The sequence below is a fragment of the candidate division KSB1 bacterium genome, from assembly GCA_024655945.1.
Classification (GTDB): domain Bacteria; phylum Zhuqueibacterota; class Zhuqueibacteria; order JANLFK01; family Oleimicrobiaceae; genus Oleimicrobium.
The window spans coordinates 1-56,692 of the sequence record JANLFK010000011.1 but is presented as its reverse complement, the minus strand read 5'-3'; the positions used below and the strand labels follow the sequence as shown (position 1 = coordinate 56,692).

The window sequence follows — 56,692 nt, the reverse complement described above, 5'->3', positions numbered from 1 at the left end:
GTTGTACCATTGCCGCGGCACCTCCTTCTCATCCAGCTGGTACTTGACTCTGTCCATTGCGCACTCCTCACGTTTTGGTACAGTTCCTTCCTGGGCGCGCCCAGGGTCAGCTACTCGTCGAAGATAAAGGTCGGTTCCTGGTAGAAGCGGATAGACTTGCTCCTGATCTTGTCGGCCAAATGCCGTTGGAGCCACTGATGCAGTTCCGCAGTGCTAGCGCCTCTGGCCAAAACCTCCAGGGGGAGATTGAAGAACAGAGCCCGCTTGGGCACCACCACACGGGTGATGCCGCTCGGCACTTTGGCGTTGTTCGTCGTGAGCTCGACTATTTCATCTTTGCTAAAGGTGCGGAAAGAAACCAGAGCGCTGAACTCGGCATAGTTGCGCTGCAGGTGTTCGAGGTTGGTGTAACTCACGCGGTCCATGTACGCCGAGCCGTGATACAGGCTGGTCACCTGTGCAAGCAGGCGGACAAGGTGGAAGATGTCCCCGTCGGCACAGAGGTGCAAGTGGGAGCGGTCGGGAAACTGCAGGCGGGCGATGGCACCGCCTTCCGAAAAAGCCTCCTCGCTGACCATGAGCCCGTCGATCTCGGCCAGTCTCTGCTGGAAATAGGACCTGTCCAGGCGCTCCACGGCGTGGTGCCATTGGGAAATGACCAGGCCAGGGTCAAACAGATCGATTTCCTGCACCAACACATGCCGGAAGCCAAGGGTGCGCAGGGCCGTCAGCCGATTGGCGCCATCAAGCAGGATGCGTCGCCTGGCGCCGTTGACATCGGCGACGATAGGCGGGTTCCTCAGCACCCCCTCCTTCTCGAGTTTTGCGGTGAGCAGCGTCGCTCGCTCCTCATCTGGCTCCTCGTGAAAGAGCACGTCCTCGATGGGAAGAATGGTCAGGCGGGGCAACTCGCCTATCTTCAGCTGGTCATTGGCTTGGGCCACGTCACCTCCTGCTTGGCTATTCCTGCAAGCTGCGACATGCAGCGACGATTTCTGCAAAAATCCGGCGGAGCGAAGAACCCGCCAGGGGGCCTCCCGATTCCCTCTCCACGCGCGCCAAGATGGTTGCCTCCCGCGCTGCGTCGCGAGCCGGAAGGCCCCGCTCCCGCTTGATGGCGCCAATGCTGAGGGCGCAGCGCGCCCGCTCGTTCAGCAGCGCGATGATCGCACTATCGATGTCGTCGATTCTCTTTCTTGCGGCGACAAGGGGATCTTCCACTGCATCCCTCCCGTGAAGCACTCCAGGTCACCATTGGTCAGCCATCTATCGCCACGGCCGCGCCGCGCGGCGTCGGTGGACATGAGCAGTCTCTCAGAAACCACGAACGAAGGCACAGGCCGCAGACACCGGCAGGTTACAGCCGGGATGCTCGCGCCTATCCGTGGCGAATCGCAAAGGGCTGCCAACGACGCTCCAAGTGGCATGGCCAGAAAAACAAAACGCCCACCACGCTGCTCTGTGGTGGGCTGAATTTGCCTCTTGCTATGCTTGGTAGTACTTCAGGTCAGGGACAAATTCCTCCCACCACTGATATGATAATACCAGTACCAAAACCAGTGATGGGAGAGATCTCGCTGTACCTGAGAAGTAGCCATACCTGTTACCTTTGTTGCGGTAAATATACTCAAAAGCCACAAGCTTGTCAAGCACTTTCTTGCGTGACCGTGAACCGATTGGCCGCTGCTCCCTGTGGCTCGCATAGCTTTGAGTCCTTCGCGCCCTCTGCCAGGGGCAGTTGTGGGGCGCCTCGCCGCCTGTCCAACAGATGGAAGAACGCAAGCACAGGGTGGCGAAAAAGCATGCGCGGCCCGGCATAGCGCATCACCGCACGGATCCTGGCCCGCATGTCCTGGCGAAAGCAGTGCACGACGCATTTGGCGCAGGTAGGCTTCTCTGCCCCAAAGGGGCATCGCGCCACGCGCTGCCGAGCATAGGCCAAGACCTCCTTACACTCGGCGCACAAACCGACCCGGCTGCCGTGTGCGCCGGCACAATAGATGCCGATCATGACCGCAACGGTCCGCTCTTCACGCAGAAGGCGATTGCCAGCTCGTCTCACCATATGACACTCACATTCTGATGTGATCGATTCGGACGGGGAGGCCGCGGCCCATCGCTGCCGGCCTCCCCGCCTCAGCTCAGAGCTCCGTTCCCAGCTCCTTCCACACCGATTCCCCGGCCTTGATAGCGGGTGGCTTTAGCCTCGGGTACGTGGAGAACAAGAAGTAAGCCAGTGGAACCACCCCGAAGAGAATGATGAGCAAATCGGGAATCATGCGCAGCTGTCCCAGCAACACCACCGGCCCACGTTCGAAGAAGGAGGCGTCGCGCGCCACCCACAGCCCCTCCTTGAAGCTTGTCCACGCCTGCATGATACCCACCGGCAACAGGGTGGCCAGGGCCATCAAAAGCAGGCCACCGTTCAAACCCCAGAAGGACAGCCCAAGCAGGCGATCATTCCATCGCGCCTTGTCCACCAGGCCACGCCACGAGAAAAGCAGCAGCGCGATGGACAACATGCCATAAGTGCCGAACAAGGCCGTGTGGCCGTGATTCATCGTCAGATAGGTGCCGTGCTCGAAGTAGTTGACAATGGGCAGATTGATCAGGAACCCGAACACGCCGGCCCCGAGAAAGTTCCAGAAAGAAGAGGCAACCAGGAAGTAGAAAGGCCAGCGGTAGGGGAACTCCTGTCCCTGTCCCCTCACTGCCTTGTACTCCATCAGTGCCCGCACCACCAGACCGAAGAGCGGCACAGGCTCCATGGAGGAGAAGACAGCGCCCCACCCCAGCCAGAAGGAGGGACCGCCGTACCAGAAGTAATGGTGGGCAGTGCCGATGATCCCGGTGAGGAAGACAAGGGCGGCGGTAAAGTATGCCACCCGCAGCGCCGCCTTCGCCGTCACCAGGCCCATGGCCACCAGCAGGGTGGAGATTACAGCCACGCCGAAAAACTCGAAAATGCTCTCCACCCAGATGTGCACCACGAACCAGCGCCAGTAGTCGGCCAGCGTCAGGTGCGTGCCCCGGCCGTACGTGAGGCCAAAGCCGAAAAAGCCCACCACCAGGATGGCACTGAGGAGGTAGAACCAGATCAGCGCGGTGAACTCGTCCTTGTGCTTCAGCCGGAGGTGGTGAGCCACCGCGCGGTAGACGATGAGCAGCCAGGCGATGAGGCTCACGAAAAGCAGGATCTGCCACACCCGGCCAAGCTCAAGATACTCCCACCCTTGGTGTCCGAGCCAGAACCACGCCTTGCCCAGCAACCCCTTGATGCCTGCCACCTCGCCAAACAGGCTACCCAGGGCAACGGCGAGCACTGCGATGAACAGGATGTTCACCAGGAGACCTTGACGCTTCGGCTCGCGCCCGCCCAGAATGGGCGCCAAGTAGATGGCGGAGGCCACCCAGGTGGTGGCGATCCAGAAGATGGCCAGTTGCAGATGCCAGCTCTTTGCCCAACTGTACGGCATCACCTTGGCGATCCACGACACGTAGAAGTTGCGCGGATGCACCGTGTAGTGGGCAAGTAGTCCGCCGAACGTAGTCTGCAGGAGGAACAGAAGGATGACCACGAGGAAGAACTTTGCCGCCCGGAACTGGCTCGGCGTGAGCGGCATGTCGATGAGTTTCTCCGCTAAGGGCACGCCACGCGCCTCGCCGTACCAAAGCTCGTGGTGGTGCACCCAATAGATGAACAGCCCCAACACGATGAACAGGGAGAAGATGCCGCCCAGCGTCCAGAGGTAGACGTTCGTGGTGGCAGTGTTGCCCACGCTGCGATCGGGAGGCCAGTTGTTGGTGTAGGAGTAGTCCTCCCCAGGACGCTGCACCGAGGCAACCCATGCAGTCCAGAAGAAAAAGCGGGCGACCTGCTGCCGGTCGGCGGCGTCCTTGACCGTTTGCGGCAGGAAGCCGTAGCGAAGTTCCCCCTCTCCTAACACCTTGTCCCAGTACTGCTCCACGCGCGCCAAGGCCTTGATCTGGGTGGGCGAAAGCACCAGCCTGTCCGCCTGAGGATCGTAACGATTCTCCTTGACCTCCCACTTGGTCTTCAAGTCGACCAGTTCCCTCTCTGCCTGGCCCAGTTCGGCGTATGCGCGCCCGAATTCCTGGAATGCTGCCTCCTCGCGCAGGGCCTCGCCGATGAGGTGTAGGGTAAGGGCCGAGAATTCCGGCCCGCGCTGCGAACCATGCCCCCACACACTGCCATGGTCCATTAGGCCATGGCGTTGGTAGACCTCCTGGCCATGCAGTATGTCCGCCCGTGTGAAGAGGGCTCTCCCCTCCGCATCGGTCACCGTGCCCGGATAGGGGGCAAGCTGCCGTTTTGCCGCCAGTCCACCACCCAACAGCACTGCCATCGCTACCACGAAGGCGGCAATGGCTGCCCATTTCAACTTTGCGATGGACATTGTGCACCTCCTTCAGTTGCTGTTCTACCTCGCTCGGACAGGGCATCGCCACAAGGTACCCGCCGAACCTGTCATCACCAGTCCAGCAGTCGCTTTTCGGCTGTGAGCGCGCGAATGCCGGTCACGTCCTGCGTCACTTCGAGGCAACCACGATAGACTCCTGCGCGGTCGCGCACCGCAAAGTAGCGGATATGGATGAAGCGCCCATGCGCGGTGATCCAAAACTCGGCCACGTCCTTCTTGCCGCTACGAAAATCGTCAAGGATCTGCTGCACGATGTGCACGCTCTTCGGTGGGTGGCACTTTTGCACCTTGCGGCCGATCACCCCAGGACTGCGCGGAAAGAGGCGTTCGCGCGTGGCCGAGTAGTAGACGACCTCGTCGCGCTCGTTGACAACGAAAGGTCAACTGGCAAGTGCGTGAGGATGAGGTTGGCCTGCTCAGGGGTCAGGTGGCCGGTGTCGAACTTCCACGCCTGAGCGGCTGCTGCAAAGGGAGGGGGTTCCTCAGCTTTCGGCTGCCAGGGCGGCGGTGGGGCAATCCAGGCAAAGCCGATCTCTTCCTCGCCTGCCTTCACCCGCACCCACTCCTCGGGAGCCGAGTTCCAAAGCCGGGGGAATAAGATGTGTTCTTCCTTGTAAATCATGTCGGCTATCTCTTGGGAAGCGCGGGCCAGCAGAGCGATTGCCTCTGCCGTGTCCCCCGCCTCTAACATTTGTGCACATTTTTTGAGCTGTCCGCGAATATCGTCGTGAATGGCCCACATGACTTGCGACGGCCCGCTCACCTCGTGTTTCTCCAGCAGCGGGAAAAGCTGGTTCTCCTTCCGCAGGTAGTGGAGGTCTACTTTGCGCAACTCGTCCACCAGGGTGGCGAGCCTGGGCAGCGCGTCGCGGGGAGGGGACGGGTGTGCGGTGAGCTCCCTGACCTGTTGCACGAGTCCCTCTAAGGCGCGGTTCTCCTGCATGAAGGTGTGCACCGGGCAGTTCGTGGCGTTCCAAAGCCTCTTTGAACACCTCCACATGCACGTCACACAAACGCCTGACTTCTGCCTCGGGCATCCCCTCTTCGATGAGCTTCTGCTCCATGGCCGCCATCTCGCTCGGCTCGACGTCCTTGATGAGCTCGCGGAAGCGCTGCCGGGCAGTGGCAATGTCCCGCCCTTCGTGCAAGTCGGCAATGATGGCCTTGAGCATCTCAATCCGATGTGCGGGGTCGGTGACGGTCACTGGTGGCACCGCTGAGGTATCCAACGTCACCTCTTGGCCGGTCTGGCGCTTGATCTCCCCGGCTATCTCCGCCAGCAATGTTCCCAGCTCGATATTGCCGATGGCCGCCACCTGCGCAAGGGTAGCCACCTGTCCCACGGTGCGCCGCAGCAGTGGGTTCGTCAGCAGCTTGAACTTCTCCGATCGACTCACCAGGAAATCGAGCAAAAAGGGGTGCTCCTTCAGGAGCTCTCCCACCCGAGTTGATGCTGATAGATGCATTGCTTTCCTCCTCGTCAGCTTCTCGCCAAGGACCGGCCATCGCTTTGCGGGGCGGCAGGCAATCTATTCGTCCCAGTCATCGCGAATCCACCGTTTGTAGAAGAACTCGTCGTTCTCGTCCATGGTGAGGCGCTGCATCACTTCGTAGAACCAAAAGTCCAGAGAGGCCTCATGGAGATCGAGGCGTGGGAAGAGGTTGTCCACACCTTTGTCGAGCGCGCGGCCAACCCTGTCGAGGAAGGCTACCGCCAGCTCTGGGATGTCGATGAAGGGGAGCTCTTCGCGGCGGCGCAGCTCGTCATACAGCAGCGCCATGAGCCTGCCGCCGGGGATGTAGGACAGGGCCCGCGTCTTCATCACGGGGAAGAAGACGTCGATTACCTTGCGTGAGGTCTTGTACGCTGCTCTGGTGGCCGCCTGGATGATGTCCTTCGGCAGGAAGAGGCTGGTGGAATAGGGCCCATGACGGCCGTACTCCGGGACAGCGGGGTTGCGGCTGCAGTGGTCCAGGCTGCCGCGCCAATCGGCAAAGGCGCTCACTTCCACGTGAATACCTGCTTTTTCCAGCGCCATCGGAAACTGCACCGCCAGTGTGCCCATGACGTACTTGGTGGTCTCGATGGCCTTCTCGCTGAGCGGTTCCAGTTGCCATTGGAAGAGGCCATCGCGATCAATGTCCTTGACGTACACAGGAGGCAATCCCGGCAATAGCCCCGAGCTGGCCGAGGCTACGGTGTTGATGTACACCACCGCGGTGGCGCGAGCCTGCCGCAAAGCGGCCACAATGCGCTCGAATGCCTCCCCTGAGGTGGCCAGTCCGTCGTTCAACCAGTGGAAGCGCTCACCGAGGCCCAACTGCTCAGCCATCTGTTGCATCAGAAGACCGCTCTGGTACCCGACCGACAGGGACAAATCGCGCGAGATGACGGTCAGGCTACCGCGACGCCCCAAACGGAACAGAGTCGCCACGGCTAAGGCTCCACCAAGCCCGTGGCCGGTCGCCCCTGCCAAGACGAAATGGCGCTCGGCCATCCAGTCTAAGTGGTAGAGTCGCCTGTTCACCAGAAGAGTCTGCTCGGCCCGCGTCCTCTCGATAAATTCTCTGGCGACGATGGGAAAGCGCGCCGCTTCTGCCCTGGTGGGGCGCCGCAAAGGCGGTGCACCGCGCCTGATGGGCAGACCGGGCGCGGGCCGCGCAAACGGACTAACGGCTTTTGCCACCATCCAACCTGGTCCCTCCAGAATAGCGATCCTGCCGCACACTACGTGCCGTTGCTCAACACGAGACGGGCGCCTCCGGCTCCTCTCTCGCCGGCACGCCTCTTCTCCTTCAGGGCTTACCCTCCGCCAGCTGAAGCGCCATGCGGTGATACTGCTCGTGCACCCCTTCGCCGACTTCCTCTTTCTCCACCCTCTCGAAGGTCACGGTAAGCTGCTCTTGCTCGGCTGGGGTAAGGACCCTATCGGCCATGGGGAACAACACCTGGTTCTCCTTATCGATGTGGGCGCGCAGGAGCTCCGCGTAGCTGCGCAGGCCCTCCACCACCTGCATGGCTCCCGCAGGATTGCCCTGCGCCCAAGCAGCCAGTCCTTCCTTGACACTCCGGAGGAAACCCCTGCCCATCTCGTGCTCCTGCAGCATCACCGCCACAGGCCCGCGCAGCGGTGGCTTCTTCTTGAGGAGCTTGAAGAGGTGCTCTTCCTCCTTGCGATGATGGCAGGCATCGGCGAAGTTGCGGAAGAAATCTGACAGCTGCTCGAGCCGGGGGTTGTCCACCTTGGCGGTCGCTTCGATGCGCGTCGCTTCCCGCTCTGCTGCCTCCAGCACCACGAGAATTATTCGATGCTCCTCGACTAATGTCTCCGTTGGTCTCATCCTTTCCTCCCCTTGGCTCTGTGCCCGCGACAGCTCGCGCTTGCCTCCGCGCCCAGCTTGCCCTTCCGGCCCGCCTCCAGGGCAGCGTACTTGTCAGAGCCGCTGCGTGACAGAGATCGGCGGCCAGATGGTCATGGCCACACTCGTCCGCCACTCTGTGCGTCCCTCTGAGATCGCGGGTTCTTTTTCTGCTGTCGGCTGGTCACGACCTTATCATCGTCAGCACCATCTTGAAGTGCTGCTGCGCCTGAACAGCATGTGGCTTGTTGGCCGGCATGAGGATGGCCTGGCCCGCCTCCACCTGATAGGCCACTCCACTGATGACAACGGTCGCCGCGCCCTCAAGCACGTGCGCCAATGCGTCGAATGGAGCAGTGTGCTCGCTCAGATGTTGCCCCTCGTCGAAAGCAAACAAGGTCACCGAACCACCTGCCGCCTGCACTATGGCCCTGCTCACGATGGCTGCGGGCTGGTACTGCACCAAGGCGGCCAACTCCGCAGGCCACTTTGGCTCTTCGCGTTGCACAGAAGTCATTGCCCTCCTCCTCATCCGGCGGCGCGGCGCTGCAGGGCACCCGGGGCCAAACTGTCCTGTTGCAGCACTTCGCCCCGCAGACCGACCACGATGTACTTGACCTCAATTTTTCGACGCGCCTCTTCAGCGGCACGCAGAGCCAGGCGTACCAGGCCACTGCAACACGGCACCTGCATGACCATCACCGTCAGAGACTTGATCTTGGCCTCATCGATGAGCACGCGTAGTTTTTCCAAATAGATCTCCTGTTCTTCATCCAACTTTGGGCAGGCGATAGCAAGGGTGCGTCCGCGTAAGTGCTGGCGGTGGAAATCGCCCATGGCGTAGGCCACACAGTCCGCCGCCAAGAGAAAATCACTGCCCTGGAAATGGGGGGCACGCGGGGCGACGAGGTGCAGCTGCACGGGCCATTGCCTGAGTTGCGAAGGTTGGGGCGCGCCAGGAACCTCCTCGGCAATGGGCGCAAATCCTAAGGAGCGCGATCCCGGACACCCGGCCGGCGGCTGCGCCGCCAGGGCAACATCAGCCGGGACTGGAAGGTTGTGCTCCCTCAAGTAAGCAAGGGCCGTGCGCAGGTACTCTTCCTGGCCATGTTCTGCCAGGTGCTTCAGATGCGCCGCGACGGTTGCGGGCCCTTTGGCCACAATGGTGGCCATGACGGCGCGCTCGTCGTATTCCCCTGCTTCCCGCTCGAGCACAGTAATCGCCCCTTCCGGACAATGACCGATGCAGGCTCCCAGACCATCGCAGAAAAGGTCGCTCACCAGGCGCGCCTTCCCGTCGATGATCTGCAGTGCCCCTTCCGGACAGTTGGGGATGCACAAGCCGCAGCCAGTGCACTTTTCCTCGTCGATGGTGATGATGTTGCGCTTCACGGCGTCTCTCCACTTTCGCATGGCATTTTTCCTTTTGTTGTGGTAAATTTATGCCGCGCGCATGAGGAATTCCTTGATTTTGGTCAAGAGAATGCAACTTTCTTGCACGGCCCTTGTGACCGGAGGAGAGATGGACCCCGAGCAAATGCTCACCCGTATCGGTCTGTTTCAACACTTCTCCGCGGAGAGCATTCGTGCCATCGCCCAGATATGCCTGCCCAAGAAGGTGGACAAGGGGCAGATCCTCTTCTCAGAAGGGGAGAAGGCCTACTCACTCTACATCCTTGTCAGCGGGGCGGTTCAGCTCTACAAGACCGCTCCGGATGGACGTGAGGTGGTGATCAAGGTGGTCAAACCTGGCGAGATGTTCGCGGAGGCCATTCTCTTCGAGCAGGAGCGTTACCCGGCGAGTGCGGTGGCCTTGCGGGAGAGTACTCTCTACCTTCTGCCCAGGGTACAGTTTCACTGTCTATTGGAGCAGGAGCGATTCCGGAACGAATTCATCGGCAACCTCCTTAAGAAGCTCCGTTTCCTGACCGAGCAAATGGCGCAGCGCTCGGCGGCCGATGTGGAGGAGCGCCTCTGGTGCTTCTTGGAGGAGCAGTTTGGCTGCACCACACGCGTGGTCTCGCCACTTTCCAAGAAAACCGTCGCGGCGGCTATCGGTGCCACACCCGAGACCCTGTCCCGGGTACTGCGCAGGCTGCAGGGCGAGGGCAAACTGCGCTGGGAACGCCGGGTGATGGAAATTGACCGGAGTGTATGGGAGGCGCGGCAATAGGCGGCTTGAACGGAGCGGCTCTGCACAGCACAAGTCGTATGCAGCACCTGGTCACGACGGGAAGTCAGAACAAACGAGATGTAACAATGGCGCGGAAAGCTTCATCGGCCGCCGGTGATTGTTTCCCTACTCTTGAGAAGGGCCGGCTGCTATGGAAAGGCTTTATTCTGTGGGGAGGGTCAGAAGGTTACCTCGCCCCGGGGATAGCACGCGTCCTGCGGTTGGCATCACCCCTCCGGCCTTTCCAGGTTCAAGACGCGCCAAAGGCCAAGATCCACCTCCTCCGGCACGTCTGCCTTGGGCAGGCATTGAAAAAGGCGCACCGTCTTGCGGATGGAGTCCACGACGGCGCAACAGTGGGGGCAGGCGGCCAAATGCCTCTTGATGATTTGGCAGCGCTCGGAGTCTACCTCTTCGTCCAACGCTGCGCAGATATCCTCCAATTTGGTAAGACAGTTGCCGTTCACTTCTTCCTTCTCTCCACATAGTCAGCCAGGCGATCGCGCAGGAAGAGTCGCGCACGATGGATGTGCGTCTTTACCGTTGCCACGTTCAGATTGAGCATTTCGGCAATCTGTTGCAGAGGCAAACCTTCCATATCCTTCAGCACGAATGCCGTCTTGTACTTGGCCGGCAATGCCTCGATGGCCTCCTCCATCACTGCGCGCAGTTCCGCATTGAGCACCAGCGCCTCAGGATTGTCCCCCAGCGAACGATTGAAGGAGGCAAGGTCGCGACTCTCGTCGAGGTTGTACTCCTCCAGGGAATAGGTTGGCACTTTGCGTTTGCGCAGCTGCATGAGCGCATAGTTGGTCGCGATGCGGTAGATCCAGGTGCCCAGCTGCGCGTCGCCGCGAAAGGTAGGCAACGCCTCCAACACCTTCAGGAACGTCTCCTGCATCACCCCTTCTGCTTCATCAGCGTTCCCGGTCAGGCGGAGGGCCACGTTGTAGACCATCTGCTCGTACCTTCTGACGATCGCCGCCTGCGCCGCACGGTCGCCGGCTTTTGCCCGCTCAATGAGCTCCGCTTCGCTTTCCTGCACCAAAACCATACGCCTTCACCGCAAGGTCCGACCTGATTGCCGCTTGCAAGGTAAGCAAAAGCAATCAGAAATGCAAGCGCAAAATCGGCCCCATGCGGCGAAGGCGCCTGATAGCTCGCGCCCCACTCAATGAGCAGCAGGCGCGAGGTGGCCATCCACCATCTTCTTCAACTCTTTTTCCGGGACAGCACCGACGATCTTGTCAACCACCTGCCCATCTTTGAACAGAATCAGCGTCGGAATGCCTGTGACTCCGTAGGTCAAGGCGGCCCTGCCATGGAGGTCGACGTTGAGCTTTCCCACCTTGAGCCGACCTGCATAGTCCTCGGCAATCTTCTCAACGACCGGCCCGACCATACGGCAGGGACCACACCACTCGGCCCAAAAATCCACCAGGACCACTCCCTTGTAATCGGTTACCTCCGCTGCAAAATTGCTGTCGGTCAGTTCTACAGTCTTTCCCATCTGCTACCTCCTGTTCTTGTTAGATTGTCGAATCTCCACTTCGCTCGATATGTCACACGCCTTGCGCAGCATGGCAGACACCGAGCAGTAGGTGCTCTGCGAGAGCTCGATGGCGCGGTCCACCGCCTCGCGAGGCACCTGCTCGCCCACCAACACGTACTTGAGGCGGATAGCCGTAAACACCTTGGGATGCTCAGCGCATTGGTCGGCTTCCAATTCCATCCAAAAGTCGTCGAGAGTGACACGCATCTTCTCGAGAATCGACGCCACGTCCATGCCCGTGCACCCTGCCAAGGCCATGAGCACGAGTTCCATGGGTCGTGAGCCGGCATCGTTGCCGCCGACCTTCTGGGTAGCGTCCATCACCACCCAATGGTTCGAGTCCGCCTTGCCCACAAAGCTCAGCCCTTGTACCTGTCTGACCACTGCCCGCATACTCTACCCTTCGCTGATAAACGTGTTCAGTTCCTGAACCAGAGCATCGATCTGCTCCTCAGAAAACCCTTTGGCGCGGGCGCTGCTGGCCACGGTGCCCCATATTGGCTCACCACAGGCCAGACACTTGATGCCCTTCTCCATGAGAAAGCGCACCGAGCGCGGATAACGACTCACCAGGTTTTCGATTGACGTGTCTCTGCCGACAAGCGGCATCGCGCGTTCGTGTTTCCTCACCGCTCATCCTTTCCGGATTACGGGCGAGCAAGTAGGTTTTTAATGTCCCGCTCGAACACTTCCTTTGGCGTGTAACCCACGTACTTCTGGTACACGTACCCTTGTTGGTCAATCACAAAGGTCGTCGGGATCGCATCGATGGGTCCGAAGCCCTTGTACACCTCATCATTGGCAAGCAGGTTCACGTACGGCACGCGATTCTGGTGCACAAAGGAGCGTACCGCCTCCACGCCGTAGCGGCCTCCGGCCACCCCGATCATGACAAGACCCTTGTCGCCATAGGCCTTATGCAGTTCCGCAAACTCCGGGATTTCTTTGCGGCAAGGCGGACACCAGGTATCCCAGAAGTCCACGATTACCACTTTGCCCCGATAGTCCGAAAGGCGGTGCACCTTGCCGTCCAGGTCCTTGAGCGCAAAGTCGTAGGCCTTGGTCCTCTGCTGTTGTGCCCGGGCGGCTACTGCCAGAACCCCCACCGACAAGAACGTCAGTGCCATCACGGTGACGACGCGCACAGTTACAGTCCTCATGATGTATTCCTCCGTGTGAGACTGCATGCCGCCATTCTCCATGGCCCTACTCACCAGGCGCAGGCCTGAGCTTCCTGCGTCCACGCGCCAGCCGCAGCCTGCAAGCAGGGCCATGGCGCGGCTAACCCTCCTCGGGCCTAACGGCGACCCACTCGGCCATGGGCTTTACCAAGAGTCATTGCTTAGATGACTCCTGGGGCGGAAAGTTTCAGAGGGAAATCCTTGGACTCTGCGGAGCAGTGCGCCTGTCGCATGAACCGGCGGGGCCCTCCTCCATCGAGAAGCGCGAGCCTCAAGGGTTCGGTGACCTGCGCCCGCCAGAGCTGACTTGTGACGAATATGGGCGCGCTGCACACAGCCCCGACCTTCCAGCACCGACTCCTCACCGGCTTTCGCCGCCCTGCCGACCTCGGCGGTCTGCCGCCATAGGGGCCTCACCACGTAGGCATCGCCGGGAGCTCCTCAAGGCGAAGAGAGAGAGGAACTTTCGGTTGACGAGGGGAAAATTTTTTTGTATTTTTGAACTCAAAGTTGCCATGAGGTGGCGAACCCTGACTGAGAGAAGGATGAAGCTCGGCATTGTCTCGGACGAAATCAGCCTGGACTTCAGAGAAGCGGTATCCCACGGGTTGAGTTGGGGAATCGAGGACTATGAGCTTCGCTGTGTGCGCAGCGGGCGGGTGCCGTACATCAGCGAGGCGGATTTGCAGGTCATCCTGGCCATGAAGAAGGAGCGTGGCATCAACATCACCGCCGTCTCGCCCGGCATATTCAAGCTGACCTTGCACGACCGGGAGGGCTTGCAGCGGGAAATCGGCAAGGTATTCGACGACTCGATGGCTCTCGCCGAGCGGGTGGGTACCAATCTCATCATCACCTTCGGCATCATGCGCGCGCCAGGCGACGAGAACGGCTACCAACAGGTGCTGGATCTCTTCGGACGGCTCACGCGACGGGCAGAGGAGCACGGCTTCGTCTTGGCGGTGGAAAATGAACCGGGCTTTTGGTGCGATACCGGTAGCGGCACCGCCCGCGTGCTGCAGGCCATCAACTCCCCGCACCTCATGGCCAACTGGGACCCGGGCAACTCCTTCACCGGCGGCGAACGGCCCTATCCCGACGGTTATCGTGCCCTTCGCGATTGGGTGGTCAACATGCACATCAAGGACTATGTGACCACGGCGGAGGGTTGCAAGGCGGTGGCCGTGGGCCAAGGCGAAATTGACTACACCGGGCAACTGAAAGAGCTGGCGCGCGATCGCGCCCTGCACCACGTCACCTTGGAGACACACTGCGAACCACTTCTGGAAAAATCGCGGCAAAGTGCTGAATGGCTGCAGCGCACCTTGGCTTCATTGTGAGCGATAGGCGACCAGGATTTGAGGCAACGGACGTCAACATTGAAGCGGTAACGAGTTGAAAGGACCCATGTCATGAAGGTACTCCAAGAACTGAGCGAAAGCATCATTCGCGGCAAGCTGCCCGATGCCGAGCGGCTCACGAGTCGGGCACTGGCCGAGGGGATCCCTCCTGCCGAAATCCTCAACAAGGGTTTGATCGCCGGCATGAATGTGGTGGGGGAAAAGTTCAAGAACAACGAGTTCTACGTGCCTGAGGTGCTGATTGCCGCCAGGGCGATGAAGGGGGCCATGGCCATCCTCAGACCGAAGCTCGTGGAGACGGGCGTCAAACCCATTGGCCGGTGCGTGTTGGGAACGGTAAAGGGTGACTTGCACGACATAGGCAAGAACCTAGTGGGCATGATGCTCGAAGGCGCCGGCTTCGAGGTCATCGACCTTGGGGTGGATGTGAGCCCGGACAAGTTCATTGCCACAGCAGAAGGGCGGCAGGCCCAGGTTATCGGCCTCTCGGCCCTGTTGACCACCACCATGGTGAACATGAAAAACGTCATTGCCGCCCTGCAAGAACATGGGGCCAGAGACCGCTTCAAGGTGATCATCGGCGGAGCGCCGGTCACCCAGAGCTACGCCGACGAGATCGGCGCCGACGGCTATGCCCCAGATGCCGCCTCCGCTGTGGAAGTCGTCAAGACCATGGTGGCCTGAGCGGCCCCGGTGCGTTCATCCGACTTGCGGGCAATCTCCACGAACACGAAGGCACGTCCTCTTGCGGGCGTGCCTTTTGGCTATGGGGTGTAGCTGGCCGGAAGATCGCCCCAACGGTGCGACACAATCACACCTTGGCCGCCCACCAGCGCGCTTCCTGGCGCAGCTTGGTCATGAGCTGTTGGTAGGCTGGTACCCGCTTCTTGGCCTTGCATTCGCTCACCAGAAACGGGCGCATGTCTTCCAAGGGACGCGGGTCCTTCTTCCGCTCCACCACCTGCAAGATGTGGTAGCCGTAGGGCACCTCGATCAAGTCGCTCACCTCGCCTATGCGATGCGAAAACGCCGCCTGGTCAAGGGGGTCGAGCATCTCCCCACGCGGCACGTCAACCACCAAGCCGCCTTTGTCCTTGGTCTCCTCGTCCTCAGAGTAGAGCCGGGCCAATTCCGCCATGTCCTCGCCCGCGCGGGCACGCGCCAAGACCGCCTCCGCCTTAGCGCGGATCTCTGGCTTTTCCTCCTCCACGTGCCCCTGGGTGAGGAAAAGGATGTGGCGGATCGTCGCATAGCGCTCTTCCTCGTACGCCTGGCGGATTTCCTCCTCGCTGGGAGTCGCGACTGGCGCTAATACTCGGTCCAAATAGCGAGTGACCAAGAGCGAGTTGCGGGTGTCATTCCGCAGAAAGTCCAGGCTCACGCCCGAGCGCTGCAAGAGCAAGGCATATTGCTCTGCACCGCCAAAGCGCTCATACTGAGACTGCAGCACGCTATCCACCTGAGAGGCCGAAACGGAAATTCCTTCCCTTTGTGCGGCACGAAGCAGCAGGCGCTGTTCTGCCAAAGACTCGGCGGTGCGCGTGACGGTCTCTTTGACCCTCTCCAGCTGCATGGTGCGGAGACTCCCGGCGCTGTCGCCCATCTTGTTGACCAGATATTCCATCACATCACCAACGGTCACCCGGAAGTGGCGCGTCTTGACCAGCGTACGGTTCTTGTTCGGATCAAGGAAGGGCAGCGACTTGCTCAGGTCGCTCGCCAATGCATAGGCGGCGGTGTTCGGCTGCAGTTTTTCCGTGCGAGGCCTCGTACAGGCCGCAAAGGTCAGTGCCACCAGCAGTATGCTCACACCGATACGCTTCATGCTTCTCCTCCTTGTGTGGCCTCGGTTCTTCGCTCCGTCGCGTTTGGCAAAGTTATGCATCTTCACCGACGAATGCAACTGTTTTCTGCCGGGCAAGGTGGCGTTTTCTCGCTTGACTAAGACCGGAAAGTTGCTAAATTTGAATCAAGACTGACCTCTCCCCGTGCGCCCATGTGATACTTTCGCTCCGGATGCACTAGCAAGGGAGAGCAGCGGCGAACGTGCGAAGGGAGCGTGTGGCGTGAGAAGTGCCGGCCTGGTGGGCATCTGCCACTTGCTCATGAGCATCCTCCTGGCAGGCGGGTGCAGTACCAATCGTGGCGGTAACCCTGGCGACGACTGGCGTTGGAAGGAGCCGCCCCTGTACGGGCGCTCCCTGAATCCGGAGAGGCCCCACCTCATCCAGGTGGCGGCCGGAGAGTATCGCCCCGGCGGCTCTCCGCAGGCAGTGGGGCCGCCGCTGCGCGCATTGCGCGAACTGGCAGACGAATACGAACGTCTGCACCCTGAGGTCACCATAGAATTCCTCACGCAGCTCATGCTGTCAGGGGGCTCAGAGGGCGAGTGGGTGCGGACGCAACTGCTCGGCGGCGTAGCCCCCGAGATCGTCCAGCTCAACACCGAGGCAGTCTGGCCCGACATCGAGCAGAACAAAGGCTGGTGGGTGCCGTTAGATCCCTACCTCGACCTCCCCAATCCCTATGTGCCAGGCAACCAACACTGGCGCGACCTCTTCGCCATGCGCCCCCTCACAGAGGCCAAACGCGCGCCGGATGGCAAACTCTACTGCGTGGTCTACGACCTTGTAGAAACCGGCATCTTTTACAACCAGGACATATTCGCCCGTCTTAACCTCAGGTTGCCTCGCACCTGGCCGGAGTTCCTCACTCTACAGAAGAACCTCCCTGCGGCCGGCTACCTCCCCCTGGTCATCGCCACGAACATGCACTACGACTGGGCGCAAGACCTCATCTTTGACCAGTGCTACTTCGAGCTGTTGGACATCATCGACTACAAGAAGGCATCGCCATTGGAGGAGGAATACTACCGAGGCTATCTCCTGCCGGAGGAGTTGTGCTGGTTGCTGAAGAAGGGGTGGTTTGCCCCGGACAATCCGCGCTTTCGCGAGGTCTGGCGCCTGCTGCGGGAATGGCGCACCTACTGGCAGCGTGACTTTGCCACCACCGACGGCGCTCGCCTGTTTCTCACCCAGAAGGCGGCAATGGTCTGGAACGGCTCCTGGTTCGTGCGCCGCCTGCGGATGGACCCAATGGTCAATTTCCACTGGGGTGTGTTCTACCCGCCGCCCATTCATCGAGACCACTCGCCATACTGCTGCGGAGTGGACCAGTGCGTCATTGGCGGGGCAGGAATGCAATTCCACGTCACCCGGCGCGCCGTCGACGACGCTGAACTGGACGCGGTGATTGACTTTCTCATGTTCCTGACCACACCGGAGAACAACGCCCGCGTGGTGAACGAGGCGGGGCTCTTCGTGCCGCACATTGTGGGTGCACCTCTGCCACCCTCGTTGGCCCCTTTCGCAGAGATCGTCACCAGGCGCTATTGCACTACTAAGTGGAACTATTCCCTTGGCCATCGCTTCACTGACCACCACCAGCGGATGATCGAGCTCTATTTGCAGGATGGCATCAGCCTGGATGAACTGATGCAGGAGATGGGTCGCTACTTCCGCGAAACGGCCGAACGCCTGATCGCCGAGAACGGCTGGCCGGAACCAGAGGGCCTTCCGGAGTGGTCGCCTGAGGCAGAAGCCCGCCTGCTCTCGGCAAGGAGGGCACCGTGACGCGACGAGCCCCACGGGGCATCTACATAGCGCTGCTGCCCAGCTTTGCGCTGCTGGTGGTGTTCAACTACTGGCCGATCGTCAGCGCCTTTTTCCACAGTTTCTATCGTTGGGACCCCGGCGGCGTGGAGGAATACACGGGACTCAGCAACTTCGCCCGCCTGGTGCACGACGCCGTCATGTGGAAGGCCTTCGCCAATCTCGCGTTGGTCATGGTGGCTAACCTGACCATCAAGCTTGCCGTGCCCTTGGCGGTGGCGGTGTTGATCTTTCACCTGCGACGCGAAGCCTGGCGCTATTTCTACCGCGTGCTCTTTGTGATACCGATGGTGGTGCCGGCCATAGTGGTCATCTTGCTGTGGCAGTTCATCTATGCTGATGGTGGGCTGCTGACAGCGCTGCTGCAGGCACTGGGGCTGTCCGGCCTCAGTAAGGGATGGCTCAGTAACCCGCAAACGGCACTTGGAGCGCTGATAGGCGTTGGCTTCCCCTTTGTCTCCGGCTTTGCCTTGCTGGTTTTCTACGCAGGCCTGCTCAACATCCCCGATTCGCTGTTAGAGTCGGCGCGCTTGGAGGGAGCAGGCTGGTGGTGGCGCTTCTGGCGCATCGAGCTCCCGCTGCTCTTAGGGCAGATGCGAGTAATCGTGGTGCTGACCATGATTGGCACCATGCAAGGCTACGAGCTCTTCCTCATCCTCACCCGCGGCGGGCCGGGCTACACGACGATGGTGCCTGGCCTGTGGATGTACCTGTGCGGCTTCTCTTTCAACGAGATGGGCTATGCCTGCAGCATCGGGGTGGTGCTCTTCCTGGCAATGTTGGGACTCACGGTGCTCAACTTGCGCTTCATGAAACAGGAGGAGATCGCGTGAGGACGAGGCGTTGTCGCCCACGAGGTCTCTTTTCCGCTGGGCATATCCCGGCTCACGCCGTGCTTCTGGTGGCGGTGACCTTCACCTTCTTGCCTTTTGCCGTGATGATTCTGACCTCTCTAAAGAGCATCCCGCAGTTCTACCGCGACTTCTGGGGGCTTGCCTCGCCGATCCATTGGGCAAACTACGTGGACGGATGGCAGACCGTCCGGCAGTACCTTCTCAACAGCATCTTGGTGAGCGGCGCCGCGGTGGCCGGTGTGCTGGTGTTATCCTCGATCACCGCCTATGTGTTCGCCCGCTTCACGTTTCCCGGGCGCAATGCCCTGTTCTTGGCCTTGATTGCCGTCCTCATGGTCCCTTCGGTGCTCACCTTAGTGCCGGCATTCATGGTGGTGCGGCAATTAGGGCTGCTCAACTCCCATTTAGCGCTCATTCTGCCATATGTGAGCGGGGGACAGGTCTTTGCCATCTTCTTGTTGCGCTCCTGCTTTGAGGCCATTCCCCGAGACCTTTTTGACGCGGCCACGGTGGACGGTTCGAGCGAGTTGCGCATCTTCTGGCATGTGGTGCTGCCGCTGTCGCGGCCGATGCTGAGCGTGGTGGCGATCATGAATCTGCTCTGGGCGTGGAACGAGTTCATGTGGCCCTTCGTCACGCTCAACGACGCGCGTAAGTTCGTGCTCCCGGTGGGCCTGCTGGCCTACAATACTTCGCTCTACGGGTGCCAGTACCCGGCGCTCTTTGCAGGCTACGTCATCGCCTCTCTCCCCTTGCTGCTGCTGTTTGCGCTGACGACGAAGGCCTTCATCAGGGGGATGACCAGCGGTGCGTTGAAGTGTTAAGCTTCGTCGTGTAACCTGGAGGACGTCATGCTGAAATACCTACCACTTGCTCTCAGCCTGGCAGGCCTGGTTGCTCTGTCTTGCTCACGGCGCACTCCAAGAAGTGAGGTAGAGCTCGCCTGGCCCAGGCCGGTGCCATGTCGGACGACCGACAGTGCCCAGCCCGACCTCTTCGTGATGACCTTGGGGCCTGTGGAGACGCCTCTTGCCGATGGCATTTTCTACCCGGAGGAGGACGTGGTGCGTCTCAGGGATGGGACGGAAATTAAGGACTATTTCCGCCAGCGCCACGGCATCACCTTCTACCAGCCCTTGGACAAGAGCCGCTTCCCCCTGGCGCCCTCGGGGTGGTGTTCGTGGTATTTCTACTACCAAGAGATCAACGCCGAAGAGGTGCGGCAGAATGCCGCCTGGTTAGGCGCGCACCTCAAGCCTTTTGGTGCGCGCTACTGCCAGATCGACGATGGCTGGCAGGGCACCGGCCACGGCATGGGCGAAAACCGTGATTGGACCACCATCGACAAGCGGTTCCCCGAAGGGATGGACAAACTTGCCACTTTCATCAAGAAACAGGGCTTAGAGCCCGGCCTCTGGTTAGCACCGCACGGCCAGAGCAACGAGGAGGTGGTCAAGCAGTCCGGGGCTTTCCTGCTGAAGTCCGACGGTAGCAGTGCTTCCGATACCTGGGAAGGGAAGTACTTAGTGGACCCCTCTACGCCAAGAGGACACGCCTACTTAGAGAACCTCTTTGCTACTTTGCAGAAGTGGGGATACACCTACTTCAAAATCGATGGGCAGCCGATCGTCATTGACGAGTACCGCAAGAAGCAACAGTTCATGGCGAATCCGGCGGCGGGCGCGCCGGAGGAACTCTACCGGCAGACGCTGCGCACCATCCGCCAGGCCATCGGGCCGGACAGCTACTTGCTCGGCTGTTGGGGGATACCGCTGCCTGGCATGGGCATCATGAACGGCTCGCGCACCGGTGGCGACGTGGTCTGCGACTGGCGCGGCTTCCTGACGGCCGTGCAGGCCACCATGCGCTGGTACTTCCTGCACAACATGGTCTGGTACTGCGACCCAGACGTGATGCTCCTCCGGCCGCCACTCCCCCTGGACATGGCGCGCGCCTGGAGCACACTGCAGGGCCTGACCGGACAAGCGCTCATGGCCAGCGACCGCATGCCCGACCTCCCGCCAGAGCGAGTGGAGATACTCAAGCGCGTCTTCCCGGCGGTCGACATCCGTCCCTTGGACCTCTTCCCCTCGCAGGCCAACAAGCAGATTTGGGACCTCAAGGTCAACCATCTGGGGAGGCACTACGACGTGGTGGGTCTTTTCAACTACGACGAGCGCAACCCGGTGTGCCTCTACCTTTCCTGGGCGGAGCTCGGCCTGCCAGAAGACAGCCCGATGCACGTGTACGACTTTTGGGCGGAGGAGTACGTGGGCTGCTGGGAGAACGGCATTTTCGTCCATCTGGACCCGGCCTCGTGCCGCGTGCTCACGCTGGTTCCCGCAGAGGAACGCCCGCAACTCATCTCGACTAATCGCCACATCACCCAGGGATGGGTCGACCTGTGCGAAGTCTCCTACGACTCATCGAGGCTTGTCTACTCCGGGAAGAGCGAGGTTGTCGCGGGCGACCGCTATGAGCTCCGCTTTGCCTTCCCCAGGAGCGGGCGCACGTTCCGCATCAAGGAGGCAAAGGTCGCCGGTCGGACAATGGAGGTGACCAACCACCAGGGGTGGGCAACCTGTTCCTTCGTCAGTTCGGCCTCACAGCAGGTACGTTGGCAGGTGACATTTGAGCCGGCCGAGTGCTATTCCTTTCCGGTGGAGACCCCGCGCCAACTACGCGCCAGGCAGATAGGACTCGATTGCGCGGAGGTGAGCTGGAATCCTGTCTACAGCTTGAACTGTGGGTACCTTGTCTATTTCAACGGTAAGCTCCTCGGCTTCACGCCTCTTGCGCGCGTGGAGTTGCGGAACCTGGACCTGAGCGCGACAAACGTCGTCTCGGTGGCAACCGTCTGGCAGGATGGCACACGCAGTGAATTGGCGAGCATCGACCTGGAGGGGGTTCTCACCGCTCCGGAGCAAGTATGGCTCTCCGACGCTCGAGCGCTTCGCGCCACATGCGGCTGGGCGGCGGTGCAGATGGATGCCAGCGTGGAGGGGAGAAACCTGAGCATCGCCGGCCGAAGATTTGCCAAGGGGATCGGCACCCACGCCGCCTCCGAGATCGTCTATCGACTCGGAGCCAGCTTCACCACACTGGAGGGCTGGGTCGGTGTGGATGACGAGGTGCCCAAGGGACGCGGTTCTGTGGTCTTTGAGGTATTCGGCGACGGACGGCTCCTCTGGCGCAGCGGCCTCATGCGCGGCGGTCAGCCGCCCCAAAGGATGCAGGTAGCAATAGGCGGCGTGCACATTCTGCGCCTGCAGGTGGCCGACGGCGGCGACGGCATCGACTATGACCATGCGGACTGGGCGGAGCTGCAGGTGAGGCGGTAAAGCATCCGCCGACCTTTGCTCGTTTTCACCGGCAGGAGAGGAACGCGGTGCGGGACGGCTCATCATGAGCAGCCTGGTGCGCGGTTCCGGCAATGGCGTGCGGGGTTCAGCGGCGAGGTAGCGCCGAGGCGCGCCTACGGCTAAGAGGCCCCAAGTCAACCCTGGAATCGGCAGAGTACCTGCGCGAAGGTCAGTAGCGCGTGGGCGAACAGACTGTTTGGCTCGTCTCCTTTGCGGGGTCGTGGCACAAGGTCGGGGGCATCCGGGGGAGGCGTGCTGGGCAGCCGTACTCCGGTGCTCTCCGATGTCCGGCTGCTATGCCGCCGACGCCCCCCGCCTATGCCGGCGTGCGACATGCCAGGGGCAGCCCAGTTGTGGCATCGACAGGAGGCAGTGAGGCACCTGCAGCTCACCGCCGACCACTGGCACCCCAGGGGGAAAATCGTCGAGCATGGACGTTTCCCTTGACTTTTCGCCGCCCCTTTTGTAACTTTGGCCGCGAGGATCGCGCAGAGCGGAAGCCGAATGCCAATGACCTTTCTGCCAGTGGTAGAGGAATGATCAAAACCGTCTTCTTTGACCTTGGGGGCGTGGTGGTCAACGTCCACTTCGACCTTGCGGTGCAGCGGCTTGCCAAGTTCAGTCCTTACGAACCTGCGCAGATTGAGCGACTTCTTCTCGAGTCGCCGGAGACGAAGAAATACGAGCTCGGTCTAACCTCCACCAGGGAGTACGCCAGCTGGGCGCTCCAGGCGCTGCAACTCAGGATGGAAGAGGAGCAGTTCGTGCGCGCCTTCAGTGACATCTTCACCCCCAATCAGGAGGTCGTGCGGCTCATCACCCAGCTGGACGGCCGCCTCCAGGTCGGGGCCATCAGCAATACCAACGTGGCCCATTACGAGTGGATTGCGCGTCACATCGAGGCCGTGGCCGGCATGCGGCCCGCCGTGCTTTCGTTCCGCGAGCACCTGGCCAAACCCGACCCGGCAATCTTCACCACTGCCTTGGCCAGGGCCGGCTGTGCCCCGGCTGAGGCGCTGTTCATCGACGACCTTGAACCCAATGTGCTCGCCGCCCGCTCGGTGGGCATGGCCGCCTTCCTCTACCCGGGACGCGATGCCCTGGTGGGAGAGCTTCGCGCATTGGGGATAGCGGTGCCATAGATGATCCCCACTCAGCGCCGTGTGCAGCGTCATCGCCCGCGCGCCGCGGCGCACGAACGCCAAACGAGGTACAGTGATGGCCAAGAAGAAACCGATGCAGACCACGCCACAAACTCGACCTTCAGCTGGCGAGCGACGGCCTCTCTTGGTGCTGCTGGCGGTCATGGTCGTGCTGCTCTGTGTGGTGTACGGTCAGATCCTCTTTTTCGGCAAGACGCTCCTGCCGCCGGACAAGCTGACGGCCGACGCCACCGCGCCGTTCGTCAAAGATGCGCTGAGGCGCGGGATATTCCCGCTGTGGACGCCGTATATTTTCAGCGGCATGCCTTCCTACGGCAGCCTGCTCAGCGCCCCCCGCGTGAACCCCATCGACTCGGCGGTCAAGTCCGTCCTTGGACTGCTGCAACTGCCGCCGTTCCTCTTCATTTTACTCAACTATTTGCTGTTCGGGAGCCTCATTTTCTTGCTCCTCCGCCATTGGAAGGTGCACCCGCTGGCGGCCATTTTTGCGGGCTTGTCCGTGGTATTTGTGCCGCAGTACGTCGCCTTTACCGCCTTTGGCCACAATACCAAGTTCCTGACCTTGGTGCTGATCCCGCTCATCCTTTACCTCACCGAGCTGGTGGTCACCAAGCGCCAACCTCTGTATGCAGCTCTCCTCGGACTGGCGATCGGCTTTCAACTGCTCAGGGCCCACCTGCAGGTGTCGTACTACACGGCCCTCCTCATCATCCTGTTCTTCGTCTACCGGAGCATCCTTGCTTTGCGAGCGCGCCAGGGATGGAAACCGGTCTGGCAGAGCGCAGCCCTGCTGGCAGCGGCCGGGATCTTGGGCGTCATGCTCTCGGCGGTGCTGACCCTGCCGGTGTACGAATACTCCCACTATTCCATCCGTGGCGGCGCTGAAGGGGCACTGGACTACGACTATGCCACTGCCTGGTCATTCTCCCCGCTGGAGATGGTCACCTTTGTGGTGCCGTCGTTCTTGGGCTTTGGCGGCGAGACCTACTGGGGCAAGATGCCCTTCACCGACTACCCGCTCTATTTCGGCGTAGTGGTCCTTTTCTTTGCGGGTATGGCTCTGGTGCTGCGCCGGGACCGGAACACGATCTTCCTCGCGGTGGTGGCCCTCCTCTCACTGTTAGTCTCTTTTGGTCAGCACTTCCCCATTCTGTACAAGCCGATGTTTCACCTCCTGCCCTTCTTCAGCAGCTTCCGCGTGCCGAGCATGATCCACATCGTCTTGGACATTGCCATGCTGCTGCTCGCCGGCATCGGCCTGCATGAGGTGCTGATGCTTGCCCAGGACAAAGTGCCTGCTCAGCGTTGGCGTGCAGTCTCCACCTACAGTGCCGTTTTCCTCGCGGTGGTCGGGGTGCTGTTTTTCTTCTTGCTTGTAGGCAAGGGCTTGTACATCTCCTTGGCAGGAAGCTTGCCGCGGAAATTGACGGTGGATGTTCGCGCGCACGCCTACAACCGGGCACTGCTGGACGCGTTTCTGACGCTCTTTTTCACCGCGGTGAGTGCCGGCATGGTGCATCTGTACCTGCGGCGCCAGGTAGGGAGAGCGCTGATGGCGACGGTGGTCATCGTTGTAGCGGTTGTGGACCTCTACCTGGTGGACGCGCGGATCATCAAGGCTAGGCCAAGAGCTGACGAAAATGCCTATTTTGCAAGAAACGAAGCGGTGAGGTTCCTGCAGAGCGACAAGGAGCCTTTCCGCATCTATGCGGCGCCGGACAATCGCACGCCCAACTGGTACATGTACCACAAGATCCAGAGTGTGTTCGGCTACCACGCGGCCAAGCTGCGCATCTACCAGGAGTTCATTGAGGAGAGCGGCCTTGACCAGCGCACCTTCCCTGGCATCCCGCCGCTTTTTGCCAAGTATTGGCGTCTTGTTTCCCACCAGGGCAGGCCAATGCTGCAGCCGGTAGCGCCGGGCACGATTTCGCCACAACGCATCGTCACTGACCGCGCCTTCCTGGACATGCTCAACGTCAAATACGTCATTTCCTATTACGACCTGCGCGACGAGCAATTCCGCAAGGTTCTGGACGACATGCCTGGGGTCTACCTGAACACCGGGGCCTTGCCGCGCGCCTTTTTTGTCGACAGCGTGGTGGTCGTCTCTGGCCGCAATCGTATCTTCGAGTTCATGAAGAGCGGGAAGTTTGACCCACATCGCATGGCGATCGTCGAGGAGCAGCCACCCTTTGCCATCGCACCTGCGGCGGAGAATCGCGTGCAGGTCAGCTCGTACGACCTCCACGACATCCACCTCGAGGCCGAGGTTGCCTGGCCGACGCTGCTGGTGGTGAGCGAGGTCTTTTACCCCGCAGGATGGAAGGCTTACGACAACGGTCGTGCGGTGCGCATCTACAAGACCAACTACATTCTGCGCGGCCTCTTCCTGCAACCTGGGCACCACCGCATCCACTTCGCCTTCCGGCCAGCCTCGTTCCGCCTTGGGCTGATGGTGAGCATTGTGGGCTTGCTTTTGGCCGCAGGCGTAGTGGCCTACAGCACCGTTCCGCCCTACCTGCAGCGCCGGCGCGCCGCGGCACCGCCTACAAAGTAGCGAAAGCTGGAGCCATGGCCAACAGCATCTACACGCGCACTGGTCCCTTCAAGGGTCTGCTCTTCGTCTTGGTCGCCGCGGCAGTGGCGGTGTTGCTGCTCTACACCCAACAGCTGGTCGACAGGCTTCGCGCCGATGCCCGTCAGATCGTCACCCTCTGGGCAAACACCTATGAGAAAATCATCGGCGCCGAGAACGACGAACACAGCAGTGAACTTATGAACTTTTTCTTTGAAGAAGTCATCATGCGCATCAACTTTCCGGCCATCCAGACCGATGTGCACCATGAGCCGCAGTACTGGAAGAATGTGGGTGTAGACGATAGCGACCGATCGCCAGCCGCCCTTGCCAAGGTGAGGAAGATGGTGCGCACCATGGCACGCGAGAACAAGCCCATTGTGATTCGTGCCCAGGGGCAGGATTTGGGGTACATCTACTACGGGGACTCGCGGCTCATCACCCAGCTGCGCTACCTGCCCTATGTGGAGATTGCCGTGGTCGGACTGGTGGTGTTGGTGGCCTTTGTGGGCTACAGCTCCATCAAGCGAAGCGAGCAGCGCTTCCTCTGGGTGGGGATGGCTAAGGAAACCGCCCATCAACTCGGCACGCCGATCTCCTCATTGATGGGCTGGCTGGACCTCATCAGGCAGAGCACCAGCCTTGAGGAGGTGCAGCGCACCGCCGTTGAGATGAGCAGAGACGTGCAGCGCTTGGAGAAGGTGGCGGCACGCTTTTCGCAAATCGGCGCCGACCAGGAGTTGAAACCACAGGCAGTCCAGGAAATCGTGGCCGACGTCGTCAGCTATCTGCGCCGCCGCCTGCCGCAGATGGGACACAGGACGCAGATCATCGTGGACTACGCGGAGGTGCCACCCGTTGCGGTCAATCGTGATTTGCTGGAATGGGTGGTGGAGAACTTGGCGAAGAATGCGTTGGAGGCGGTGCAGGAGAGCCGCGGCATGGTACAGATCTCCGTGGGCCTCACGGACCGAGGCGATGCTGTCTACATCGACGTCAAGGACGATGGCAAAGGGATCCCACCTCGCCACAGGCGGGCAATCTTCAAGCCGGGATTCAGCACCAAGAGACGCGGCTGGGGGCTCGGGTTAAACCTTGCCAAACGCATCGTTGAGGAATATCATCACGGCAGGCTATTCATCAAAGAGACCAAAGTGGGGGTGGGCACGACCATGCGGATTGTGTTGCCCTTGCGTCAGCACAAGAAGGAGGCCTGGAGATGAGAGTCGTCGGGGTGGCAGTCATCTGGTTCGCGGCGTGGGCACCGCAGGTAGCGGGGCCTGCATGGGGGCAGAAGCCGCTGACGGCAACCGATGTCGTCTCGCTGCGCTACCCCGAACAAGTGGCCCTCTCCCCGGACAGCACGCGCTTGGTGTATGTGCTCAGGGAGGCCGATTTTGCCAGACAGAGGTTCCTTTCACATCTGTGGCTGATTGGCGATGACCAGGAAGACCCACGCCAGCTCACCACCGGCGACGGCCGGGAGGTGGCACCCTCCTGGTCGCCGGACGGCAGTTTCATTGCCTTCTTGTCTGACCGCTCCTCCGCTGGCGCCAACGCCTCTGCCGGTCGCATTGTGCGCCTCTGGGTCATTCCTGCGGACGGTGGCGAGGCCTCGTGCCTAAGCGCAGGGGAGCGAGTGGTCGCCCACCGGTGGGCAGCCACCGGTGACTGTCTCTACTACGTGGCCCGGCCATCCTCCTCACTTGCCTCGCCTGCCAATGACCCCCTGGTATGGCCGGCGGTCACGCCTGTGGATGAGCTGTGGATGGCCACTGTGCCAGAGGGCGAGCGGCGTCGAGTAATGGCGCTGGGGCCGCGCGTCACCGACTTTGACCTCTCGCCGGACGGCACGCTAGTCGCCTGTTGCACAGAGGACGAGGGCACGACCGCGCCGTGGGGCAGTCTACACCTGCGGGACCTGGAGACCGGCGAAGTGCGTGAGCTGACCACTCTGCCCGGGCCAGCGGCAGCGCCGCGCTTTTCTCCTGACGGCCTCTCGCTGGCGTGCCTGACCAGACCCGCACCGGACCCCCTCTGCAGCCAGGCAGAATTGGCCGTCATCGACCTGGTCACTGGCAGAATAACGATTCTGACCGAACGCCTCGACTTGGCAGTCGGTGACCCGGTGTGGGCCAGGGATGGCAAATCCGTCTACGTGACCGTCCCGGCCGGGATGCACACCTACCTTTACCAGGTCTTCCCTGCGACGCGGCGCATCGCGGATGTGGTCAGAGGCAACGGCGTGGTAAGCAGCTTGAGCGTGGCGACAGAGGGCCAGGTCTACGCCTACCTGCGGGAAGACAGCCGCACCCTGCCCGAGGTTTTCGTGCACCGCAAGGGCAAACTCCAGAAGCTCACTGACTTTTCCGCCCAACTTGCCCCCTTCTCCCTCGGCAACCAAACGGTGATCCGCTATCAGAACGAAGGGTACGAGTTAGAAATGGTGGTGGTCTACCCGGTGGGATATGTTCCCGGCATTCGCTGTCCGGTGCTCCTTTTCGTGCACGATGGACCCCACCAACGTTTTGTGAATACCCTGCGCCAGGAATTGCTGTTCCAGGTCTTTGCCAACCGAGGCTACTTGGTGGCGGCGCCCAACCCGCGGGGAAGCGCGGGCTACACCGAGAAGTTCGGGCAGGCCTGCCGTCTGGACATCGGCGGCGGTGACTACCGCGACCTCATGGCGGCGGTGATGTACTTGGACGACATCGGCATCGGCGATTTTGTGCGCATGGGCATCCTGGGCATCGGCTATGGGGGCTACATGGTCAATTGGGCCACCACCCAGACCGACCGTTTTCGTGCTGCAGTCGCCATGGGCGGCATATTCAACTTGTTGAGCCATTGCACGAGCCCGGCGCGTGCCGCATGGGGCAAAACCTACTTGGGCACCAACTACTGGCAGGAAGGCAAGCCGTACATTGAACGTTTGCCAGCTCTTTACGCCAAGTTCATCGAGACGCCAGCGCTCCTGCTGCACGGCATACAGGACGCAGAGGTCCGCTCCCAGGAGGCCATCGACATGCGAGATGCGCTCAGCGCTCTTGGCAAGAGCGTGGAGCTGGTGCTCTATCCCCGGGAGGGGCACAACCTTGGCAACGAGCCAGCGCACGTGGTCCATTGGGTGGAGCGGGCACTCTCCTGGTTCGACCGCCACGTCATGTCGGCACAGCCGCTGAATGAAGAAGAGCCGCGGCAAGAGTAGCCCTCTGGCCAGAGGCGCTGAGTGCAGCCCGGGCCGCGGCACTGCCACGCCTCCCGCTGCTCGCCACACACCAATGGTCTGCAGATGAACCTCCAACTCGACGGTCAAGTAGCGTTGATCACCGGGGCCACCGGGTGCATCGGAAGCGCCGTGACCATGAGCTTAGCTCGGTCCGGAGCCGATGTCGCCATCGGTTTCTGCGAAAACAAGCAGAAGGCAGAAGACTTGGCGCAGGAAGCACTGCGCATGGGGCGTCGCGCTCTGACCGTGCAGGCAGATGTGACCAGCGAGCACCAGACCCTCGCCCTGATTGCAGAAGTCGAGAGACGGTTTGGCCGTCTGGACATTCTGATCAACGTCGTTGGCCACTTCTTGCAGAAACCGTTAGTAGAGACAACGGCAGCGGAATGGCAGGAGATGTTGGAAACCAACGTGACCAGCGCCTTCTTGTTGTGCAAGGCTGCACTGTCGGGTATGCGTCGCCGCAGGCATGGACGTATCGTGAACCTGGGCTTGGCAGGCTTGGAAGCTGGGCATGGCTTCGCGCAGATTGGGGCCCATGCCGTCGCCAAGGCGGCCCTCTTGTCCCTCACGCGTTCCCTGGCCAAGCAGGAGGCCGGTCACGGCGTCACGGTCAACATGGTCGCGCCAGGGTTTGTCTATGGGCCTCAGGTATCCGAAGCCCAGGCCAGAGAGCTTGCCGCCCGCATCCCCGCAGGTCGCCTGGCAAGCGCGGCGGAGGTGGCAAGCGCGGTCGTGTTCCTCGCCTCGCCGGCGGCCTCCTACATCACCGGCACCGTCATTGAGGTCGCCGGCGGCTGGGGGCTGTGAAGCATCCCGCCAAAGGGCCGTCCTGCCCTGCGCCTCGAAGGCACTTGCCCCGCCACGCACCACCCATGGCTTAGGCACAAACGAGTCGGTCTCAGCCCAGCGCCACGTCCAGCACCATCATTGTGACAAAGCCGACCACCAATCCACCCGTGGCCAAATGGGTGTGTTTGCCCAGCTGTGACTCAGGGATGAGTTCTTCGACAACCACGTAGATCATGGCGCCGGCGGCAAAGGCCAGGGCATAGGGCAGGAGCGATTTCACAGCAACGACGGCCATGGCTCCAAGTACGCCTGCGACGGGCTCAACCACTCCCGAAAGTTGCCCCCAAAAGAAGCTCCGCCCGGCGCTCATCCCCTCTCGGCGCAAGGGGGCGGAGACGGCCGTGCCTTCCGGGAAGTTTTGCAGACCGATCCCCAGTGCCAAGGCGACGGCACCGGCAAGGCCCGCAGTTAAACCTTGGCCTGCGGCTCCAAAAGCCACGCCAACCGCCAGCCCCTCGGGGATATTGTGGAGGGTGATCGCCAAGACGAGGAGGACGCTTCGTTGCCAGGCGGTCTTCAGCCCCTCTGCCTCTTCCATCGGATAACCCACGTGCAGATGGGGCAAGATGCGGTCCACCACCCAGAGAAAGCCTGCGCCCAGGAGAAAGCCTGCGGCAGCGGGAATCCACGCCGGCCCTCCTTGCTCAGCAGCCATCTCGATGGCCGGTGCGAGCAGTGACCAGAAGCTGGCGGCAATCATCACTCCGGCCGCGAAGCCAAGCATGCTGTCCAGGACTTTCTGGTTCACCCCTCGCACCAGCAAAACCACAGCTGCGCCTAGGGCGGTCACAAACCACGTGCCGCAGGTAGCCACCAAAGCCTGGGCCACGGGATTCAGGTTCACGAACCACTCTTGGATCATGCTTCTCCCGTCCTCATGCTGTTCAACACCATCCCAAGCGCGAGCAAAAGCAGCATTAGCCGCGCCACGCCATGATTTTATCCACCGCCACCTGGGGCAAAAGCTCCGCCAGGGCTGCTGTCCGCGCCATGAACCCCACCGTGTAGCGCGAACGTGGGCGCTTCGCAATGAGCGCCCTGAACACCGTCGCTGCAACCACCTCCGGCTCACTCCGTTTGCGGTCGAACTCAGCGAGCTGTTCGAGCTCATGCCGCAGGCCAGCCGCATACAGCTGGGCGCGCTCGGCCGGCCACTCTCTGAGGCTTTGTTCCAGCTGTCGGGCAGTGCGACTGACCGCCGGCGTCTTTATGCCGCCACAGCGCACCAGAATCGCAGGAATGCTCCAGGGCCTCAGCTCCAAACGCAGCGTGCGCGCCAAGCAATTGACGGCAAAGTCGCACACGTGGATACTCCCCACGAACGGGATAGGAAGTAGCCCGGGTGTAACGATCCACAGCACACGCCCGCGTGCAGCACGGACCGCAGGCAGCAGCGCCTGCAGGAGCGCCAGCGGGCCTACCACTCTGGTCTCCAACTCGCGGCGCAGGATGGCCACATCCAGCAGCTCCAAAGGGGCGATTGCACCACCGCCGGCATTGTTCACGAGGGCATAGAGGCCAGGGAGATGTTGCTCCTCAAGCACTGTGGTCACTTTCCGGGCGGCCTCCGCCACCTGCTGCGGGTTGCTCAGATCCAAAGGGCAGATAGGGAAGATTCCCGGCCCGCTGCGGCTGAGGTCCTCGGCATCCTCCAGCCGCCTGACCGTGGGTAACACGGTGAATCCGCGCGCGGCAAGGTGGAGGGCAACCGCGCGACCGATCCCCGTCGAACACCCCGTCACCATCACTGCCCGGCCTTGGCCAGGACCGCGCCGGGCCTGCTCCACTTTCCCAAGCATGACCATCCTCCATGGTTTGGGTCGAATGCACACAAAACCGCTCCTCCACCTGCAGCGCTGGCGCATCTATTTAGGAAAAAACGGGCATTTCTGCAAGGGGAATTTTGTCGAGGCCAACGCATCCCTTCCCTCCCGGCGTACCTCGGCGTCCGAGACAAAGCACGAGTTTCGGTTTGAGGTTGCCTTCCTTCATGATTCCGCCTCATGGGATGAGTTGGGGGCAAGATTCCCGTTGATTCCGACTGCGGACCTGTGTAAATTTAGATCGCCATTCTGGAGCCCCTGGTTGGAAAATCACCAATCACAACGGACTTTAGCCGGAGCCATGAACGACGAGGCGCCAAGGATTGGGACGCAAAGAGGCATTCCTTGCCTCAGCTGGAGGCTTCGATGCCCAGTGCGTCTCGCGCTGGCTGTACGACTGGGATAGGAGGGGCGCTCGTGCGCGGCGCTGGTGCTGGCACGTGGTTTCCTAGAGGCTACTGCGGGCTGCGACGCCCCAAATAGAGCGGCCAGGTAGGAGATCGGCGGCGGTGCTGGTCGCTTTGGCGAAAAGAAGCTTGCCCGAATGGTACGATTTGCCGCGAAGGGCACGTTTGCCGTTGCCTGCGTTTGGCCTAGCATTGATCTGAGGCTTTTTGAGCAACTGGCGGAACCTGCGGCACGAGAGTTGCGAATTATCAATGAGCAGAGCAAGGCTCTGCAGGTCAAATAGGCACACAAAGTGGAACGTCGGTGAGGTGGGGACGTGCGGCAGCTTCTAAGAAAAGTAGGCGATAGGTTCGTGGCGGGACTCCTGGTAACGGTCCCCCTGGTGGCCACCGTGCTGGCATTGAAGTTCCTCTTCGGCGCCGTCGATGGGCTGGTCGGTCCTCTGCCGGAACAGTTGTTCGGCCGGGACATCCCGGGTTTTGGGGTGTTGGTCACCGGGCTGGTGGTGCTCTCTGTTGGTCTCCTCACTGCCAACCTTGCCGGGCGGCGCACTATTTCCTGGCTGGAGGGCTTTTTGCAAAGGATTCCGGTGGTGAGCAGCATCTACACGGCGGCGAAGGAGATCACGCAGGCCGTGTCCCATCCTAACAAGCTCCTCTTCAAGGAGGTAGTGATGGTGGAGTATCCCCGCAAGGGGGTCTTTGCCTATGGCTTTATCACCAGCGAGACCAGGCGGCCGGAGGAGGGAGGTGTGCTGCACCTCTACAACGTGTTCATTCCACGCGTCCCAGTACCGACCACAGGCTGGCTGGTGGCCTTCCCTGCCGAGCAGGTGGTCCGCCTGCGGATCTCCGTGGAACGGGCCTTGAAGTTAGTCGTTTCCGGCGGCATAGTGGCCCCTGCCGACCTTGTGGCTAAGCCCGCGCCGCCGGTTTGCGAAGACAGCGTGCCCGGCCCCGCCATTGAACGACAGCCGGAGCTTGTGAGCTCCTGAATTCGGTCCAATCCCCTGCACGCAGGAAAGATGGCCCTGAGAGATGGAACATGGGAGAGCACCGGCACGCACGCTCTCCCTTGCCCACAGATGACGGCCTCGCTGAAACGTGTATGGGCAAGGGTCACCTCGCGCCCGCTGCGCGTCCGACTGCGCGGCGGGCTGTTGGTGGGCCTTGGCTACTTGCTGTCACCTCTTTCCTGGTGGAACGATGCGGCGCTCAATATCCCCTTGGCGTGGCTGCTCGCCAGCATGGTGGAGCGCCTCATCCCCGCCAGCTTCTCGGTGCTCTTCGTAGGTTTCTATTGGCTCTCCAATTTGGCTGGCTTTGCCCTCCTTCACCTTGGCGGCAAGGAGCTGTTCGGCTCCTACTTTGCTGGACGCAAATGGCTCACCGTGGTGGTGACCACCCTGCTCTACACGCTGGGCATTCTCCTGCTGCTCAACCGGGGCATTCTCGGCCCGCTCCCCATCCAGCTTTGAGGGCGAGAGCCACTCCCCATGCTGCCTTCGCCAAGCAGTTGCCGTCAACTGAATAGATTTTCCTTGCCTTTTCGAAAATATTCCCTATCTTTACAAAGGGAGCTTGCGGAGCTCGGCTCCTATGTTGTCACTCAGGAGGAGAAAGCATGCTCATGTCGCGCAAGGAATTCTTTGAGAAAAGCGGCAAGGCGGTCTTGGCCGCTGGGGCCCTCGGTGCCGGAATGAGCACCCTCGGAGCAACGGGATGCACCTCATCGTCAGGCTCCTTCACGCTGACGTACAAGACCATCCGCCTCCAGCTGCAGCACGCCTGGACGTTGAGCCGCAACACCAGTACCTACAAGGACAATGTCTTTGTCAAGCTTGAGAAGGATGGCATCTTTGGCCTGGGCGAGGCGGCACACAACGTCCGCTACGGCGAAACGCTCGAGTCCACCATCCAGACCATCGAGTTGGCGCGCCCCATTCTCGAAAGTTGCAATCCCTGGACCTTCGTGGACGTGGGAGAGGCCATCCAGAAGGTCTGCGAAGGCCAAACCGCAGCCAAGGCGGCCATGGACATGGCGCTGATGGAATGGATCGCTAAGAAGCTCGGACTCCCCTTCTATCGGTTCCTTGGCCTGGACCCTAAGAAGGCGCCGGGCACCACTTTCTCCATCGGCATCGACACGCCGGAGGTGATCAAGCAGAAAGTGCGCGAGGCAGAGCCCTACCCGCTGCTCAAAGCGAAGATGGGCGGGCCTAACGACGAAGAGATCTTAGCAGCCATTCGCAGCGTGACCGACAAACCGCTCCGGGTGGACGCCAACGAGGGCTGGAAGGACAAAGAGGTGGCGATCAGAAAGATCGAATGGCTGGCTAAGAACGGGGTGGAAATCGTCGAGCAGCCCATGCCCAGCAACATGCTCGAAGAGACCGCTTGGGTGCGGGAGCGCTCGCCGCTGCCCATCATCGCCGACGAGAGCGTGAAGAGCGCGCACGACATTCCTGCCTTGGCGCAGGCGTTCGACGGCATCAACATCAAGGTGGACAAGGCTGGTGGCCTGCAGGAGGCCCTGCGCATGATCTGGATGGCGCGCTCTCTGCGCATGAAAATCATGTTGGGATGCATGATTGCCAGCTCGCTGTCCATCACCGCCGCTGCCCATCTCTCGCCGCTGGTGGACTATCCTGACTTGGACGGCAACTTGCTCATCGCCAACGACCCGTTCCAGGGCGTCAGGGTCAAGGACGGCTGGCTGATCCTGCCAGATGGCCCGGGCTTCGGCGTCAAGGGAGTATTCTGAGCCTGTCACGGCGCGTGGAGGGCAATCTATGGAAAAGCTACGCATTGGCGTCATTGGCGTAGGCAAGCTTGGCACCTGCCACTGCCAGGCACTGGCACGCGTGCCGTCCGTGACCTTAGTGGGCATGTACGATGCCAGTGAGGCCGCTCGTCGCCAGGCATCTCTGACCTTGGGGGTGAGGCCCTACGACAGCATGGACGATTTGCTGGGGCAAGTGGACGCGGTGACGGTGGCGGTGCCGACCGTGGCGCACCTGGATGTCTGCCGCCGCGCCTTGACGAAGGGAGTGCACGTCTTCGTCGAGAAACCCATCGCCAGCTCGGTGGCCGAGGCGGAGGAAATCATTGCTCTGGCCAACCGGCACAACCTCACCCTGCAGGTGGGACATATCGAGCGTTTCAACCCGGCCATCCGCGCCCTGGAGGGGATCGAGTTGGCACCCCTGTTCATCGAATCGCATCGCCTCGCCCCTTTTGACCCGCGGGGCACCGACGTGGCAGTGGTCCTCGACCTCATGATCCACGACATTGACATCATTCTCAGCCTGGTGCGCAGCGAGGTGACGCACATTGCCGCCAACGGTGTGGCGGTAGTTTCCCACGAGCCGGACATCGCAAACGCCCGCATCCAGTTTACCAACGGCTGCGTGGCCAATGTGACCGCCAGCCGCATCTCGCAGCGGAAGATGCGCAAGATGCGTCTGTTCCAGCGCGACACCTACATCTCCATCGACTTTCTGCTGCACATCACCGAGGTCTTTCAAATGGTGGACTTGGGGACCCCGGAACCGGCAGAGAGCTTCTCGGCAATTCTGGGACAAGTGGACAAGGGAGCGCGGCGCCGCAAGGTGCTCTACACCAAACTCACCCCACCGGAAACTGACGCCTTGCAGGCTGAGCTGCAGGCATTTGTCCAGGCGGTGCTCACCGGCACGCCACCGCCGGTGACCGGTGAAGACGCACGCCGGGCGCTGGCCGTGGCCAGTGACATCGTCGCCATCGTCAAGCAGGGGATGCCAGTCAGTTGAGCGGCCGCACCAAAGGCGCAGCGGCCCCGGCAAGACCCATGCGCAGACGTTGCATGATCATCGCCGGGGAGGCCTCTGGCGACTTGCACGGCAGCAGCCTTGCGCTCGCTTTGCGCCAATTGGCCCCGGAACTGGAGCTGTTCGGCATCGGCGGTGACCGCATGCAACAGGCCGGGGTGGAACTCCTCTACCACGCCAGCCAGATGGCCCACATGGGCTTTGCCGAGGTGCTCAGGCATTTGCCGGCGCTGCAGCGCGCCTTTTCCCGCACCTTGCACGAGGCCGTGACACGCAGGCCACACCTGGTGGTTCTCATCGACTACCCCGGATTCAACCTGCGCTTTGCCCAGGTAGCCAAGCGACACGGCCTCAAGGTGCTTTATTACATCGTGCCCCAACTCTGGGCATGGCGCAAAGGGCGCCTAAGCAAGATGGCGCGCAGCGTCGATGCTGCTGCGGTGATTTTCCCATTTGAGGAACCACTTTTCGCCAGTGCCGGCATCCCCACCACCTTCGTGGGGCATCCGCTGTTGGATGTCCTTCGGGTGATGGGCGACAGGCAAAGCTTCTTTGCCCGCCACGGCCTCGATCCCCACCACCCCTTGGTGGCATTGCTCCCGGGGAGCAGAGTTCAGGAGGTGCGCAGCCTGCTACCGGTAATGCTCCAGGCGGTGGACAAGCTCCGCCGCTCCTTGCCAGGCCTGCAAGCGGTCGTGGCCAAGGCCGACACCGTCGCTGATGAGGTGTACGCTCCTTTGCTGGCAGCTCACCGCCACACCGCGACGGTGCGGGGCGATACCCACGCATGCCTCAAGTGCGCAGACGCCGCAGTGGTTGCCTCCGGCACGGCCACCTTGGAGGCCGCATGCTTAGGCACACCTTTCGTCCTGGGCTACAAGGTGTCGTGGCTTTCCTTCCAGCTGATGCGACGCATGATCAGGATCCCGTACATCGGGCTGGTCAATATCGTGGCCGATAAGCAGGTGGTGCGGGAACTTGTGCAGGGTGACTTTGCGCCAGAGCCTCTGGCAGCCGAGCTGAAGATGCTTCTCCAGGACCAGACGAGGCGAGAGGCCATGCGCCGTGAGTCGCGTCTGGTAGCTGAAAAGCTGGGCACTCCGGGCGCAGCCCGGCGCACTGCCGAACTGGCGCTGCGGCTGATGGAAACTGATGGCGGTAGATGAAGAAGCGATGGGGCGCGGTCCTTGGCGGAAACTGATGTTTGTGCTGGCCTGCAAATTGGGCTGGCTGTTGATCCTGGCCATGGGGCGCTTGACGCGCGTCCGTGCCGTAGGCCGGCAACACTGGCAGCGCGCCGTGGCGGGTGGCCGCGGGGTGCTGGTGATGGTGTGGCATGGGCGCATCCTTCTGCCCATCTACCTGCATCGCCGCCAGGGGATCATCCCCATGGTCAGTCTGCACGAGGACGGCGAGATGATCGCCCGCACTGTGGAGCGCCTTGGCTACCGCACCATAAGGGGATCGAGTACGCGCGGCGGGCGCGAGGCCTTTCACCACATGCTGGCGGCCCTCAATAGCGGGGCAGTCTGCGCCATCATGCCTGACGGCCCACGTGGCCCGCGTCACCACCTCAAGCCGGGAGCAATCCGCCTGGCGCACCGCTCCGGCGCCTATCTGCTCCCTGTCACCTTCTCCTGCGACCGCCCCATCTTCGCGCGGAGCTGGGACAAGTTCATGCTTTGGCGGCCGTTCGCGCGTTCGGTCATCTTCTACGGCGAACCCTTCACTGTGCCGCCCCATCTGAGCGAGGCCGAGTTAGAAGAGCTGCGGCACAGGGTCGAGCAGCAGATGATCGCCTTCGAGAGGAAGGCCGATGAATATGTTCGCCACTAAGTGGCCGGCAGCCTTGCTTCTGCCGCTTAGCCTCCCGTACCTCCTTATAACCTGGCTGCGCAACATCCTCTACGATGCCGGAGTGTTGCGCCAGTGGAAACTTCCCTGCCAGGTTATTGCCGTGGGCAATCTCACCGTCGGCGGCACCGGCAAGACACCCATGGTCGAGCTCATCGCTCGCACGTTCCGCGACAGGGGCAAGCGCGTGTGCGTGATCAGCCGCGGCTACAAGCGCCGCCGGCGTGGCTTGGTGGTCGTTTCCGATGGGCAGCGGACTCTCGCCGGGCTCGAAGACAGCGGCGATGAACCGCTCATGTTGGCCAACAAGCTGCAGGGCGTCCCCGTGATTGTGGACCGCGATCGCGTACGCGCTGGCCGCCTGGCCATCGAGCGCTTTGGGGCACAACTGCTGGTGCTTGATGACGCCTTTCAACACCGCCGCCTGCGCCCCGATGTCTCTGTCGTCCTTGTCGATGGGCAGCGCGGCTTCGGCAATGGCTGGCTCTTGCCTGCCGGACCTCTACGCGAGCCTGCCTCGCGGTTGGCTGCGGCGACCGTGGTCATGCTCACGCGAGTGGAAGGCCCTCATGCCATTGTGCCCCTGGCGGCCAGGCTTCGCCAGTACACGCCCGCCCCCGTTCTGACGGCGCGCCATGTGCCCCTGGACCTGCTCAGTGCCGACGGCAAAAGGAGCGACTCGAGCGCCTGGCAAGGGAGAAACGTAGCTGCCTTCTGCGGCATAGCCCAGCCCGATGCCTTTTTCGCCATGCTAGAGCGGTCTGGCATGCGGCTGGTCCTGCGCAAGGCCTTCGCCGATCACCACTCGTACACGGCGCAGGAGGTCGAAAGCCTCTGTCGCCAGGCGGCGCAGCAAGGCGCCGAATGCCTTATCACCACCGAAAAAGACATGGTGCGGCTTGAGGGGCTTGCCTTCCCCCTGCCGCTGTGGTGTCTGCGCATCACCCTGCAGGTGGAGGAGCTCCCGGAGCTGATGCGCATCATCGAGGCACACAGCAGGGGCGAGCGGCAACGCATTTGTTGCGAAAAAAAAACTTGAAATCTTTGACAAAGTTTGCTATCATTACGGTAACGTTCAGCTGGCAAGCCTTTGATTGTTCGCCAGTTGTCGTTTACCCTGACGCCGTATCACGAAGAGGAACATGAGCGTGGGGCAGTCAACCATCAAACCCAAGATTCTGATTGTCGATGACGACAGGAACATCGGCAGGATGATCTCCGCCACCCTGCAGAAGCAGAAGCGCTACGAGTGCGCCATCGCGCTCAGTGGCGAAGCCTGCCTGCAGTTGGTGCGCGATGACCCACCTGAGCTCATCCTCCTGGACATCCAGATGCCGGGCATCGACGGTCTTGAGACCTTGGGGCGTCTGAAGAAGCTTGAGCCCAACATTCCGGTGGTCATGATGTCCGCCCACGGCACCATCGAGCGCGCGGTTCGCTCCATGAAGCTCGGCGCCCACGACTTTATCGAAAAGCCTTTCGCCAGCGAGCGGCTGCTGGTGACCGTGGAGAATGCCCTGATTACCAGCTCCTTGAAAAAGGAGGTCGGCGAGCTCCGCTCCGAGCTCAAGAGGAAGTACTCCTTTGAGAACATCATCGGGCAGAGCGGCGCCATGCAGGAGGTCTTCCGGGCGGTGGAAAAAGTCATCGACAGCAACGTCACTGTGCTCATCCAGGGGGAGAGCGGCACCGGCAAGGAGCTGATCGCCCGCGCCATTCACTACCATTCCCGCACGCGTGGCAACAAGCCTTTCGTTGCCGTCAACTGCACTGCCCTGCCCGAGTCTCTCTTGGAGAGCGAACTCTTCGGGCACGAGAAGGGTGCCTTTACCGGAGCTGCCGGACGGCGCATCGGCAAGTTCGAACAGGCAAACGGCGGCACCATCTTCTTGGACGAGATAGGCCTGATGAGTCCGGCCACGCAGTCGAAAGTGCTGCGCGTGCTGCAGGAGAGGGAATTCGAACGCGTCGGCGGCAACGAACTGGTGCGGGTGGACGTGCGCTTCATTTCGGCCACTAATCGCGATTTGGAAGAGGCGGTGAAGAAGGGTGAATTCCGCGAGGATCTCTACTACCGCATTGCGGTCTTCCCCATCAAGTTGCCGCCCTTGCGCGAACGGAAAGAAGATATCCCGGCATTGGCGGCCTTTTTCCTCAAGAAGTACGGCCAGGAGGAAGGCAAGGAGATCGAAGGCATCTCCGCTGACGCGCTCGAGCTTCTGATGGCCTATCATTGGCCCGGCAACGTGCGCGAGCTGGAGAATGCCATCGAGCGTGCCGTCGTGCTGGCGGCGACCAAGGAGATTATGCCCAGTGACCTACCCGCTGCGGTGAGGGCGTTGGGTGAGAAGCGCCTGTACGAAGCAGACCACACTCTGGCCAACTGGATCGAGAAGCTGGAGGAGGAGGCGTTGCGGCAGGCGCTGTTGGAGTGTGGCGGAAACGTGTCGCAAACGGCGAAGAAGCTGGGCATTGGTCGGGCAACCATCTACCGCAAGGCCAAGAAGTACGGCCTGCCGATGATCAAGTAGTGCCCCCAATCCCCTGCGCGCCCGCTGCTGCCCATGACAACCAGTGGCGTGGCGGCACCACTGTCTCACCCCTCTGTGTATCATCCCGGCACAGGTGTTTCGCCTAATTACAGTTCTGCAACAATTCGCCCGCAGGGCCAAGCAATTGCAGCCGTAAGTGCCTGTTTCTGCGATGGCGCTCTGCCGGGCAAGCGGCGGGTAGCTGGTATGCGATTTGCGCCCGTGCAGCAAGCCGTAGTCACCGGCTTGCCTCGCGCAACTGTCGCAAGGAGCATGACAACAACTGGTCCCACGCAGCATGTCGGAATCCGTCGAGAGAGCAACCGTGCGCACACAACACCATCCTTCGCCAAGCTTCAGCCTGACCGGCCTGATCCGCAAAATCTGCGCCGGCACCTACTCTTCGGCAGAATTGGTTCAGTTCGTTAACCTGCTGCAAAAGGCGGCGCTCAGCTACCTGCGCTATCAAGAACTTGCCGGGAAGCGGATTGCCCTGGTCCGCCAGGATCGCGAAGAACTGGAAGACCTGGCCATGGATTGCGTCGCTGAACTGTTCATGCGCGACGAGCACGGCGCATTCGTACAGCTGCGCAAGTACTTTGGCCAGAAGTTAGATGAAATCGGCGACAACGACGCCGAGATGATGCTGCAGGTGCGCCGCCTGGTGGTGAAAAAGACCAAGCAGGAGCTGTCGCGCATCTTCCGCGAGCGGGACCCAGAAGGGGCAAAGGTCGTCCGTAACATCAAGGTGGCGGTGCGCAATTCCAAGGAGCTCACCTGTTTTCGCGAAATGGGGCGTGAGTTCATCTGCTACGCTCCTGAGGGGCGCGACGGGGGAGCGCGCGACACGGTGTATCCCCACTGTCCGCCGTTGCGCCGGGAGTGTCCACCCTTCCCCGAAGAACTGCTGTGCATGCAGTTCAACGGCGTCAACCATCCGCGTGACTCGGTGTCCGCATCAATCAAGAAGCTTTTGGCGCTGGTAGAAGCAGATTCGACCTACCAGAACTACCTTTCGGTGGACGTGGTAGCCAGAATCATCCGCACCGTGCGCAACGAAATGTTTCGCGACAGCGTGGGCGGCGAAAAGCACATGGCGACCCCCTTGGACCACCTTCAGCTTGAGGAAATCAGGATTGCCAAAGAGCGAGCACTTCGCCGCGTGCGACAGAAGCTCCACACCACCTACCTGCAAGGTGGCAAGCTCGGCGAGGAGAAAGCGGCCATCTACTGCGACGCCTTAGTGGACGTGCTCGACGATCTGGTCGACGACCGACGTCCTGACTCCTATTTCCGGCTGCTCAAGGATCGCATCCCTAATCTCACGCAGAAGCAGTACCGTCGCGAAGAACGCACTATTTTCGAGTACCTGGCCAAGGTGGCAAAGAAGGAGTTCCGCCAGCAGTTGCGCGTGCTGCTGTGAATTTACGTAGAAATGGAGGCTTGCATGTATACTATCGCAGCACGGTGGATTGGAGCAGGAGATACCTGAGGCCCGCGTGAGGGCCGTCAACGCGAACGTACAAAGCCGACCACTATGAGGCAACCTCGCCGTAAACCGGCGCATGGCCGGTGTCCATCGGAAGCCGAAATCGAACTTCTGGTTTTGACCGATTCTCCCGCGGCTGCCCGCTCTGCTGGGCTGGCGGGCCACATCGACGCCTGTCCACGCTGCCGCGCCATCGCACGTGAACTTTCCCGCTTCTACGACCTGTTGCTCTCCAGCTTGTCCGCACCCGTGTCCGCCTGCGTGCTGGACTATGTGTTCCACCGCACGCTCGACGTGAAAGAGGTCGCCCACTTTGCCCTGCGTCCAGTGTGTACCCAAGTCGACGGCGCACGCGTGTTCCGGTGTGAACAAGTGGGCCGCATCCCAGGCGAAGCCCTTGAGGATGCAGTGAAGGACTTTGCCGCACGAGTCCTGGCAGGTGGTGACGCAGGCCTCTACGCATTGAACACCGAACATGCCGCCCAACTCCTGCTCTTCCTGTGGGTACCGAACGATGGCCGCTCCTGCGCCACAATTACCTTTCCCGGTTTGGGCAAAAGCAGCATGCTGAGCCGCTACGGCATGGCGGTGCTGGACCGAGTCCAAATCTCCGACCTCGAGGCACAAGAAGTCTACCTGCAGCCGCTTCCCTCACCGAACAGCGCTGCCCTGTCGCGGATCGACATGATCACCAACGCGATCCAGGCCCACAAGGCGCCTGGTCAGTAGACCGGCCCTCTTTGACCCGCCCAAACCTTGTCCTGAAAACGCTTGACAAGTGGGGGAATCTTTGTTATATTTGAGTTCCGAAATCGGACACGTGCACCAAGGGTTGACCCCTTCATGCCGCCCACTTCAGAGGACAGGACAAAGCTGCTGCTCGTTGACCCGCACGCGGAGAACGTCCGCATCTTGCGCGAACATCTGTCTGCGCTCGGCTACCAGGTTTACACGTGCAGCGGCATCGGCGAGGCAGTCACCAAGATCCCTGAGGTGCAGCCTGACCTCGTGCTTTCGGAATTCGTCTTTCCGGATGCAGATGGGGCGGAGTTGTTGGACCGCATCGAGAGCGATCCGCGCACTGCGCGCACGCCTGTGATGTTCCTCAGCAAGGCAGGGGACGCCGAGACCAAGATCCGCGCGCTGAACTTGGGGGCGAAGGACTTTTTGGCCAAGCCGATGCACGTCAGAGAGGTGGTGGCCCGCGTGCAGATGGTACTGGCCCGATTGCGGCGCCGCCGGAGCACGGCTGCGCAACGCGGTCCCAGCGGCCGCCTGGAAGAGGTGCCGTTGTTCGACCTGCTCCTGCAAATGAGCCAGGAGGGCACAACCGCCACGGTGCGTTTGACCACACCCTCAGGCCTGACCGGACAAGTCGTCCTTCGGCGTGGTGCCGTGGTGAACGCAATGACCAACAAAGCCAAGCAGGAGAATGCCCTGTTCGACATGCTCATGTGGCGTCGCGGTCGCTTTTCCGTTTCCTATGAAGAAACTGACGCCACCGACGGCATGCCGCTCAGCACGTTAGGGCTTCTCCTGGAAGGGGCAAGGCGCTTGGAGGAGATCCAATCGTTGGAAAAGCAGTTGCCGGGCCTGGACGCAGTCATGGTGGCTACCGAAAACTTTCGCCAGATCCTGGCGCGCCGCGAGCCAAGCCCGGAAATGCAAAAGTTCATCTCCCTGTTTGACGGCCAGCGCACCCTCAACGCGGTGATAGATGACTGCGGCTATGACCTGCCCACCGCGTTGCAGCGCATCGTCAAACTGTACCGACAGGGCTTTTTGCGACGCGTAGGCCAGCCAGAGCCCGAGGCGGAGGAAGTGGCCGAAGCCTTTGGGCCAGTTGCCCTGCGGGAACCGAAGCTCGCCATCTCGCCGGAAGAGGAGGAGTCCGAGGCCGAGCCCGAGACCACACTCCCGCCCACCGCCACCGAACCCGTAGCCAGGGAACCCCAGGAACAGGTAGCCGCGCCTCCGGTGGAGAAGCCGGCATCGCCGCGCCCGACTGCTGCGTGCCAGGGCATCATATTCATCGGCAGCGTCCGCGCTGGCAGGCGGCAGATCGTGCGCACCCTCACCGAGGGCAATTTCCGCGTGCGCACTCTGCGAAGCTTTGGCGACGTTTCGCTGGATCGCGGCTCGGCACTTCTGAGCAACGGCACCCGCTTGGAGGTCTTTGGCCTGGAGCCAGACCCACGGTTCGGTGCGCTGTCGAAGATTGTGGCGTTCGAACTTTCCGGATGCGTGATCGTAGTCGACGGCTCCCAGGCAGAGCACTATGACTACTACGCGTACCTCATCTCCGCTTTGCGACGCACGCTCGCCCCTCTGCCCTCAGTGGTGGCGGTCACCAACCTCGGCGCGGCTCCGCCGAACGCTGAAGCTGTGCGCCGCCGCCTTGGCCTTACGCCCGCAGACCCTCTGTGCTTCTGTGACCCAGCGGATCGAGAGTCTGTGGAGACGTTAGTCGCTCCGCTGTTAGAGCTGGGAAAGACGCGCAAGGTCGGCGCAAAAGTCACTGCGGACGAGCAGATAGGCAGCAATTAGGGCAAGGCGCATGGTCCAGGAGCGAAAGAAAATACTCCTCGTCGACCAAGATCCCCAGGGGATGCAGCCCCTCAAGGCCCTCTTGCTGCAGCGTGGCTGCCGCGTGGGCCAGGTGGACAGCGCGGAGAAAGTTCTCCAGCTCTGCGCCCGGGAAGTGCCGGACACGGTGATCACCGGGCTGCAACTCCCCAAGATGAGCGGCGAGGAATTGCTCCGCGAGCTGCGCAATGACGAACATACCTGCGCAGTCCCAGTGATTATCATTGCCGAGCAACGGCTCCTCGATGACCGGGTGCGCATCATCGAGTTGGGGCCGGATGAGTTCGTGCCCAAGCCCTACATAGCCCAGGAGGTCGTGGCCCGGCTCGAGGTGCTTTTGAACGAAATCCACGCCGCTCCCCCGCTGCCTGGCCCCGAGGATATGGAGAAGGGCTTTTCTGGTTCGCTTGCGGAGATGTCGTCGGTCGACCTTCTGGAAATCTTTCACGCTGCCGGCCGCTCCGGCGTTCTGCATCTGCGCAAAAACGGCCAGCGCGGCGCCATCTATGTGCGCAACGGCGAGGTCGTCGACGCGACGGTAGGCCAGCGGCTCGGCGAGGCAGCATTGGCTGCGCTGCTCCTGTGGAACGAGGGCACGTTTCTGGTGGACTTTGCAGCAGTGCAACGCGCACAACGCGTGCTGACGCCCACCCGGGAGCTTCTGGCCATGGCCTTGGCCCGCTCGGAAGAGTGGAACAATGCCATCGCCGCCCTGCCGTCTTTGCACATGCCGGTGCAGAACAGTGGGGATTCCGGGGAGTCGTTGGACGAAACGAGTCGGGCCTTGCTGGCACGCTTCTCCACGCCATGCCCCATCGCCACAGTCCTGGACGAAAGCGCCGAGGACCCATTGGCGCTGGCGCGACGCCTGCGCGATCTCTGGGAGAAAGGGTTGTTGCGCCTCTGCGAGCAAGATGAGGCGCAAGCGTCCATCAGTCATCCCCCCCTTTTGTCGCGCCCACATAGCGCCGCCTTTGGCTCGCCGTTGGCAGCGGTGGCGGAACTCTTTGGGAGCAGCGCCGTCACGTACCCGGAGACGGCCTCCGCAACTAACCACATTGCTGGGCATCGCCTCACACGGGCCGAGTTGCTGGTGACGCGCGCCCGCTTGGCATAGCAAGCATGGCGCCGACCTTCCCACAGGGTGACGCAGAATGAGGTACGGCGAAATAGCAGTGGCGACACCGAAGGACCTCGATGCTGAGAGGCTGGTGCGCGCGGTCTGTGCGGATGTGCATCACGCCAGCAGCACGCTCCACTTCGGCCGGCTGCCGGTGAGCGACAACCTGACCCTGCACGTCTACGGCATACAAATACCGTCAGACCCGGAGAACTACCGTTGGGAGCTGCTGCTGCCACGGGTGCTCGGGATAGTGGTGGCCTATCAGTGGCGCGAGCGCTCTTCCTTAGAGCAGGCACAGCGTCTTCTCGACTTTTTCCGCGCTGGCTGGCAAGTCCCCATTCTTGTTGCTGCCGATGCAGGCAACGGCGCCCCGCCGGTTCCGTCCCGCTTTTGCGCGGGAGGCATCAGGCTCTCTGCTGCGACCAGGTTCCTGTTCTTCCAGTCCCACGATGTGGCATCCGTTCGCGCCGTGTACACGACGCTCCTCGACCTGCTTCTGGACCGTGTCCCCGACCTGTGAAGCTGACCAGCAAGGCAAGCCATTGTCGGAAATGAAGAACAACAACGCGTTGCCAGAGGGGATAAAGCTACTCACCCTCCACTTGCTTTTCAATGGACGCGCCCTTAGCCCTCTGGTCGATCAACTCGACGATCACCAGGTGGTAGCGCTGCAGCGGTTTGTCTGGGATACGACTGTCGAGTTCGGCATCAAGGCCAAGGGGAAAGCGTTTTCGCACCAGGACATCACACGCCGCATGGTGCCGTCCGCAGTCTACCAGAAGGAGCAGGGGTGCACCGAGCCTTCCTTCGCGTGCAAGGCCAGCCATTGCATTCGCCAACATCGCGAATGCGCGCGGCGCAAGCTCAAGGGACAGCTCGACGTGATAGCCGCTCTGGTGAAAGAGTATCTAAAGTCGGGGTCGGAAGTCTAAGAGCGACGAGGAATTGTGGCTGAGGAGCATGGAGAAGGGGTGCGTTTGCATCTGCTCCGGGATCTGTTCCGCCTGGGGTTGTTGCTACTCGCTGCCTCCGACACCATCGCGGGGCAGCAGCCGGAGTGGCTTGAGCTCGCCGGTGAGGGTGTGGTGGTACACTTTGTCGTCGACGACCAACGAATCGCAGCACTGGTTCTGAAACGGGCGGAGCAGGCCTACGCGACCATCGCGCAGGAGCTCGCCCCAGAAGGGGTGCCGCGCGTCGACGTGGTATTAGCGCCATCCGCCGGCGAGCTTGCCACTTTGACCGAAGGACGCCTGCCGCGCTGGGCAGTCGGGGCGATGACCTTGGAGGCGCACGGCCCCACCGTGTACTTGCCCTCCCCGCGCTGGGGCCCTAGTGGAGCAGAGCTCGACCAGACCATAGTCCACGAGATGGCGCACGCGCTCGTGGCAGTGGCCAGCAACTACCAGCAGCTGCCGCGCTGGCTCACTGAAGGCATCGCCATCCACTACTCGCGCGAACAGCAGTGGACTTCGCCGTCGCAGGTCTCCAAGGCCCTGCTCACCAACTCCCTGCTGAGCCTGGAGGATGTGGAACAACTGAATAGCTACCCTGAGCACAAAGCGCGGTTGGCTTATCAGGAGAGCTTTTTGGCTGTCCAATACTTGCGCCAGACGTATAGCCTGCAGGCCATGCGCACTCTGCTCGCCGGTATTGGCCAAGGCCGGGACCTGGACGCCGCATTTGAAAACGCCATCGGCAAGGACTCCTGGGAGTTCGAGCAGGAGTGGCGTAAGTATCTGCGCCACCGCTACCGCTGGACCTTTCTTGCGGAAGCCGATTGGTACCTGTGGGTGCTGATTCTCTTGTTGGCGGTGGGGGCATTCCTTGCCGTGCGGGCCCGGACGCGTAGAATCGCCCGCACCTGGATAGAGGAAGAGGCAAACCGCAGCGACACTGAACAACCGTGGGAAACTCACTGAAGCGTGGCTCTACGCATTCGACACTTGGTGGAATACTGGCTGATGGCCGTCCTGGCCATCTTCGTGCGGCTCATGCCGTGGGCAACTTCCTTGCGCATCGGCGACTGGGTGGGTACCTTCACCTTCAAGGTGCTCAAGGTCAGGCGACGGGTGACAATGGACAACCTGCACCATGCCTTTCCGGGAAAGGACCCGGTCGAGCTGGAACAGATCGCCCACCGCGCGTACCAAAACTTTGTGAAGATGACCATCGAGTACATCCGCTTCCCTGATCTGACCCCGCAGAAGGTGCTTGAACTCGTGCACTTTCCCGACCCATCCCTGTTGGAATGGGGACGGCGCAACGGCAAGGGCGCGGTGCTTGTCGGTGGGCACTTTGGCAACTGGGAGGTCATGGGCGCGGCGATACGCGCTCTGGGCTATCCTGAGGCGTTTCTGGTTGGCGAGCAGCACAACAAGCGCATCGATGAGCTGATGAACCGCTACCGCCAGCACATGGGCGTGGAGATCATCCACATGGGTGCGGCGGTGCGCGGCGTCCTCAAGGCGCTCCGGGAAGGCAAATTTGTGGCGCTCCTCTCCGACCAAGACGCCGGCAAGAACGGGGTCTTTGTCACCTTTCTCGGGCGCCCCGCATCGACGCCGAAGGGGCCTGCCGTGTTCTCGCTGAAGACAGGTGCTCCCATCCTCTTCGGCTCGGCAGTCAGGTGGCGGAACACGCATCACCGCGTCTATCTGCACCTGGCTACTCCGGGTGGAGAGGCCGAGCTGAGCGAGGACAACATCCAGCGCGCTACGCAGGCATACACCTCCCTCCTGGAAAAATACGTCCGCGAGTACCCCGACCACTGGTTCTGGATGCACCGCCGCTGGAAAACACTGCCCGGCGGCATACGCCTCGAGTAGCGGCAATGGGCGACGCTTTCTCTACCCCGCTTTCTTGCAAGTCGGCGCTCATCGTGCACACTGCTTTTCCAGGCGACATTGTGCTGAGTACCCCCTTGGTGCGAGCAGCGAAGAAGAGCATGCCCGGCTGCCGGCTGGCGTTTCTTGCCACGCCCATAGCCGCCAACCTGCTGGAGAATAATCCCTATTTGGACCAGTTGCTGGTGTACGACAAGAGGGGAAAACAGGCGGGCATCGCAGCGCTGTTCCGCCTGGCGCGCACCATCAAGCAGCAGCACTTTGAACTTGCCTTGCTGCCGCACCGCTCGGTGCGCACTGCTCTTCTGGCGTATGCCGCAGGCATCCGAGTCCGCGTGGGGTTTGCCAGGGCCCCTGGCGCGTTTCTCTACACGAATCGTGTCGCCTACCAGCGCACCCGGCACGAGGTAGAGCGCAACCTTGCCCTCCTGCAGGCTGTCGGCGGCGCTGCAGACGGGCTGCAGCCTGAGATCTTTCCGGATGCCCGCGACCGCGCAAAAGTCGATGAGGTGCTGCGCGGTACCCATGGCAAGCGCCTTCTTCTTGGCTTGGCCCCTGGCTCCATCTGGCCCACCAAGCGCTGGACTACTGAGGGCTTTGCGCAAGTCGGAAGGCTGGCTGCCAGGGAACTCGGGGCCACCGTCGTGGTCGTCGGCGGGGATGAGGACCGGGAGTTGGCTTCCCGGGTGTGCGCGGCCATCGGTGCGCAGGCCATTAACGTCGCCGGCCGGCTCACGCTCCGCCAGTCCGCCGAGCTCATCAGGCGTTGCCGGGTCCTGGTGTGCAACGATAGCGCCCCGCTCCACATAGGAGTGGCCGTTGGCACGCCTGTGGTGGCGGTGTTCGGGCCCACGGTGACCGGTTTCGGTTTTGGCCCGCTCGGCAAGCGACATGTCGTGATCGAGCGGGAGCTTCCCTGCCGGCCCTGCGCCATCCACGGCGGCCGCAAGTGCCCCATTGGCACCCACCAGTGCATGACCGGCATCACCGCCGAAGAGGTCCACCGCGCCGTTCAGAGATGCTGGGAAGAGGCAAGAGAAGCCAGCGAGAGCTTTCCGTCAGAAAAGGTGAATCCATGGGGAAATGCCCCGCCAGAGTAGTGCCCGTCGACCCGGAACAGCCGGACATGGCAATTGTTTGCCAGGCCGCAGAGCTGATCGCCGCCGGCGGGGTGGTCGCCTATCCCACGGACACGGTGTACGGACTTGCCGCTGACCCGCACAACGAGCAGGCCGTGGAGAAAGTCTTTGCCATCAAGGGGAGGGCCGCCGGCAAGGCACTCACCCTGATCCTGGCGGGCACCGAACAGCTCCATGGCCTGGTCGCCAAGATGCCAAGGGCTGCTGAGATTCTCACGGAGGCCTTTTGGCCTGGCCCCTTGACGATAGTCTTACCTTTGGCTCCTGGAGTAGATTTGCCGGCGCTGCGCGGCAGTGGTACCGTCGCTGTGCGCGTGCCGGCGAGCTCTCTCTGCCGGTCCTTGGCGCGCCTCTGCGGGCGACCGATAACTGCCACCAGCGCTAACTTGTCTGGGGAACCAGAACCCACTCAGGCGGCGCAGGTTGCAGCAGCACTTGGCGAACGACTCGATTTGATTCTGGACGGCGGGCCATCGCCGCTCCGCGTGCCTTCCACGCTCGTTGACGCAACTGCTCACCCGCCCGTAGTTCTCCGCGAAGGGGCCATCCCGGCCGAACGCATCATGGCGGTGCTCACGGAGGGCAGGCCGTGAACAAGCGACTGCGCGTCCTGTTCGTCTGTTCTGGAAATAGCTGCAGGAGTCCCATGGCCCAGGGGATGTTGCGCGCCAAGCTTCCCGCCAGTCTTTCCCAGCGGGTGGCAATCAAGTCAGCCGGCACCCTGGGCATCAACGGCCAACCAGCCACGGCGTTAGCGATCCGCGCGGCCCGAGAGTACGGCGCGGACCTGAGCAACCATCTCTCGCAAGGCCTCAGTGAGAAGCTGACAGATTGGGCAGACCTTATCCTGGTAATGGAGAAGGCTCACCTCGAGTTCATCAAAGAGAACTACCCCGAGGCCGTCGGGCGGACGCACCTGCTGCGTGCTTATGGCCGCACGCTACACGAGCCCAGCGGTGACGAGGAAATTCCGGATCCCATTGGCGGCAGCCTGGCAACTTACCGTGAGTGCGCGCACCTCATCGCCACCGAACTCGACCGCATTCTTCCCCTGCTCTCCGAGCTGGTTCAGGCGCGGGAGCCCGGAGCAGAAGGAGCAACCCAGTGAGGAGGACCGCACAGAAGAGGTTCCTGGTGGTGCGGACCGACCGGGTGGGTGACCTGATCCTCTCGCTGCCTGTTCTCTCTGCCCTCAAGGAGGCCTATCCGGGGTGCGTCGTCGGGCTGCTGGTTTCCACGCAGACTGCTCCCCTGGTCGAAGGCCACCCCGACGTCGACATCCTCTTGACCGACGATTCCCGCACCGAGCACCGTGGCATACGTGGCTGGGCACGACTGGTGCGCCAATTGCGCAGGGGCCAGTTCGACACTGCCATCCTGCTCCATCCCACCCCGCGCCTGGCTCTGGCCCTGGCGGCAGCCCGCATTCCGCAGCGGGTGGGCACTGCCTATCGCGCCTATTCGTTCCTGTTCACGCATCGTGTGCCGGTGCACCGCAAAGGGGTTGCCCGCCACGAGCTGGACTTGAACTTCGACCTGCTCTCCCCAATCGCCCCGCGGCCCGCGCGAGTGGTGTTCACAATTCCGGTCACTGACGAGGCCAGGGCTCATGTGCAACACCTCCTTGCGCCGCTACGGTCCCGGCGGGCAGGCAAGTTGGTGGTGATTCACCCAGGCAGCGGTGGTTCCGCGCGCGATTGGCCTCTGGAACACTTTGCCCGCTTGGCGGATGAGCTGAGCAGGCAACTCAACGCCACCGTCGTCGTCACCGGCAGCGCCCAGGAGTCGCAGCTTGTGGACAGGCTGTGGCAACTCTGTCAGCAGAAACCTTTCCGGTTGGACGGCCGTACAAGTCTCAAGGAGCTGGCAGCCCTATTGTGCGAAGCAGACCTGGTCATAAGCAATAGCACCGGTCCACTGCACCTGGCAGTGGCGGTAGGCACAGAGGTCATCGGCTTCTACTGCCGCATTCGGGCATGTGCTCCGGAGCGCTGGGGACCGTACAGTCGCCCCGACTCGGTGTTGACCCCGGAAGTGCAGCCCTGTGAACGCTGCACGGGTGCCCGCTGCCCTGACTGGGACTGCATGAGCACTATCAGCGTGGAACGCGCCCTTGCCTTAGCCGCATGCAAATTGAGTGAGCCTCACGCTCCGTAGAAGAAAGGTCCACGATGCGACACTTCGCCCTTGCGATACTTGGTTTCCTCCTCCTCTGGCATCCCCAGGTGGATACCACCACGCGCATCCAGGTCAAACGCGTGCAGCCGGCGCAGGATACCCTTGCGACCCGCCCGGATACCTTGCGAACGCCCAAAGCCGACTCGCTCGCCCTAAGCGACCAAGTCTCGCCAGCGGCAGAGAGGCCTCTGCGGGTGGTGGCAAACACCGCCTGGAACGTCGGCGAGGAATTGACTTTTTCCCTACGGTACGGGCCGGTGTTGGCCGGCTCGGCAACCTTTGCTGTGCGCGACACAGTGCGCCTCAACGGAAGCCTCTGCTACCACATCCGCGCCGAGGCACAGACAAATAGGGTCTTCTCTTCGATCTACAGAGTCCGGGACGTGGCCGAGTCGTTCGTGGACGTCCGGGGGATATTCCCGTGGCGTTTTGACAAACACCTGCGGGAAGGAAAGTACCGCGCCGACCGCATCACCATGTACGACCAGCACCGCAACCTGGCAGTCACTGGCAAAGACACCCTCAAGGTCCCACCGTTCGTGCAGGACGTGATATCCATGGTCTACTTCCTGCGCACCCAGCCACTTGCCATAGGCGATACACTCTCGGTTCCTAACCACGCTGACCGCAAGGTTTACGACCTGAAAGTCGCCATCCACAGGCGGGAACGCGTGCGCGTGGCGGCCGGTGTGTTCGATTGCTTGGTGGTAGAGCCCTTCCTACTCGATGGCAGCGGGGTTTTCAAACACGAGGGCCGCATCCTCGTCTGGATGTCCGAGGACAGCAGGCGCATCCCGGTGCAACTGAAGAGCAAGGTGGTGGTTGGCACCGTCACTGCCGAGTTGGAACAGATACGGGGGGCAAAGAAGACATGAACAGGCACTCATCCGCTCCGGGAAAAGATAAGGGGGGTTCAAAGTTCCCCAAACTGGACCTTTCCGCAGTCAAGACCTACCCCATTGCGGCGCGACACAGCAAGGTGAAGACTGAGCAACTGGCGCACGTGCATGAAGTGGGTTCCTCTTTTGCCTCCTTCATGGATTCCTTGCCCCAGGTGCTGAAGGCCACGGAACTGCGCGAGTTGGTCGACTGCATTGTTGAGGCGTGCAGGCGGTCCAGGCCGGTCATTGCCATGATGGGCGCCCACGGGATCAAATGCGGCCTCAATCCCGTGATCATCGACCTGATGCGCCAACAGGTGATCACCGGTGTGGCCCTGAACGGTGCGGGAGCCATCCACGACGTGGAGCTTGCCTACTGGGGCCAGACCTCAGAAGAGGTCGCCGAGGGGTTGCGCGATGGCAGCTTTGGCATGGCGCGAGAGACCGGAGAAATCCTCAACGACGTGGCCAAGCAGGCGGCCGGCACGGAGATGGGCTTTGGCGAGGCGCTTGGCAAGCGCATCTGCGCGGATCGCCCGCCCCACGAGCACCTTAGCATCCTGGCTGCCGGCTACCAGTGCGATGTGCCGGTGACCGTGCACGTGGCCCTCGGCACGGACATTGTGCACCAACACCCCTCGGCAGACGGCGCGGCCATCGGCGAGGCCAGCCTCCGCGACTTCCGGGTGCTGGCGCACCAGGTGGCACACCTCGGTGATGGCGGTGTGGCGCTCAATTTGGGCTCCGCGGTCGTTTTGCCAGAGGTGTTCTTGAAAGCGATTACGGTGGCCCGAAACTTGGGCCTGCCGGCCTTCGGCCTTGTGACCGCCAACTTTGACATGGTCCAACACTACCGCCCACGGGTGAACGTGGTTGAGCGTCCGACGCAAGCCGGCGGCAAAGGGTTCCAGTTCACCGGCCACCACGAAATCATGATTCCGCTCCTGGCGGCGGCCGTCAAAGAAAAGCTCCGCGCGAAGTAACCTCGGCGACTGGGGAAAAGGCCAGTCACGCCAAGTACCCAAGAGGCGGCGCCTGCACGGCCCCTCACCGCTGAACAAGACGGGCAAAGGGAGCTTGCCTTCCAACCTGGGCGCCTTTCGCGCCGTGGCCCACTTGCTGCCCAGTAATGGTCCCTTCGCTAAGCCCCAGGGGCCGCTGCGTCGTCCCTGACCCAGGTTGCCCCTCACGGCAGAAGGCTGCAGGGGAAGCTGAACGGCGAAGGCCGCATTGCCCGAACACTCTTCCATTTCACCCCATCAGGATTGTCGCACCCCCAATAGGCGACCGAGCCTCGCCACGCCGCCCGTTCGCCTGAAACGGGGGCCAACCCCGCCTCCGTCCGCTCCTTCCCAATGGCCAGAACGCTTTCCTTTCTCCCCGCGGCTTGGCCAGGAGCCAAACCCAAACCGCCGCCTTCCTCTTGACCCGGACAGGCCCCAGGCCCTGAGCAAGTGCGACACGGCCTCTCCCGGCCCAGCCCCAACCAGAGCAGTCCGAGCATCGTCGAGACTCCAGAGCGCCCGGCCCCAGCACCCGATGAGAGCCACGCTGCTTCCTTCCGACTTGCAGCGAGTGGATCTCCCCAAAAAACGCATTGACCGAGAAGAAAAGGCTTGACAGTGCTCGACATCTTTAGTACATTTCCTACTGTCTTAGGAGAGCTAACATTTGAATAGGAGGCCATCATGCGACCTCTCGTTGTCTTCCTCGCCGCAGTTCTACTCATGCCAGTGCAGACAGGCGCCGGCACCCACCTCACCGGCAGGGTCCTCGGCGCCAAAGGGGAGCCGCTTCCCATGGCGCATGTTCATCTGCTCTCCTAAAAGGGCGACATCCGCAAGCCTCTGAAGACAGTCGCCGCCGACAGGGACGGCCGTTTCGCGCTCGTCATCGACGACCTGGGGATGTACCGCCTCCTCTTCACTGGGGTGGACCATGACAACGTTTCCGTTCCTCTCCTCCTGCTGTCCGAGGCTCCTGAAATTCGCCTAAGAGTGCGCCTTGCGCCCCTGGCCTACAAGGAGCACTTTGAGGTGGTGCGCATCGTCGGGGACTGGAACGGCTTCGCGTGGGAGACGGCCGACACGATGCGCGCTCAGCCGGATGGCACCTTCCTCTACGAGCGGACCGTGCACGCCGACACCGTCGCCTATCAGCTTCTTGACATCACCAAGGCAGCGCGCAGCGTGAACGGCACCAGTGCCGACTACTTCACCTATGACGGTGGCGGCAACTATATCTCCGTCCTGCGCGTGCCTGGCGGCAGGGCGCGGATAGTGTTTGCGCCGAGCAAGCTTCCCCGGGTGAGCTCCCAGGACTTGCCCACCGTGGATTTCCTCAGCGGCGGGGAGGCTCTCCGGGCCGTCTGGCCCATCGACGACCTGTTGTGGAAGGAGCAACAGGCCTTCCAGGCTACTGCCGCAGCCTACAGCCAATCCCACCAGGACATGCGTGAGTTTGAGTACGACTGGTCGCCCACGGTGGTTCGCTTGAAGCAATGGATGGCGCCGGAGCAAGAGCTGCTTGTCCGGCAGTTTGCCGCCCTGCGCTTGGCGAGGCTCATCCCTTTCCGCGCGCCCATCGACTCTACCACGCAGACGGAGATCGCCGAGCTTCTGCCGCCGAGTTCGCCCATCTGGGGGTTGGAGCCGCAGGCGGCACTGATGGCGCATCGTGATCCGCAGAAGGGGGAGCTTTTTGCCCAAGCCCTTGTGGAGGAAAACCCTGACCGCACCGTGCGGGCAGTGGCCTTGGCCTTCTTGGCCAGCATGGCACAGTTCAAGGGTGACTCGGCGGCGCTTGCTGCCCGCTATGCCCTCCTGCGGCAGGAATACAACGATGTGCCGGAGGTGCAGTACTACCTGAAATCGCTCAACCCCGAGCGGCGCATTGCCAAGGGCAAGGCGGTGCCCGATTTTGCCGTGGAACTCATGGACGGCGGCCAGACCATCACCAACAAGACCTTCTTGGCAAGTACTACCTGATGGACTTTTGGGCCACCTGGTGCGGGCCCTGTAGTGGGGAGATGCCGCACCTGCATGCTGCCTGTGAGCGTTTCAAGGACAGAAACTTTACCATTCTCAGCCTTTCCTTGGACCGCAGGCCGGCGCATGTGGCAGTTTTCCGCGAAAAGCACTGGCCGATGCCCTGGCTCCACGCATTCCTGGCCGGCGGGTTCGAGAACGAGCTGGCACAAAGGTTTGACGTGCTGGGCATTCCCAGGCCCATTCTTGTCGGGCCGAGTGGCATAATCGTGGAGCTCTAAGGGGCGCTGCGCGGCGAGGGTCTGCTCGCGACCTTAGCCAAGTATCTCAGGCAATGAGCAGAGAGACTTTGTGGAACGAATGCCGGAGGGCGGCCGACACGTGTTGGGCAGTGCCAGGACAGTACCGCAACCGCGGGGCCCGGGTGCCCGGACTGCGAGGTCCTGTCTGCCTAGGAAAAATTGGCGGGACTATGGAGCGGACCGCACCGCGAGGGCTGGCGCAGGCGGAGACTCATGAGGCTTAGCTGAAGATGTCTGGTTGCGAAAGGAGGATGCAGGAGTGAACAGCAAGATCGCCAATACGCGCAAGTTGACGGAAGCAGAGTGGGAAGTGATGGAGGCCATCTGGTCCTTAGGCGGGGCGCCAAGCGTGCGGGACGTGTTGGAGCACGCCTATCCCGCCGGAGAGAAAGCCTACACCACGGTGCAGACCATCATGAACAACCTGGTCGCCAAAGGGTTCCTGAAGCAAAAGAAGGTAGGGCTGGTCAACTTCTACCGACCGACTCTTTCCCGGGAAGAGGCAATACGACGGGAAATGTCGCATTTGGTTGCGAAGGCTTTCCGTGGTTCGTTTGCGGCGCTTGCCAACTATCTCATCAACTCCGACTCCCTGAGCCGCGAGGAGATCACCAAGATCAGGGAGCTAATCGCAGAGAAGGAACGCGAACTGGAACGTGGGTAGCCACGGGCTTATAAGAGATGCGAAAGGGCCAGGCTCTCCCCGCGCAACACGTGGCGCACGACACATGCGCAGAGGTTGCCAACAAGGCACGATGTGGCCCGGTGGGGTGCTGCTTCTCTCAAGTCCCCTAATCCTGCCTGCACGGCCGGACTGGGGCAAGGAGAGCGCACGCGGGCTCATAAAGCGGGAGGTTAGCCATGATTGACCTGTTCAACTCCTGGGGGCAATATTGGGCGCGCTACTTTTGACATAGCCAGGCAAGACCTTCCCAGTGGTGTCGTGGTCGGGCTGGTGG

The 56,692-nt window shown here is 61.7% G+C and carries 57 protein-coding genes and 2 pseudogenes (1 of these 59 cut by a window edge); 37 read left to right on the top strand and 22 right to left on the bottom strand.

Annotated features, from left to right (window positions below):
- The 12 genes and pseudogenes from NUW13_12740 to NUW13_12685 form a co-directional block, all read right to left on the bottom strand.
- Positions 1-57, bottom strand: partial view of a TrpB-like pyridoxal phosphate-dependent enzyme gene (locus NUW13_12740; GenBank protein ID MCR4439883.1) — the start only. It extends 1,305 nt beyond the left edge of the window; the window shows 57 of its 1,362 coding nt (coding positions 1-57); it begins with the start codon at positions 55-57; its stop codon lies off the left edge, out of view.
- Positions 58-110: 53 nt separating this feature from the next.
- Positions 111-944, bottom strand: coding sequence for a hypothetical protein (locus NUW13_12735; GenBank protein ID MCR4439882.1), 834 nt, complete (start codon positions 942-944; stop codon positions 111-113).
- 16 nt (positions 945-960) lie between these two features.
- Positions 961-1,221, bottom strand: coding sequence for a chorismate mutase (locus tag NUW13_12730; GenBank protein MCR4439881.1), 261 nt, complete (start codon positions 1,219-1,221; stop codon positions 961-963).
- Between the two features lie 424 nt (positions 1,222-1,645).
- The gene (locus NUW13_12725; protein MCR4439880.1) at positions 1,646-2,065 is read right to left on the bottom strand and encodes a nitrous oxide-stimulated promoter family protein; all 420 of its coding nucleotides are present in this window, start codon (positions 2,063-2,065) and stop codon (positions 1,646-1,648) included.
- A gap of 76 nt (positions 2,066-2,141) precedes the next feature.
- Complete coding sequence (locus NUW13_12720; GenBank protein ID MCR4439879.1) at positions 2,142-4,418, bottom strand: cbb3-type cytochrome c oxidase subunit I; 2,277 nt, start codon at positions 4,416-4,418, stop codon at positions 2,142-2,144.
- A gap of 74 nt (positions 4,419-4,492) precedes the next feature.
- Positions 4,493-4,753 (bottom strand): annotated as a pseudogene (locus NUW13_12715) (PAS domain-containing protein).
- A complete protein-coding gene (locus tag NUW13_12710; protein MCR4439878.1) occupies positions 4,741-5,385 on the bottom strand; it encodes a hemerythrin domain-containing protein in 645 nt (214 codons plus the stop codon). Before NUW13_12710 ends, NUW13_12715 begins: the two are co-directional and overlap by 13 nt.
- 88 nt (positions 5,386-5,473) lie before the next feature.
- Positions 5,474-5,908: pseudogene (locus NUW13_12705) on the bottom strand (DUF438 domain-containing protein).
- Positions 5,909-5,971: 63 nt separating this feature from the next.
- Positions 5,972-7,132, bottom strand: a complete 1,161-nt coding sequence (locus NUW13_12700; GenBank protein ID MCR4439877.1) for a hypothetical protein — start codon at positions 7,130-7,132, stop codon at positions 5,972-5,974.
- 106 nt (positions 7,133-7,238) lie between these two features.
- Positions 7,239-7,784, bottom strand: coding sequence for a hemerythrin domain-containing protein (locus NUW13_12695; protein ID MCR4439876.1), 546 nt, complete (start codon positions 7,782-7,784; stop codon positions 7,239-7,241).
- Between the two features lie 202 nt (positions 7,785-7,986).
- Positions 7,987-8,319 carry a cupin domain-containing protein gene (locus NUW13_12690; protein ID MCR4439875.1) on the bottom strand — a complete coding sequence of 111 codons (333 nt, stop codon included), beginning with the start codon at positions 8,317-8,319 and terminating at the stop codon, positions 7,987-7,989.
- A gap of 11 nt (positions 8,320-8,330) precedes the next feature.
- Positions 8,331-9,194: a 4Fe-4S binding protein gene (locus NUW13_12685; GenBank protein MCR4439874.1), complete on the bottom strand. Its 864-nt coding sequence runs from the start codon at positions 9,192-9,194 to the stop codon at positions 8,331-8,333.
- Between the two features lie 130 nt (positions 9,195-9,324).
- Here NUW13_12685 and NUW13_12680 point away from each other — a divergent pair, with 130 nt between their 5' ends.
- Positions 9,325-9,975 (top strand): Crp/Fnr family transcriptional regulator, encoded by a 651-nt coding sequence (locus NUW13_12680; protein MCR4439873.1) that lies wholly within the window; start codon positions 9,325-9,327, stop codon positions 9,973-9,975.
- Positions 9,976-10,202: 227 nt separating this feature from the next.
- On the opposite strand, the gene NUW13_12675 is transcribed toward NUW13_12680, so the two are convergent.
- The 6 genes from NUW13_12675 to NUW13_12650 all read right to left on the bottom strand — a co-directional run bounded on the left by NUW13_12675 (position 10,203) and on the right by NUW13_12650 (position 12,687).
- On the bottom strand, positions 10,203-10,442 hold the full coding sequence (locus NUW13_12675) for a hypothetical protein (protein ID MCR4439872.1): 240 nt from the start codon (positions 10,440-10,442) through the stop codon (positions 10,203-10,205).
- The gene (locus tag NUW13_12670) at positions 10,439-11,029 is read right to left on the bottom strand and encodes a sigma-70 family RNA polymerase sigma factor (GenBank protein MCR4439871.1); all 591 of its coding nucleotides are present in this window, start codon (positions 11,027-11,029) and stop codon (positions 10,439-10,441) included. Before NUW13_12670 ends, NUW13_12675 begins: the two co-directional genes overlap by 4 nt.
- A gap of 117 nt (positions 11,030-11,146) precedes the next feature.
- Positions 11,147-11,485 carry a thioredoxin gene (gene trxA, locus NUW13_12665; protein ID MCR4439870.1) on the bottom strand — a complete coding sequence of 113 codons (339 nt, stop codon included), beginning with the start codon at positions 11,483-11,485 and terminating at the stop codon, positions 11,147-11,149.
- A 3-nt stretch (positions 11,486-11,488) separates the two neighbouring features.
- Positions 11,489-11,920, bottom strand: coding sequence for an OsmC family protein (locus NUW13_12660; protein MCR4439869.1), 432 nt, complete (start codon positions 11,918-11,920; stop codon positions 11,489-11,491).
- 3 nt (positions 11,921-11,923) lie between these two features.
- A complete protein-coding gene (locus NUW13_12655; GenBank protein MCR4439868.1) occupies positions 11,924-12,157 on the bottom strand; it encodes a DUF1858 domain-containing protein in 234 nt (77 codons plus the stop codon).
- A gap of 17 nt (positions 12,158-12,174) precedes the next feature.
- Entirely contained in the window at positions 12,175-12,687 is a 513-nt protein-coding gene (locus tag NUW13_12650; GenBank protein MCR4439867.1) for a TlpA family protein disulfide reductase, read from the bottom strand.
- A 566-nt stretch (positions 12,688-13,253) separates the two neighbouring features.
- On the opposite strand from NUW13_12650, the gene NUW13_12645 reads away from it, so the two are divergent.
- Both NUW13_12645 and NUW13_12640 read left to right on the top strand, forming a co-directional pair.
- Positions 13,254-14,048, top strand: a complete 795-nt coding sequence (locus tag NUW13_12645; protein MCR4439866.1) for a sugar phosphate isomerase/epimerase — start codon at positions 13,254-13,256, stop codon at positions 14,046-14,048.
- A 72-nt stretch (positions 14,049-14,120) separates the two neighbouring features.
- Positions 14,121-14,753 carry a corrinoid protein gene (locus NUW13_12640; protein ID MCR4439865.1) on the top strand — a complete coding sequence of 211 codons (633 nt, stop codon included), beginning with the start codon at positions 14,121-14,123 and terminating at the stop codon, positions 14,751-14,753.
- Between the two features lie 127 nt (positions 14,754-14,880).
- Here NUW13_12640 and NUW13_12635 read toward each other — a convergent pair whose 3' ends face one another.
- Positions 14,881-15,894, bottom strand: coding sequence for a peptidylprolyl isomerase (locus tag NUW13_12635; protein ID MCR4439864.1), 1,014 nt, complete (start codon positions 15,892-15,894; stop codon positions 14,881-14,883).
- Positions 15,895-16,135: 241 nt separating this feature from the next.
- Between NUW13_12635 and NUW13_12630 the strand changes: the two genes are divergently transcribed.
- The 9 genes from NUW13_12630 to NUW13_12590 all read left to right on the top strand — a co-directional run bounded on the left by NUW13_12630 (position 16,136) and on the right by NUW13_12590 (position 29,736).
- Positions 16,136-17,701, top strand: coding sequence for an ABC transporter substrate-binding protein (locus NUW13_12630; protein MCR4439863.1), 1,566 nt, complete (start codon positions 16,136-16,138; stop codon positions 17,699-17,701).
- Entirely contained in the window at positions 17,698-18,573 is an 876-nt protein-coding gene (locus NUW13_12625; protein MCR4439862.1) for a sugar ABC transporter permease, read from the top strand. Before NUW13_12630 ends, NUW13_12625 begins: the two co-directional genes overlap by 4 nt.
- Complete coding sequence (locus NUW13_12620) at positions 18,570-19,418, top strand: carbohydrate ABC transporter permease (GenBank protein ID MCR4439861.1); 849 nt, start codon at positions 18,570-18,572, stop codon at positions 19,416-19,418. The genes NUW13_12625 and NUW13_12620 overlap by 4 nt, the downstream gene beginning before the upstream one ends.
- A gap of 27 nt (positions 19,419-19,445) precedes the next feature.
- Positions 19,446-21,935 (top strand): NPCBM/NEW2 domain-containing protein, encoded by a 2,490-nt coding sequence (locus NUW13_12615; protein MCR4439860.1) that lies wholly within the window; start codon positions 19,446-19,448, stop codon positions 21,933-21,935.
- Between the two features lie 557 nt (positions 21,936-22,492).
- Positions 22,493-23,098 carry an HAD family phosphatase gene (locus tag NUW13_12610; GenBank protein MCR4439859.1) on the top strand — a complete coding sequence of 202 codons (606 nt, stop codon included), beginning with the start codon at positions 22,493-22,495 and terminating at the stop codon, positions 23,096-23,098.
- Positions 23,099-23,174: 76 nt separating this feature from the next.
- A complete protein-coding gene (locus NUW13_12605; protein ID MCR4439858.1) occupies positions 23,175-25,679 on the top strand; it encodes a YfhO family protein in 2,505 nt (834 codons plus the stop codon).
- 14 nt (positions 25,680-25,693) lie between these two features.
- Positions 25,694-26,920 (top strand): HAMP domain-containing histidine kinase, encoded by a 1,227-nt coding sequence (locus tag NUW13_12600; protein MCR4439857.1) that lies wholly within the window; start codon positions 25,694-25,696, stop codon positions 26,918-26,920.
- A complete protein-coding gene (locus tag NUW13_12595) occupies positions 26,917-28,905 on the top strand; it encodes a S9 family peptidase (protein ID MCR4439856.1) in 1,989 nt (662 codons plus the stop codon). The genes NUW13_12600 and NUW13_12595 overlap by 4 nt, the downstream gene beginning before the upstream one ends.
- 84 nt (positions 28,906-28,989) lie before the next feature.
- Complete coding sequence (locus tag NUW13_12590) at positions 28,990-29,736, top strand: SDR family oxidoreductase (GenBank protein ID MCR4439855.1); 747 nt, start codon at positions 28,990-28,992, stop codon at positions 29,734-29,736.
- Positions 29,737-29,827: 91 nt separating this feature from the next.
- Here NUW13_12590 and NUW13_12585 read toward each other — a convergent pair whose 3' ends face one another.
- A complete protein-coding gene (locus tag NUW13_12585; GenBank protein ID MCR4439854.1) occupies positions 29,828-30,640 on the bottom strand; it encodes a ZIP family metal transporter in 813 nt (270 codons plus the stop codon).
- Positions 30,641-30,695: 55 nt separating this feature from the next.
- Positions 30,696-31,577 (bottom strand): SDR family NAD(P)-dependent oxidoreductase, encoded by an 882-nt coding sequence (locus NUW13_12580; protein MCR4439853.1) that lies wholly within the window; start codon positions 31,575-31,577, stop codon positions 30,696-30,698.
- A 748-nt stretch (positions 31,578-32,325) separates the two neighbouring features.
- On the opposite strand from NUW13_12580, the gene NUW13_12575 reads away from it, so the two are divergent.
- From NUW13_12575 to NUW13_12470, 22 genes are all read left to right on the top strand, one after another.
- Entirely contained in the window at positions 32,326-33,003 is a 678-nt protein-coding gene (locus tag NUW13_12575) for a DUF502 domain-containing protein (GenBank protein ID MCR4439852.1), read from the top strand.
- Between the two features lie 30 nt (positions 33,004-33,033).
- Positions 33,034-33,486, top strand: a complete 453-nt coding sequence (locus tag NUW13_12570) for a hypothetical protein (GenBank protein MCR4439851.1) — start codon at positions 33,034-33,036, stop codon at positions 33,484-33,486.
- 146 nt (positions 33,487-33,632) lie between these two features.
- Positions 33,633-34,772, top strand: coding sequence for a dipeptide epimerase (locus NUW13_12565; protein ID MCR4439850.1), 1,140 nt, complete (start codon positions 33,633-33,635; stop codon positions 34,770-34,772).
- A gap of 28 nt (positions 34,773-34,800) precedes the next feature.
- A complete protein-coding gene (locus NUW13_12560; protein MCR4439849.1) occupies positions 34,801-35,799 on the top strand; it encodes a Gfo/Idh/MocA family oxidoreductase in 999 nt (332 codons plus the stop codon).
- A 38-nt stretch (positions 35,800-35,837) separates the two neighbouring features.
- Positions 35,838-36,983: a lipid-A-disaccharide synthase gene (lpxB, locus tag NUW13_12555; protein MCR4439848.1), complete on the top strand. Its 1,146-nt coding sequence runs from the start codon at positions 35,838-35,840 to the stop codon at positions 36,981-36,983.
- Positions 36,970-37,653, top strand: coding sequence for a lysophospholipid acyltransferase family protein (locus NUW13_12550; GenBank protein ID MCR4439847.1), 684 nt, complete (start codon positions 36,970-36,972; stop codon positions 37,651-37,653). The genes lpxB and NUW13_12550 overlap by 14 nt, the downstream gene beginning before the upstream one ends.
- On the top strand, positions 37,634-38,710 hold the full coding sequence (gene lpxK, locus NUW13_12545) for a tetraacyldisaccharide 4'-kinase (protein MCR4439846.1): 1,077 nt from the start codon (positions 37,634-37,636) through the stop codon (positions 38,708-38,710). The genes NUW13_12550 and lpxK overlap by 20 nt, the downstream gene beginning before the upstream one ends.
- A gap of 103 nt (positions 38,711-38,813) precedes the next feature.
- Positions 38,814-40,202: a sigma-54 dependent transcriptional regulator gene (locus NUW13_12540; GenBank protein MCR4439845.1), complete on the top strand. Its 1,389-nt coding sequence runs from the start codon at positions 38,814-38,816 to the stop codon at positions 40,200-40,202.
- 325 nt (positions 40,203-40,527) lie between these two features.
- The gene (locus NUW13_12535; protein MCR4439844.1) at positions 40,528-41,625 is read left to right on the top strand and encodes a hypothetical protein; all 1,098 of its coding nucleotides are present in this window, start codon (positions 40,528-40,530) and stop codon (positions 41,623-41,625) included.
- Between the two features lie 114 nt (positions 41,626-41,739).
- Positions 41,740-42,420, top strand: coding sequence for a hypothetical protein (locus NUW13_12530; protein MCR4439843.1), 681 nt, complete (start codon positions 41,740-41,742; stop codon positions 42,418-42,420).
- 114 nt (positions 42,421-42,534) lie between these two features.
- Entirely contained in the window at positions 42,535-44,238 is a 1,704-nt protein-coding gene (locus NUW13_12525; protein MCR4439842.1) for a response regulator, read from the top strand.
- Positions 44,239-44,248: 10 nt separating this feature from the next.
- Positions 44,249-45,394: a response regulator gene (locus tag NUW13_12520; GenBank protein ID MCR4439841.1), complete on the top strand. Its 1,146-nt coding sequence runs from the start codon at positions 44,249-44,251 to the stop codon at positions 45,392-45,394.
- Positions 45,395-45,431: 37 nt separating this feature from the next.
- Complete coding sequence (locus NUW13_12515; protein ID MCR4439840.1) at positions 45,432-45,920, top strand: hypothetical protein; 489 nt, start codon at positions 45,432-45,434, stop codon at positions 45,918-45,920.
- Between the two features lie 31 nt (positions 45,921-45,951).
- The gene (locus NUW13_12510; protein MCR4439839.1) at positions 45,952-46,332 is read left to right on the top strand and encodes a hypothetical protein; all 381 of its coding nucleotides are present in this window, start codon (positions 45,952-45,954) and stop codon (positions 46,330-46,332) included.
- A 15-nt stretch (positions 46,333-46,347) separates the two neighbouring features.
- Complete coding sequence (locus tag NUW13_12505; protein MCR4439838.1) at positions 46,348-47,322, top strand: peptidase MA family metallohydrolase; 975 nt, start codon at positions 46,348-46,350, stop codon at positions 47,320-47,322.
- A 3-nt stretch (positions 47,323-47,325) separates the two neighbouring features.
- Positions 47,326-48,228 (top strand): lysophospholipid acyltransferase family protein, encoded by a 903-nt coding sequence (locus NUW13_12500; GenBank protein ID MCR4439837.1) that lies wholly within the window; start codon positions 47,326-47,328, stop codon positions 48,226-48,228.
- Positions 48,229-48,233: 5 nt separating this feature from the next.
- Positions 48,234-49,346, top strand: coding sequence for a lipopolysaccharide heptosyltransferase II (gene waaF, locus NUW13_12495; GenBank protein ID MCR4439836.1), 1,113 nt, complete (start codon positions 48,234-48,236; stop codon positions 49,344-49,346).
- The gene (locus NUW13_12490; GenBank protein ID MCR4439835.1) at positions 49,322-49,978 is read left to right on the top strand and encodes an L-threonylcarbamoyladenylate synthase; all 657 of its coding nucleotides are present in this window, start codon (positions 49,322-49,324) and stop codon (positions 49,976-49,978) included. Before waaF ends, NUW13_12490 begins: the two co-directional genes overlap by 25 nt.
- Positions 49,975-50,493, top strand: a complete 519-nt coding sequence (locus NUW13_12485; GenBank protein MCR4439834.1) for a low molecular weight protein arginine phosphatase — start codon at positions 49,975-49,977, stop codon at positions 50,491-50,493. Before NUW13_12490 ends, NUW13_12485 begins: the two co-directional genes overlap by 4 nt.
- Positions 50,490-51,542, top strand: a complete 1,053-nt coding sequence (locus tag NUW13_12480; protein MCR4439833.1) for a glycosyltransferase family 9 protein — start codon at positions 50,490-50,492, stop codon at positions 51,540-51,542. Before NUW13_12485 ends, NUW13_12480 begins: the two co-directional genes overlap by 4 nt.
- Positions 51,543-51,556: 14 nt before the next feature.
- Positions 51,557-52,438: a DUF3108 domain-containing protein gene (locus tag NUW13_12475; protein MCR4439832.1), complete on the top strand. Its 882-nt coding sequence runs from the start codon at positions 51,557-51,559 to the stop codon at positions 52,436-52,438.
- On the top strand, positions 52,435-53,427 hold the full coding sequence (locus NUW13_12470; protein MCR4439831.1) for a hypothetical protein: 993 nt from the start codon (positions 52,435-52,437) through the stop codon (positions 53,425-53,427). Before NUW13_12475 ends, NUW13_12470 begins: the two co-directional genes overlap by 4 nt.
- A gap of 738 nt (positions 53,428-54,165) precedes the next feature.
- On the opposite strand, the gene NUW13_12465 is transcribed toward NUW13_12470, so the two are convergent.
- Positions 54,166-54,384, bottom strand: coding sequence for a hypothetical protein (locus NUW13_12465; protein MCR4439830.1), 219 nt, complete (start codon positions 54,382-54,384; stop codon positions 54,166-54,168).
- Positions 54,385-54,441: 57 nt separating this feature from the next.
- On the opposite strand from NUW13_12465, the gene NUW13_12460 reads away from it, so the two are divergent.
- The 3 genes from NUW13_12460 (at position 54,442) to NUW13_12450 (ending at position 56,397) form a co-directional block, all read left to right on the top strand.
- A complete protein-coding gene (locus NUW13_12460; GenBank protein MCR4439829.1) occupies positions 54,442-55,431 on the top strand; it encodes a hypothetical protein in 990 nt (329 codons plus the stop codon).
- Positions 55,431-55,712 (top strand): TlpA family protein disulfide reductase, encoded by a 282-nt coding sequence (locus NUW13_12455; GenBank protein ID MCR4439828.1) that lies wholly within the window; start codon positions 55,431-55,433, stop codon positions 55,710-55,712. The genes NUW13_12460 and NUW13_12455 overlap by 1 nt, the downstream gene beginning before the upstream one ends.
- Positions 55,713-55,992: 280 nt before the next feature.
- Positions 55,993-56,397 carry a BlaI/MecI/CopY family transcriptional regulator gene (locus tag NUW13_12450; protein ID MCR4439827.1) on the top strand — a complete coding sequence of 135 codons (405 nt, stop codon included), beginning with the start codon at positions 55,993-55,995 and terminating at the stop codon, positions 56,395-56,397.
- Positions 56,398-56,692: the final 295 nt, after the last annotated feature.

What these genes read in the sequence shown, in the direction of transcription:
- NUW13_12725 (MCR4439880.1), bottom strand. Translation starts at nt 2,065, where the DNA reads ATGGTGAGACGAGCTGGCAATCGCCTTCTGCGTGAAGAGCGGACCGTT.
- NUW13_12720 (MCR4439879.1), bottom strand. Translation starts at nt 4,418, where the DNA reads ATGTCCATCGCAAAGTTGAAATGGGCAGCCATTGCCGCCTTCGTGGTA.
- NUW13_12710 (MCR4439878.1), bottom strand. Translation starts at nt 5,385, where the DNA reads ATGCAGGAGAACCGCGCCTTAGAGGGACTCGTGCAACAGGTCAGGGAG.
- NUW13_12700 (MCR4439877.1), bottom strand. Translation starts at nt 7,132, where the DNA reads ATGGTGGCAAAAGCCGTTAGTCCGTTTGCGCGGCCCGCGCCCGGTCTG.
- NUW13_12695 (MCR4439876.1), bottom strand. Translation starts at nt 7,784, where the DNA reads ATGAGACCAACGGAGACATTAGTCGAGGAGCATCGAATAATTCTCGTG.
- NUW13_12690 (MCR4439875.1), bottom strand. Translation starts at nt 8,319, where the DNA reads ATGACTTCTGTGCAACGCGAAGAGCCAAAGTGGCCTGCGGAGTTGGCC.
- NUW13_12680 (MCR4439873.1), top strand. Translation starts at nt 9,325, where the DNA reads ATGGACCCCGAGCAAATGCTCACCCGTATCGGTCTGTTTCAACACTTC.
- NUW13_12670 (MCR4439871.1), bottom strand. Translation starts at nt 11,029, where the DNA reads ATGGTTTTGGTGCAGGAAAGCGAAGCGGAGCTCATTGAGCGGGCAAAA.
- trxA (MCR4439870.1), bottom strand. Translation starts at nt 11,485, where the DNA reads ATGGGAAAGACTGTAGAACTGACCGACAGCAATTTTGCAGCGGAGGTA.
- NUW13_12660 (MCR4439869.1), bottom strand. Translation starts at nt 11,920, where the DNA reads ATGCGGGCAGTGGTCAGACAGGTACAAGGGCTGAGCTTTGTGGGCAAG.
- NUW13_12650 (MCR4439867.1), bottom strand. Translation starts at nt 12,687, where the DNA reads ATGAGGACTGTAACTGTGCGCGTCGTCACCGTGATGGCACTGACGTTC.
- NUW13_12645 (MCR4439866.1), top strand. Translation starts at nt 13,254, where the DNA reads ATGAAGCTCGGCATTGTCTCGGACGAAATCAGCCTGGACTTCAGAGAA.
- NUW13_12640 (MCR4439865.1), top strand. Translation starts at nt 14,121, where the DNA reads ATGAAGGTACTCCAAGAACTGAGCGAAAGCATCATTCGCGGCAAGCTG.
- NUW13_12635 (MCR4439864.1), bottom strand. Translation starts at nt 15,894, where the DNA reads ATGAAGCGTATCGGTGTGAGCATACTGCTGGTGGCACTGACCTTTGCG.
- NUW13_12615 (MCR4439860.1), top strand. Translation starts at nt 19,446, where the DNA reads ATGCTGAAATACCTACCACTTGCTCTCAGCCTGGCAGGCCTGGTTGCT.
- NUW13_12610 (MCR4439859.1), top strand. Translation starts at nt 22,493, where the DNA reads ATGATCAAAACCGTCTTCTTTGACCTTGGGGGCGTGGTGGTCAACGTC.
- NUW13_12605 (MCR4439858.1), top strand. Translation starts at nt 23,175, where the DNA reads ATGGCCAAGAAGAAACCGATGCAGACCACGCCACAAACTCGACCTTCA.
- NUW13_12600 (MCR4439857.1), top strand. Translation starts at nt 25,694, where the DNA reads ATGGCCAACAGCATCTACACGCGCACTGGTCCCTTCAAGGGTCTGCTC.
- NUW13_12595 (MCR4439856.1), top strand. Translation starts at nt 26,917, where the DNA reads ATGAGAGTCGTCGGGGTGGCAGTCATCTGGTTCGCGGCGTGGGCACCG.
- NUW13_12590 (MCR4439855.1), top strand. Translation starts at nt 28,990, where the DNA reads ATGAACCTCCAACTCGACGGTCAAGTAGCGTTGATCACCGGGGCCACC.
- NUW13_12585 (MCR4439854.1), bottom strand. Translation starts at nt 30,640, where the DNA reads ATGATCCAAGAGTGGTTCGTGAACCTGAATCCCGTGGCCCAGGCTTTG.
- NUW13_12580 (MCR4439853.1), bottom strand. Translation starts at nt 31,577, where the DNA reads ATGCTTGGGAAAGTGGAGCAGGCCCGGCGCGGTCCTGGCCAAGGCCGG.
- NUW13_12570 (MCR4439851.1), top strand. Translation starts at nt 33,034, where the DNA reads ATGGCCCTGAGAGATGGAACATGGGAGAGCACCGGCACGCACGCTCTC.
- NUW13_12565 (MCR4439850.1), top strand. Translation starts at nt 33,633, where the DNA reads ATGCTCATGTCGCGCAAGGAATTCTTTGAGAAAAGCGGCAAGGCGGTC.
- NUW13_12560 (MCR4439849.1), top strand. Translation starts at nt 34,801, where the DNA reads ATGGAAAAGCTACGCATTGGCGTCATTGGCGTAGGCAAGCTTGGCACC.
- lpxB (MCR4439848.1), top strand. Translation starts at nt 35,838, where the DNA reads ATGCGCAGACGTTGCATGATCATCGCCGGGGAGGCCTCTGGCGACTTG.
- NUW13_12550 (MCR4439847.1), top strand. Translation starts at nt 36,970, where the DNA reads ATGGCGGTAGATGAAGAAGCGATGGGGCGCGGTCCTTGGCGGAAACTG.
- lpxK (MCR4439846.1), top strand. Translation starts at nt 37,634, where the DNA reads ATGAATATGTTCGCCACTAAGTGGCCGGCAGCCTTGCTTCTGCCGCTT.
- NUW13_12540 (MCR4439845.1), top strand. Translation starts at nt 38,814, where the DNA reads ATGAGCGTGGGGCAGTCAACCATCAAACCCAAGATTCTGATTGTCGAT.
- NUW13_12530 (MCR4439843.1), top strand. Translation starts at nt 41,740, where the DNA reads ATGAGGCAACCTCGCCGTAAACCGGCGCATGGCCGGTGTCCATCGGAA.
- NUW13_12525 (MCR4439842.1), top strand. Translation starts at nt 42,535, where the DNA reads ATGCCGCCCACTTCAGAGGACAGGACAAAGCTGCTGCTCGTTGACCCG.
- NUW13_12520 (MCR4439841.1), top strand. Translation starts at nt 44,249, where the DNA reads ATGGTCCAGGAGCGAAAGAAAATACTCCTCGTCGACCAAGATCCCCAG.
- NUW13_12515 (MCR4439840.1), top strand. Translation starts at nt 45,432, where the DNA reads ATGAGGTACGGCGAAATAGCAGTGGCGACACCGAAGGACCTCGATGCT.
- NUW13_12510 (MCR4439839.1), top strand. Translation starts at nt 45,952, where the DNA reads ATGAAGAACAACAACGCGTTGCCAGAGGGGATAAAGCTACTCACCCTC.
- waaF (MCR4439836.1), top strand. Translation starts at nt 48,234, where the DNA reads ATGGGCGACGCTTTCTCTACCCCGCTTTCTTGCAAGTCGGCGCTCATC.
- NUW13_12490 (MCR4439835.1), top strand. Translation starts at nt 49,322, where the DNA reads ATGGGGAAATGCCCCGCCAGAGTAGTGCCCGTCGACCCGGAACAGCCG.
- NUW13_12475 (MCR4439832.1), top strand. Translation starts at nt 51,557, where the DNA reads ATGCGACACTTCGCCCTTGCGATACTTGGTTTCCTCCTCCTCTGGCAT.
- NUW13_12470 (MCR4439831.1), top strand. Translation starts at nt 52,435, where the DNA reads ATGAACAGGCACTCATCCGCTCCGGGAAAAGATAAGGGGGGTTCAAAG.
- NUW13_12465 (MCR4439830.1), bottom strand. Translation starts at nt 54,384, where the DNA reads ATGGTCCACCCCAGTGAAGAGGAGGCGGTACATCCCCAGGTCGTCGAT.
- NUW13_12455 (MCR4439828.1), top strand. Translation starts at nt 55,431, where the DNA reads ATGGACTTTTGGGCCACCTGGTGCGGGCCCTGTAGTGGGGAGATGCCG.